Origin of the sequence: Halolactibacillus halophilus, assembly GCF_900115605.1 — a bacterium.
Lineage (GTDB): Bacteria > Bacillota > Bacilli > Bacillales > Amphibacillaceae > Halolactibacillus > Halolactibacillus halophilus.
Window position 1 is genome coordinate 1 of record NZ_FOXC01000016.1, and the last position, 56,257, is coordinate 56,257.

Annotated in this window: 57 protein-coding genes; 13 read left to right on the forward strand and 44 right to left on the reverse strand. The window is 38.3% G+C overall.

Annotated features, from left to right (window positions below; translation table 11 throughout):
- Positions 1–106 precede the first annotated feature (106 nt).
- On the reverse strand, positions 107–502 hold the full coding sequence (locus BM098_RS07020; protein ID WP_089831813.1) for a DUF2177 family protein: 396 nt from the start codon (positions 500–502) through the stop codon (positions 107–109).
- Between the two features lie 40 nt (positions 503–542).
- Positions 543–2,321, reverse strand: coding sequence for a DegV family protein (locus BM098_RS07025; protein WP_159430135.1), 1,779 nt, complete (start codon positions 2,319–2,321; stop codon positions 543–545).
- A gap of 269 nt (positions 2,322–2,590) precedes the next feature.
- On the opposite strand from BM098_RS07025, the gene BM098_RS07030 reads away from it, so the two are divergent.
- The gene (locus BM098_RS07030) at positions 2,591–3,337 is read left to right on the forward strand and encodes a bis(5'-nucleosyl)-tetraphosphatase PrpE (protein WP_089831817.1); all 747 of its coding nucleotides are present in this window, start codon (positions 2,591–2,593) and stop codon (positions 3,335–3,337) included.
- Positions 3,338–3,394: 57 nt separating this feature from the next.
- Here BM098_RS07030 and BM098_RS07035 read toward each other — a convergent pair whose 3' ends face one another.
- From BM098_RS07035 to BM098_RS07045, 3 genes are read right to left on the reverse strand one after another with little or no spacing between them, the layout of a single operon-like run.
- Complete coding sequence (locus BM098_RS07035; protein ID WP_234987437.1) at positions 3,395–4,330, reverse strand: RluA family pseudouridine synthase; 936 nt, start codon at positions 4,328–4,330, stop codon at positions 3,395–3,397.
- On the reverse strand, positions 4,302–5,108 hold the full coding sequence (locus tag BM098_RS07040; protein WP_089831819.1) for an NAD kinase: 807 nt from the start codon (positions 5,106–5,108) through the stop codon (positions 4,302–4,304). The genes BM098_RS07035 and BM098_RS07040 overlap by 29 nt, the downstream gene beginning before the upstream one ends.
- Positions 5,105–5,746: a GTP diphosphokinase gene (locus BM098_RS07045; protein ID WP_089831907.1), complete on the reverse strand. Its 642-nt coding sequence runs from the start codon at positions 5,744–5,746 to the stop codon at positions 5,105–5,107. The genes BM098_RS07040 and BM098_RS07045 overlap by 4 nt, the downstream gene beginning before the upstream one ends.
- 140 nt (positions 5,747–5,886) lie before the next feature.
- Between BM098_RS07045 and BM098_RS07050 the strand changes: the two genes are divergently transcribed.
- The gene (locus tag BM098_RS07050) at positions 5,887–6,465 is read left to right on the forward strand and encodes a CYTH domain-containing protein (RefSeq protein WP_234987439.1); all 579 of its coding nucleotides are present in this window, start codon (positions 5,887–5,889) and stop codon (positions 6,463–6,465) included.
- 93 nt (positions 6,466–6,558) lie between these two features.
- Positions 6,559–7,455, forward strand: coding sequence for a ClpXP adapter SpxH family protein (locus BM098_RS07055; RefSeq protein WP_307725237.1), 897 nt, complete (start codon positions 6,559–6,561; stop codon positions 7,453–7,455).
- A 319-nt stretch (positions 7,456–7,774) separates the two neighbouring features.
- Here the strand turns inward: BM098_RS07055 and pepF are convergent, their stop codons facing one another.
- The 10 genes from pepF to BM098_RS07110 all read right to left on the reverse strand — a co-directional run bounded on the left by pepF (position 7,775) and on the right by BM098_RS07110 (position 19,654).
- Positions 7,775–9,586, reverse strand: coding sequence for an oligoendopeptidase F (pepF, locus tag BM098_RS07065; RefSeq protein ID WP_234987440.1), 1,812 nt, complete (start codon positions 9,584–9,586; stop codon positions 7,775–7,777).
- 193 nt (positions 9,587–9,779) lie between these two features.
- On the reverse strand, positions 9,780–10,457 hold the full coding sequence (gene mecA, locus BM098_RS07070; protein ID WP_089831825.1) for an adaptor protein MecA: 678 nt from the start codon (positions 10,455–10,457) through the stop codon (positions 9,780–9,782).
- A gap of 196 nt (positions 10,458–10,653) precedes the next feature.
- Positions 10,654–11,049 carry a transcriptional regulator SpxA gene (gene spxA / locus BM098_RS07075; RefSeq protein ID WP_089831827.1) on the reverse strand — a complete coding sequence of 132 codons (396 nt, stop codon included), beginning with the start codon at positions 11,047–11,049 and terminating at the stop codon, positions 10,654–10,656.
- A gap of 425 nt (positions 11,050–11,474) precedes the next feature.
- Entirely contained in the window at positions 11,475–12,053 is a 579-nt protein-coding gene (locus BM098_RS07080) for a GNAT family N-acetyltransferase (RefSeq protein ID WP_089831828.1), read from the reverse strand.
- Positions 12,054–12,283: 230 nt separating this feature from the next.
- Positions 12,284–13,504, reverse strand: a complete 1,221-nt coding sequence (locus tag BM098_RS07085) for a putative glycoside hydrolase (protein WP_089831830.1) — start codon at positions 13,502–13,504, stop codon at positions 12,284–12,286.
- A 191-nt stretch (positions 13,505–13,695) separates the two neighbouring features.
- A complete protein-coding gene (locus BM098_RS07090; protein WP_089831832.1) occupies positions 13,696–14,628 on the reverse strand; it encodes an ABC transporter ATP-binding protein in 933 nt (310 codons plus the stop codon).
- Positions 14,625–15,695: an ABC transporter ATP-binding protein gene (locus tag BM098_RS07095; protein ID WP_089831834.1), complete on the reverse strand. Its 1,071-nt coding sequence runs from the start codon at positions 15,693–15,695 to the stop codon at positions 14,625–14,627. Before BM098_RS07095 ends, BM098_RS07090 begins: the two co-directional genes overlap by 4 nt.
- A gap of 16 nt (positions 15,696–15,711) precedes the next feature.
- Entirely contained in the window at positions 15,712–16,857 is a 1,146-nt protein-coding gene (gene opp3C / locus BM098_RS07100) for an oligopeptide ABC transporter permease (protein ID WP_089831836.1), read from the reverse strand.
- Positions 16,857–17,786 (reverse strand): ABC transporter permease, encoded by a 930-nt coding sequence (locus BM098_RS07105; protein ID WP_089831839.1) that lies wholly within the window; start codon positions 17,784–17,786, stop codon positions 16,857–16,859. The genes opp3C and BM098_RS07105 overlap by 1 nt, the downstream gene beginning before the upstream one ends.
- A 155-nt stretch (positions 17,787–17,941) precedes the next feature.
- Positions 17,942–19,654, reverse strand: coding sequence for a peptide ABC transporter substrate-binding protein (locus tag BM098_RS07110; RefSeq protein ID WP_089831841.1), 1,713 nt, complete (start codon positions 19,652–19,654; stop codon positions 17,942–17,944).
- 351 nt (positions 19,655–20,005) lie between these two features.
- On the opposite strand from BM098_RS07110, the gene BM098_RS07115 reads away from it, so the two are divergent.
- The gene (locus BM098_RS07115; RefSeq protein ID WP_089831843.1) at positions 20,006–20,359 is read left to right on the forward strand and encodes a DUF3899 domain-containing protein; all 354 of its coding nucleotides are present in this window, start codon (positions 20,006–20,008) and stop codon (positions 20,357–20,359) included.
- Between the two features lie 119 nt (positions 20,360–20,478).
- On the opposite strand, the gene BM098_RS07120 is transcribed toward BM098_RS07115, so the two are convergent.
- The 3 genes from BM098_RS07120 to BM098_RS07130 all read right to left on the reverse strand — a co-directional run bounded on the left by BM098_RS07120 (position 20,479) and on the right by BM098_RS07130 (position 22,137).
- Positions 20,479–20,718: a thioredoxin family protein gene (locus tag BM098_RS07120; protein ID WP_089831845.1), complete on the reverse strand. Its 240-nt coding sequence runs from the start codon at positions 20,716–20,718 to the stop codon at positions 20,479–20,481.
- A 64-nt stretch (positions 20,719–20,782) separates the two neighbouring features.
- Positions 20,783–21,769 carry a permease gene (locus BM098_RS07125; protein WP_200795837.1) on the reverse strand — a complete coding sequence of 329 codons (987 nt, stop codon included), beginning with the start codon at positions 21,767–21,769 and terminating at the stop codon, positions 20,783–20,785.
- Positions 21,769–22,137 carry an ArsR/SmtB family transcription factor gene (locus BM098_RS07130; protein ID WP_089831847.1) on the reverse strand — a complete coding sequence of 123 codons (369 nt, stop codon included), beginning with the start codon at positions 22,135–22,137 and terminating at the stop codon, positions 21,769–21,771. The genes BM098_RS07125 and BM098_RS07130 overlap by 1 nt, the downstream gene beginning before the upstream one ends.
- Positions 22,138–22,609: 472 nt before the next feature.
- Here BM098_RS07130 and trpS point away from each other — a divergent pair, with 472 nt between their 5' ends.
- Positions 22,610–23,605, forward strand: a complete 996-nt coding sequence (gene trpS, locus BM098_RS07135; protein WP_089831849.1) for a tryptophan--tRNA ligase — start codon at positions 22,610–22,612, stop codon at positions 23,603–23,605.
- Positions 23,606–23,796: 191 nt separating this feature from the next.
- Here trpS and fabF read toward each other — a convergent pair whose 3' ends face one another.
- Positions 23,797–25,038, reverse strand: coding sequence for a beta-ketoacyl-ACP synthase II (fabF, locus tag BM098_RS07140; protein WP_089831851.1), 1,242 nt, complete (start codon positions 25,036–25,038; stop codon positions 23,797–23,799).
- Between the two features lie 71 nt (positions 25,039–25,109).
- On the reverse strand, positions 25,110–26,045 hold the full coding sequence (locus BM098_RS07145) for a beta-ketoacyl-ACP synthase III (RefSeq protein WP_089831853.1): 936 nt from the start codon (positions 26,043–26,045) through the stop codon (positions 25,110–25,112).
- A 220-nt stretch (positions 26,046–26,265) separates the two neighbouring features.
- On the opposite strand from BM098_RS07145, the gene BM098_RS07150 reads away from it, so the two are divergent.
- From BM098_RS07150 to BM098_RS07160, 3 genes are all read left to right on the forward strand, one after another.
- Positions 26,266–26,433, forward strand: coding sequence for a DUF2929 family protein (locus BM098_RS07150; protein ID WP_082394462.1), 168 nt, complete (start codon positions 26,266–26,268; stop codon positions 26,431–26,433).
- Between the two features lie 240 nt (positions 26,434–26,673).
- Positions 26,674–27,492 carry an undecaprenyl-diphosphate phosphatase gene (locus BM098_RS07155; protein WP_089831855.1) on the forward strand — a complete coding sequence of 273 codons (819 nt, stop codon included), beginning with the start codon at positions 26,674–26,676 and terminating at the stop codon, positions 27,490–27,492.
- A 52-nt stretch (positions 27,493–27,544) separates the two neighbouring features.
- Complete coding sequence (locus BM098_RS07160) at positions 27,545–28,246, forward strand: Crp/Fnr family transcriptional regulator (protein ID WP_089831857.1); 702 nt, start codon at positions 27,545–27,547, stop codon at positions 28,244–28,246.
- Positions 28,247–28,311: 65 nt separating this feature from the next.
- Here the strand turns inward: BM098_RS07160 and BM098_RS07165 are convergent, their stop codons facing one another.
- Both BM098_RS07165 and BM098_RS07170 read right to left on the reverse strand, forming a co-directional pair.
- Positions 28,312–28,620: a metal-sulfur cluster assembly factor gene (locus BM098_RS07165; protein WP_089831859.1), complete on the reverse strand. Its 309-nt coding sequence runs from the start codon at positions 28,618–28,620 to the stop codon at positions 28,312–28,314.
- A 98-nt stretch (positions 28,621–28,718) separates the two neighbouring features.
- A complete protein-coding gene (locus BM098_RS07170; protein WP_089831861.1) occupies positions 28,719–29,465 on the reverse strand; it encodes a prolyl oligopeptidase family serine peptidase in 747 nt (248 codons plus the stop codon).
- A 171-nt stretch (positions 29,466–29,636) separates the two neighbouring features.
- On the opposite strand from BM098_RS07170, the gene BM098_RS07175 reads away from it, so the two are divergent.
- Together BM098_RS07175 and BM098_RS07180 are read left to right on the forward strand one after the other, a co-directional pair.
- Complete coding sequence (locus tag BM098_RS07175) at positions 29,637–30,458, forward strand: Cof-type HAD-IIB family hydrolase (protein ID WP_089831864.1); 822 nt, start codon at positions 29,637–29,639, stop codon at positions 30,456–30,458.
- Between the two features lie 4 nt (positions 30,459–30,462).
- Entirely contained in the window at positions 30,463–30,738 is a 276-nt protein-coding gene (locus BM098_RS07180) for a NifU N-terminal domain-containing protein (RefSeq protein ID WP_089831866.1), read from the forward strand.
- A gap of 69 nt (positions 30,739–30,807) precedes the next feature.
- Here BM098_RS07180 and BM098_RS07185 read toward each other — a convergent pair whose 3' ends face one another.
- The 3 genes from BM098_RS07185 to BM098_RS07195 all read right to left on the reverse strand — a co-directional run bounded on the left by BM098_RS07185 (position 30,808) and on the right by BM098_RS07195 (position 34,932).
- A complete protein-coding gene (locus tag BM098_RS07185; protein WP_089831867.1) occupies positions 30,808–31,455 on the reverse strand; it encodes a response regulator transcription factor in 648 nt (215 codons plus the stop codon).
- Positions 31,456–31,465: 10 nt separating this feature from the next.
- The gene (locus BM098_RS07190; RefSeq protein WP_089831869.1) at positions 31,466–33,751 is read right to left on the reverse strand and encodes a sensor histidine kinase; all 2,286 of its coding nucleotides are present in this window, start codon (positions 33,749–33,751) and stop codon (positions 31,466–31,468) included.
- A 332-nt stretch (positions 33,752–34,083) separates the two neighbouring features.
- Positions 34,084–34,932 carry a YitT family protein gene (locus BM098_RS07195; protein WP_089831871.1) on the reverse strand — a complete coding sequence of 283 codons (849 nt, stop codon included), beginning with the start codon at positions 34,930–34,932 and terminating at the stop codon, positions 34,084–34,086.
- A gap of 186 nt (positions 34,933–35,118) precedes the next feature.
- Between BM098_RS07195 and BM098_RS07200 the strand changes: the two genes are divergently transcribed.
- Positions 35,119–35,979 (forward strand): DegV family protein, encoded by an 861-nt coding sequence (locus tag BM098_RS07200; RefSeq protein ID WP_089831873.1) that lies wholly within the window; start codon positions 35,119–35,121, stop codon positions 35,977–35,979.
- A gap of 210 nt (positions 35,980–36,189) precedes the next feature.
- Here the strand turns inward: BM098_RS07200 and BM098_RS13915 are convergent, their stop codons facing one another.
- The 12 genes from BM098_RS13915 to BM098_RS07260 form a co-directional block, all read right to left on the reverse strand.
- Entirely contained in the window at positions 36,190–37,404 is a 1,215-nt protein-coding gene (locus BM098_RS13915; RefSeq protein WP_089831875.1) for a coiled-coil domain-containing protein, read from the reverse strand.
- Positions 37,405–37,684: 280 nt separating this feature from the next.
- Positions 37,685–38,416: a type I 3-dehydroquinate dehydratase gene (gene aroD, locus BM098_RS07210; RefSeq protein WP_089831877.1), complete on the reverse strand. Its 732-nt coding sequence runs from the start codon at positions 38,414–38,416 to the stop codon at positions 37,685–37,687.
- Between the two features lie 166 nt (positions 38,417–38,582).
- Positions 38,583–40,031, reverse strand: a complete 1,449-nt coding sequence (locus BM098_RS07215) for a glycoside hydrolase family 32 protein (protein WP_089831879.1) — start codon at positions 40,029–40,031, stop codon at positions 38,583–38,585.
- A gap of 25 nt (positions 40,032–40,056) precedes the next feature.
- Positions 40,057–41,019, reverse strand: coding sequence for a carbohydrate kinase family protein (locus BM098_RS07220; RefSeq protein ID WP_089831913.1), 963 nt, complete (start codon positions 41,017–41,019; stop codon positions 40,057–40,059).
- Positions 41,020–41,320: 301 nt separating this feature from the next.
- On the reverse strand, positions 41,321–42,694 hold the full coding sequence (locus BM098_RS07225; protein WP_089831881.1) for a PTS transporter subunit EIIC: 1,374 nt from the start codon (positions 42,692–42,694) through the stop codon (positions 41,321–41,323).
- A gap of 137 nt (positions 42,695–42,831) precedes the next feature.
- The gene (locus BM098_RS07230; protein WP_089831883.1) at positions 42,832–43,821 is read right to left on the reverse strand and encodes a LacI family DNA-binding transcriptional regulator; all 990 of its coding nucleotides are present in this window, start codon (positions 43,819–43,821) and stop codon (positions 42,832–42,834) included.
- A 207-nt stretch (positions 43,822–44,028) separates the two neighbouring features.
- Positions 44,029–45,471 (reverse strand): glycogen synthase, encoded by a 1,443-nt coding sequence (locus BM098_RS07235; protein ID WP_089831885.1) that lies wholly within the window; start codon positions 45,469–45,471, stop codon positions 44,029–44,031.
- Between the two features lie 17 nt (positions 45,472–45,488).
- The gene (gene glgD / locus BM098_RS07240; RefSeq protein ID WP_089831887.1) at positions 45,489–46,601 is read right to left on the reverse strand and encodes a glucose-1-phosphate adenylyltransferase subunit GlgD; all 1,113 of its coding nucleotides are present in this window, start codon (positions 46,599–46,601) and stop codon (positions 45,489–45,491) included.
- Positions 46,598–47,725 (reverse strand): glucose-1-phosphate adenylyltransferase, encoded by a 1,128-nt coding sequence (locus BM098_RS07245; protein WP_089831889.1) that lies wholly within the window; start codon positions 47,723–47,725, stop codon positions 46,598–46,600. The genes glgD and BM098_RS07245 overlap by 4 nt, the downstream gene beginning before the upstream one ends.
- A 41-nt stretch (positions 47,726–47,766) precedes the next feature.
- Positions 47,767–49,923 (reverse strand): glycogen debranching protein GlgX, encoded by a 2,157-nt coding sequence (glgX, locus tag BM098_RS07250; RefSeq protein WP_200795838.1) that lies wholly within the window; start codon positions 49,921–49,923, stop codon positions 47,767–47,769.
- A 36-nt stretch (positions 49,924–49,959) separates the two neighbouring features.
- Entirely contained in the window at positions 49,960–51,894 is a 1,935-nt protein-coding gene (gene glgB, locus BM098_RS07255; protein ID WP_234987441.1) for a 1,4-alpha-glucan branching protein GlgB, read from the reverse strand.
- Positions 51,895–52,352: 458 nt separating this feature from the next.
- A complete protein-coding gene (locus BM098_RS07260) occupies positions 52,353–52,586 on the reverse strand; it encodes a GGDEF domain-containing protein (protein ID WP_089831891.1) in 234 nt (77 codons plus the stop codon).
- Between the two features lie 305 nt (positions 52,587–52,891).
- Here BM098_RS07260 and BM098_RS07265 point away from each other — a divergent pair, with 305 nt between their 5' ends.
- Positions 52,892–53,140, forward strand: a complete 249-nt coding sequence (locus BM098_RS07265) for a hypothetical protein (RefSeq protein ID WP_089831893.1) — start codon at positions 52,892–52,894, stop codon at positions 53,138–53,140.
- Positions 53,141–53,187: 47 nt separating this feature from the next.
- Positions 53,188–53,343: a hypothetical protein gene (locus BM098_RS13435; protein WP_159430136.1), complete on the forward strand. Its 156-nt coding sequence runs from the start codon at positions 53,188–53,190 to the stop codon at positions 53,341–53,343.
- A 16-nt stretch (positions 53,344–53,359) separates the two neighbouring features.
- Here the strand turns inward: BM098_RS13435 and BM098_RS07270 are convergent, their stop codons facing one another.
- The 7 genes from BM098_RS07270 to BM098_RS07300 all read right to left on the reverse strand — a co-directional run.
- On the reverse strand, positions 53,360–54,154 hold the full coding sequence (locus tag BM098_RS07270; RefSeq protein WP_089831895.1) for a M23 family metallopeptidase: 795 nt from the start codon (positions 54,152–54,154) through the stop codon (positions 53,360–53,362).
- A 24-nt stretch (positions 54,155–54,178) separates the two neighbouring features.
- Positions 54,179–54,382 (reverse strand): Acb2/Tad1 domain-containing protein, encoded by a 204-nt coding sequence (locus tag BM098_RS07275; protein ID WP_089831898.1) that lies wholly within the window; start codon positions 54,380–54,382, stop codon positions 54,179–54,181.
- 42 nt (positions 54,383–54,424) lie between these two features.
- Entirely contained in the window at positions 54,425–54,691 is a 267-nt protein-coding gene (locus BM098_RS07280) for a holin (RefSeq protein ID WP_089831899.1), read from the reverse strand.
- 14 nt (positions 54,692–54,705) lie between these two features.
- Positions 54,706–55,005: a hypothetical protein gene (locus tag BM098_RS07285; RefSeq protein ID WP_089830392.1), complete on the reverse strand. Its 300-nt coding sequence runs from the start codon at positions 55,003–55,005 to the stop codon at positions 54,706–54,708.
- A gap of 54 nt (positions 55,006–55,059) precedes the next feature.
- On the reverse strand, positions 55,060–55,296 hold the full coding sequence (locus tag BM098_RS07290) for a hypothetical protein (RefSeq protein ID WP_089831901.1): 237 nt from the start codon (positions 55,294–55,296) through the stop codon (positions 55,060–55,062).
- A gap of 129 nt (positions 55,297–55,425) precedes the next feature.
- Positions 55,426–55,839: a hypothetical protein gene (locus tag BM098_RS07295; RefSeq protein ID WP_089831903.1), complete on the reverse strand. Its 414-nt coding sequence runs from the start codon at positions 55,837–55,839 to the stop codon at positions 55,426–55,428.
- A gap of 202 nt (positions 55,840–56,041) precedes the next feature.
- Positions 56,042–56,257 (reverse strand): DUF1617 family protein (locus tag BM098_RS07300; protein WP_143423385.1); only part of this gene is annotated, 216 nt, incomplete at its 5' end.

Here is a 56,257-nt window from a genome sequence, read left to right on the forward strand (position 1 = left end):
CATGTTTCAGCTGCATAAAAAGAGCCGAAACATGTGAAATATAAACTTGAAATTATTGGTTAAAACTTCTCACCAACACCATTTGACAAAGAACCCTTTCATCGTATTAAATAAATTGTATTAACCAGTAACTAATACTTGAGACTAGGCCACCTAACGATGTCCCCCAAATTAAATCAATGATGGTAATTTTAATGGGCCAACCTTCAAGTGTAGCAAGATTGGTTAAATCGTAGGTCGAATAGGTGATAAAGCCAAATAACATCCCGCGTAATAACGCCTCAGTAAAACTACCAGAATCAAGAGCTGGATTAATAACAAAGTAAATCAAACCGAAAATGAAGATGAGATAAAAGATAATCGCTGCCACCCAATTCGGTTTTTTACTCATGATAAAGCCAATATGTTCCTGGTAAAGATTTTTAGCAATAAAGCCTAACCAGATCAAATCAATCACAATAAAGACGACAAATGTAATGAGATAAATAATCAAAAAACGCATCGAATCCCTCCTTATAATTGTTTCGTTCCGTTTTTCTCGCTTACTCTTCGTTTGTAATATAGCTCACAGCAACAGCGCCTACCCCAGCACCCATCGCGATAATACCTGAACTCTTTGTCATATAAACAGGTGGTCTGCCTAATGCTTCTGTTAAAGACTCCGTGAAAGCTTCACCGAGTGATCGATCATCGACATAAGTAACGGCGTAATGTTTAATTCCTTTCGTCTGATCTAATTTCTTTAGATGTTTTAAAATTTTCTTTAACGCTCTATCAGGATGAAAGGCAATTTTGAAAATCCCACCATCACCTTGTTCATCCAACGTAATAATTGGGCGTAAGCCGACCTTTTTTGCCAATGAGCCTGCCCTTACACTTAATCGACCGGAAGCAATCATGTTATCAAGTGTATTAATTTTAACTAAAATCTTTGATTGTTTAATCGACTGCTTCGTATTTAAGATTAATTGCTCAACCGGCGTCTTAGCCTTTAATTTCTGCGTTGCTTCCCATACAAGTAGCCCTTCTGCGACTGAGTTTTGTTTCGTATCAATCACATGGATGCGATTTTGTTCATGGGTAAAGCTATTACGTGATTTTATAAATGCATTATACGTCCCACTTAACGCACTAGCAACTGTAAACACAATAATATCATCGTAGTATGATAGTAGGTATCGGTACATGTTTTCGATACTTTTAATAGTCGGTTGGGATGACGTTGGGTGCGTCTTTTTTTCTTTTGCTAGTTCAAATAATCTCTCATTCGTGACGGTGAGTTTATCAAGGTACGATTCATCACCAACAAGGATTGATAAGTTAACCATATGGATTTGTTCATCATCAATAACTTCTTGTGGTAAATCAGCAATAGAGTCGGTCACAATAACAGTTTGATATTTCCGGTGGTGAATACGGTTATATTGCCCAACCATATCATCAACTTTTTGTTCTAAGATTTTACCGTACTGGCTTAAGCGCTTAAACATTTCACTTGGCTCATTTGTATGCACATGCACCCGTACTTTTTGCTTGCCATTCACTTGAACAATCGAATCACCTAAGTCATGAAGGAGCTGTTTCAAATCTGGTAAGTCTGTTGTTTTTTCAATCAGTGCTTCAGTACAGTAACGGTATTGTAATGAGGCATCCTCATGTTCATGCTCAATCGCCGGTAACACTTCTTCACTCGTCAGCGCGTCACCCACAATCAGCTTGCCTTTGAGCCCATCTAAGAAGCCTTTCACAAAATAAGCAAATCCTTTTGCCCCTGAATCAACGACGGCGGATTGTTTCAAAATTTTTAATTGATCGGTTGTATGATCAACCGCAATATCGACTTGAGCTAACGCATTCTCAATCAGCGCATCAAAGGCACTAATTTGTTGACTCGCTTGATACAACGCATCATGGAACGCCTTCATAATTGTAAGCATTGTTCCTTCTACCGGTTTTTCAATTGCTTGGTAGGCATAGTCCATACCGGCTTTACTAGCGGCAATAAAAGCTTCTTTGGTCACATCGGTATCATTTTTCATTGCTTCACTTAAGCCTTGAAAGTACTGCGCAAAAATAAGTCCTGAGTTTCCTCTTGCACCAATAATAGCTGAATCCGCAATCGATTCTAACGTTAATTTTGCATCTTCTTTTAACTCAGCATGAAAAACAATGCTTTGCATTGTCGAAAAAAGATTACTGCCTGTGTCACCATCAGCAACGGGAAAAACATTAATCTTATTTAAAAACATTCGATTATGCATGACCTCTTTTGCTCCGTTAAGTAAACTCTGATAAAGTGTTTCGTTTGTAATAGTATCCATCATCGTCCCCCCTGTTAACTCTTGACTTGAACTACTTCACCTCAATTTCTTGCGAAATTTGAAGATGAGGGGTTCCTCGCCTAATTTAGATAATAACATTAACAAGTTGGTCTATGTTTTGTTAAAACTTTCTCGTTAATGTACACTCCTTATTCCCCCTTTTATATTGGTATAAACACCAATTATGAGCACACGTCATGAATAGATCGTCATAAACGTGGTAAAATACTAACATAAACCTTAACTTTAGATGAAAGCGAGATGATCACATGGCCCTTGACGTTATTGGTGATATCCACGGATGTTACGAAGAATTGGTTGAATTGATCGCACAACTCGGCTACATAGAAAAAAATGGGCACTTCTATCACGACGATCACCGCCGCTTAGCTTTTGTTGGTGACTTAACTGACCGTGGTCCTGCATCACTGAGAGTAATTGAGCTTGTCTATCAACTGGTTGTCGTTGACCAAATTGCTGTGTATGTTCCGGGAAATCATTGCGATAAATTGTACCGTTATTTCCTCGGAAATAACGTTGACGTTAAACACGGTTTAGAAACGACGATTACAGAATATAACCAGCTAAACCAAACAGACAAAGACCAAATAAAACGACAGTTTATGACACTTTACAATCAAGCCCCGCTCTATCACTATGACAAACATTTAAATGTCGTCATCAGCCATGCGGGCATTCTTAACCATATGATTGGCCAGACGAGTAAACATGTCAAAGCCTTTGTTTTATACGGACCCAAACCAAAAGAATATCACCCAGATGGTCGACCTGTGCGGATTGATTGGACACCGCACCATAATGGAGAAACGCTCGTCATCTATGGTCACACGCCGGTTTTGCGCCCGTATATTTCAAATAATACTGTCAACATTGACCTCGGTTGTATTTTTGGTAATAAGCTAATGGCAATGCGTGTCCCTGAACGAACGATGATGACCGTTGACTCTCGGCAACCTTTTCAACCGGAACGTTTCACTGATTTTGAAAATGATTAAACCTAAAACTTGACACCACTCGTGGTGTCAAGTTTTATTTATATTTCTGTCTTGTTCTCATTCATCAATAAGTTTTTGGGCTGTTAATGTGGACAAATCACCTTGTATTGCCGGTAAATCATCTGGCCACGGCGCGATAAATGATAGCACTTCATTTGTATAGGGCTGCGTAAAAGCTAAATGATAACAATGCAGCGCTTGCCGATTGGCTATATCTTTTGTACCGCCATACAAGGTGTCACCGATTAACGGATGCTGAAGATGACTAAAATGGACCCGTATCTGATGGGTTCGCCCTGTTTTTAGTTCAATATTCAACAAACTCCACGCATCTGCTTCTTCGACCACGCAGTAATGGGTTTCGGCGTGTTTACCGTCATAATCTACCGAGCGTTCAATAATCGAGCCAGGTTTGCGAGCAATCGGTAAGGTAATGATGCCACTTGTTTCTTTTAATTTACCTTCAACTACAGCTAAGTAACGGCGTTTTACTTTCATATCTCGAAAATACCCGTGGGCCAGTTGATGTTTAGCGACGAGCACGAGCCCTGACGTATCTTGGTCTAGTCTTGTCACAATATGAACGGTATAAGGGAGATTTATTTGATTGTAATAATGAATGAGACCATGTGCAAGCGAAGCTGTGTCATGGCCCATTTTAGGCATGACAGGTAACCCTGCCGGCTTATTGACTACAAGAATAAAATCATCTTCATAGATGATTTTAAGTGGCATCTCAACCGGATACAGGTTCGGTGAACGCACTTCTTTTGGTAATAGGCAATCAATCGTGTCGCCTTTTTTAACCGGTGCTCTTACATTGACTGGTGTGTTATTTAAGTAAATGGCTCCACCCGCAAACTTTATCTTCTTTAATGTTTGGCGAGACAAGTTTGCCTTAGTTAATAAATAATCACGGACGTTTAAGCCATCTGTTTGTACATGAAAGCGAATCATTTTCCGACTACCGTTCATCCGAAATAAACGAATCATGGACCCGCTTCCAGAATGGAAAGGCTCTAAAACGCGCAAATTTAATTTTTTCTTTAGCGACCGTACACTCGAGTAAGTTCACATGATCGACTGATTTTGTTAAGTGATCAATCGTCATTAAAAAGCTCTGTGCTTCATTCACCGGCTTAAATTGTACAACATGGTGGCTCGGAAAAATAAGTGGTGAGCCAATTGTTCGGTACACCCGGTTATTAATCGATGACATCTCTGTTAACTGCATCGTTGAAAGCGAAGGGTGAATAATCGCACCACCAAGTGCTTTATTATAAGCGGTACTACCTGATGGGGTCGACATGCATAAACCATCACCTCTGAATCGTTCAAACAAGTCGCCATTAATATTAATGTCCATCACGACAGACCCTTCAATTTTTCTTACCGTTGCCTCATTTAATGCTAAGTAACGCTCGTAGTCCTTGACATCCTTTTTAAATACTTTCACTTCGAGTAATGGGTATTCAGCAATATCAAACTTATCTTTTGAAATTTCAATTACGAGCTTTTCAATTTCATCAGGTAACCAGTCCGCATAAAAACCTAGGTGTCCCGTGTGTACCCCAATAAAAGCCGTATCTTTTAACCGGTGAAAATATTGATGAACGGCATGAAGAAAGGTGCCATCTCCACCAACGGTAATGACCAAATCAGGCGCATCTTCATCCATCACTAAGTCGAAGTCACTTAAATATTGATCAAGAATCATTTTAATCGCATTTGATTTTTCATCACCTTTAGACGTTACCACGAATCGTTTCATTCTTCATCCCCCATTTTCTTGAACTTTGGTCTAATTTGATTAAAGATCCACTGAGCCTCCTGGACTTCGTCCTTAATTTTCGCCATTTCTTCATCGAGTTGAAACGCTGCTTCCGCTGCTTTTTTTAATCGCTTTTTAATATCTTGTGGAATTTGACCTTTATATTTATAATTTAACGAGTGTTCATTGGTCGCCCAAAAGTTCATCGCAAGTGTTCTAATTTGAATTTCAGCCGTCACATATTTCTTCCCATGAATCGTTTGAACCGGGTATTTGATAATGACGTGGTAGGACCGATAACCACTGTCCTTTTTATGTTTTATGTAATCTTTTTCTTCTATAACCTGAAAATCGTCACGCTTTCTCAATAAATCAACAATCGTATAAATATCATCAACAAATTGACAAACAACTCTCACTCCGGCAATATCTTGTAATACCGATTCAATCTGATCATCTGTTAATTGTTTACGCCGGGCTTTATCAAACATACTTTGAACAGGTTTAACTCGGCCTGTCACAAGTTCGATTGGTGAATGCTTCTTTTCAATTTCAAACTGTTTGCGCATACCTCTCAACTTTACTTTTAATTCATCAACGACTTGTGTATACGGGACAAGTAGTTGGTGCCAATTCATTTCTTCAGTCATATCAATCACCTCTTCATCAATCTATATCTACCCTTATTGTACCATATTCCCTTTTTACAAGCTTTAAATCTCGACAGATCCGCTTATCTTCCTTATACTTAGAGAAAAACTCATAAAGGACTGACATGATGCAAGAACTAGAAATCGAGCGTAAAAATTTACTTACTAAAGACGAATACAATCATTTAATCACGGGGTTATCCCTCAGTGACGTTACGCCAAAAAAACAACGCAATCATTATTTTGAAACAGCTGATTTTCAATTAAAACAAACCGGTTCCGCCCTTCGAATCCGCGAGAAAAATGGCGCCTTCGTTCTGACACTAAAACAGCCTCAAGGCGATGGCTTGCTTGAAACACATGAACCACTTACAAAACAAGAAGCCAATCAGCTTATAGCGAACAATGGGACGATAAAACCCGCTATTGAGACACGCATCAAAGCTCTTGGTGTACCGATTGAGGCGCTTGTTTTCGGTGGCACTTTGGAAACGAATCGCATTGAGGTTAACCAAGATGGTGTTCTCGTCGTGCTAGATGAGAGTCACTACCTCGGTCAAGTTGATTATGAACTTGAAATTGAGGGTCCGAGCCTTAAGGTAACAGAGGCGCGTCTAGATGGATTGTTAACACGTTTTTCAATTACGAAAAAGGAAACACCAAATAAAATCGCACGATTTTATAGCGCACTAAATAACGTATCATAATCATATTAGTTGCCTATTTTTCAATGAGACTGATACAATAAGGTTGTTGAACACATCGTGTTTAATAAGAACTTGTAGGAAAGGAGAATCGATGTGAGCGCAAACCACACTGGGCCTGAACTTAATCACACTCAACCTAAAGAGGCACAGTATAGCTTCTTTGATCTCTTAAAAAAACCGATTGAAATATACATGTTTACTGACCCACTCTGCCCTGAAGCCTGGTCACTTGACCCAATTATCCGTAAACTTCAACTAGAATATGGACGCTTCTTTACGATTCGGCCGATTCTTACCGGGAAATGGTCAAATATTTATCAAGATGATTTACACACACCGAAAAAATTAAAAGCACAATGGGAGAAGACGGCTTGTGTTACTGGCGTTTGTTGCGACGGAGATCTTTGGATTGAAAATCCTATCAGTTATCCTATAAATGTTTCCATTGCGATTAAAACAGCTGAACTGCAAGGTATCAAAGCGGGCCGACGTTATTTAAGAAAGGTACAAGAAAAACTCTTCTTATATAAAATGGACATATCAACAGATAATGAACTGATTCAAATCGCCAAAGAAGTCCATTTAGATACAGATGAATTTAAGCGTGACCTTCATTCTGATACAGCTAAAAAAGCACTCCGCTGTGATCTGAAACTAACTAAAGAAATGGACGTTGATCACACCCCGTCACTTGTTTTCTTCAATGAAGATGATGAGGATGAAGGATTGAAATTATCTGGTGCATACCCTTATGAGATTTATGTTAAAATATTGAAACAATTACTTGAACACGAGGTTTATCCAATGGAGATACCTGATTTACTTGACTTTATTCGATATTTTAAATTTGTAAGTTCAGTTGAAATAGCTATTATCTTCGATTGGCCTGTTGAAAAGGCATGTAAAGAAATGAAAAAACTGAAATTACAACGCATTGTTGAACATATACCGGTTAAACATGGTATGTATTGGCGTTATTTAGAAGATTAATTTCCCCCTCCACTATCATGTGGAGGGTTTTTGATTAAAAACAGACAGAAAAAATACGCACACAATGTGTGCGTATGATGCCATGACAGATTGTCATGGGGGGATGGGAGAAAGTTTTAGATCAAACAAAGGGGTTTTGTTTGTTAAACATCTCACAAACTACTATAACAACGTTTTCCAACTTATGCAAGCGTTTCTATATACATTTCACAAAATTGTCATACTTGGTACGATTATTCCGCTTTTACTGATTGATGTGTTTACTAAAAAACAGGCTCGCCTCAAGAGGCTAACCTGTTTTTTTAGTTTACATTATTAATTAAACTTCAAGTTGTTCAAGTAACGCTTCAAAATCATTTAATTTCTCTTCGAACACATCTAACGCATGTAAGATTGGTGCTTTCTCAGTCATATCGACTCCCGCTTGTTTTAAGACATTAATCGGTTCATCAGAACTACCAGCCTTTAAGAAGCTTAAGTAGCGTTCAACCGCTGGCTCGCCTTCTTTAAGGATTTGATGGGCGAGCGTTTGAGCCGCACTATAACCGGTCGCATATTGATAGACGTAGTAATTGTAATAGAAGTGCGGGATTCTGGCCCACTCCTTACCAATATAATCATCATACGCGACAGCATCACCAAAGTACTTACGGTTTAATTGATCATACTCTTTAGTGAGACGGTCTGCTGTGAGCGCTTCACCTTGTTGGTCTAACGTATGAATCAAGTGTTCAAATTCACTAAACATCGTTTGTCTAAACACAGTGCCTCTAAAGCCTTCTAAGAAGTGATTCAGTAGATACAGTTGTTGTTTTAAATCATCTGTTTGCTTTAACATGTATTCATTAAGAAGTGCTTCATTACATGTTGAAGCAACTTCTGCGACAAAGATAGAATAGTCACCATAACGGTAAGGTTGATTCTCGCGTGTATAATAACTATGCAGGGAATGACCAAATTCATGGGCTAAGGTAAAGACATTATTCAAGTTATTTTGCCAGTTCATTAATACGTATGGATTAGTGCCATAAGCACCTGAGGAGTAAGCTCCACTACGCTTACCCTTATTCTCATACACATCTACCCAGCGGTTATTAAAACCTTCCTTTAGTCTAGATACGTATTCTTCTCCCATTGGCGCCAGTGCATCAAGAATGAGCGTTTGCGCTTGGTCATAAGTGTATGTTACCTCTACATCTGACACAAGCGGTGTATATAAGTCATACATATGCAATTCATCTAACTTGAGTACCCGCTTTCTTAGTGCAATGTAACGTTGGAGTAGGTCGAGTCGTTCATTCACCGCTTCAACGAGTTGGTCATAGACAGTCTCTGGAATATGGTTAGATGATAGCGCTTTTTCACGCGCTGATTGATAATGTCTCACTTTCGCATAAACGTTATCTTTTTTAACTTGATTGCCTAACGTCGCACTAAACGTATTAATAAACTTCCCGTACGTTTCATACATTGCCATATAAGCGTTTTTACGTACTTCTTCATCTTTGGATTCCAAGAAGTTTATATAGCGTCCATGCGTTAACTCAACAGCCTCTCCGTCTTCATTCGTAACATCCGGAAAGGTGAGGTCGGCATTGTTTAACATCCCAAAAGTTTGGCTTGCTCCACCGGTAACTTCACTCATGCTTGCCAAGAGCTTTTCTTCATCCTCTGATAAGATATGTGGTCGTTTTTTATTTAAATCACGTAAGACTTTATCATAACCTTTTAAACCATCGTGACGTGTTAAGAAACCTTCAAGTCTTGTTTCATCGATTTTTAATATCTCCGGCACAATAAAACTCGTTTCACTAATCGCTTTTGTCAGTAACATCTGTGCTTTTTGATTCATTTCTTGATAGTGAGCATTCGTTGTATCTTGGTCATAGCGCATATGGGCATATGTATATAATTTACCGATTCGCTCTGAAATCTCATCATCAAAAATAAATAGCGCATATAATTGTTCTGCCGAATCACCGAGTGTGCCTTTATAGTCATTAAACTGTTCAAGTTCAGTTTGTAAACGTTGACGTTCCTCTTCCCAGCGATCATCACTTTCAAAAATATCTTCTAATCGCCACGTATCGTTTACTTTTTGTTCATTACGCGTCATTAACTTCTGACTCATCCTATCCACTCCTTATTTTATCTTATTTATTCATTATAACAAATTTATCGCAATCGATTCGACTATCACGCCTTTTCTCTCGTTAAGTTTTTAGATGTATTGATAATGAAGAATGAAACAGACGCTTATTAATCCCTCTACGTAAAAAAACCCTAATAGTCATAAACATCACCATTAGGGGAAAACATATAACTTATAGGTCAAACAAATGCTTCATCGCGGTTAAACCATCTTCTTCAAAGATCGGCTTGCCGTACTCTAAAATCATCGCAATCGATTGTTTTGATTTAGTGCTATACTCCTCGATTTTACTCTTTAATCCGTCTTGGGCAATATCGTCAAGATGAACATCATCAAACGTATAAATCATAAAGTAGTTATCTATATAGTGATAAATCGCATGATCAATAAATTCTGCATCGATCGCATGACTTAATCGAATCACATCTTCAAAATCTTTAAAACTGACTAAGTTCGGCAAGATTTTATACGCTTCGTCATCATAATCCTCTTGATTCGAGTGATCACCCTTATGATCTTGTTCCAATAAACTTTCAATTTTGTCTTGAATCTGATCTTGAGACACCATCTGATCGACTGGCACCTCTAAGTTCTGCCCATCTTTCGACATTTGTGCTTTTGTCACAGTAATCTCCAAGCCTTTTTCTAACGCTTGTACTTGAATCCATAAAGGGCCTTCAATTTCAAAATCCTCTTCTGCGTGATCAGCTTCCTCCATCACCTGCCAGAAGAGCTGTTCACTGCGTTCTCGGTTATACCAAATTTCTTCGCGATTAAAACCACGATCTTCAATATCCATATACGAAATATAAAATTTAATCGTGTTATCATTGATTCTTTCTATTTTCATTCTCTCTTCTCTCCCTTCTGAAAAGGTGGTGGTAAAACATGTCCCTATATATTACCATACCCGAAAAAACCTGCCTTAAGCTTGTAATTATAACTATTGAATGTCTATTTTATCGTATTTATGACGTCTTGTCACTCGATACACACAAAAAAACAAGACCCAAACCCAAAAGGTAGCGTCTTGTTTCAACCGTTGCTTAGTTGACCATTTTTTGCGCTTCACGTAATTGGAACGTTCTTACTTTACGAGGTAAGAATCGTCTAATTTCATCTTCGTTGTAACCGACTTGAAGACGCTTTTCATCTAAGATAATTGGACGACGTAAAATACCAGGATGATCTTTAATGACATTAATAAGATCCTTTAATGGCATTTGATCGATATCCACATCGAGCTTTTGGAATACCTTTGATCGCGTTGAAATAATTTCATCCGTGCCATCTTCAGTCATGCGTAAGATTTCCTTTATTTCATCCACAGATAAATTATCTGAGAATATGTTGCGCTCTTGGTAAGGAATATCATGTTCTTCTAACCATGCTTTAGCTTTACGGCAAGAGGTACAGCTTGGTGAGATATAAAGTGTTACCATCAACCATCACTCCTCAATTATTATATAGTTAAATCATTTGTATACAGTCAATTATTAGATTAAAATAATTATAATCTAATTTACTACTCATAGTATACATCAAAAGCATACCCATTGGATAGGGTTTTTCCTCACTTTACATATAAATTACACAAATCCACGAATATAATGTGTATACTGGTATAACTTTTCCCATCATTGTGATAAGTTAAACATATTTTTTGAAAATAACTTTCTCAACCTTTTCTTATTATAAAGGAGTTAGTTGAGAAAGACAAGATATTACCTTGGATTCAAGATAAATTCTTTTCCTCATATTTCTATCCTTCTGCATTGTTACGATTTTCGAACCATTTTAACGTCGCATTGCCTCTTGACTGAAAAGGATAGCACCTTAATCTGATTACTGATTAAGGTGCTAGCTTTTAGTTTAAGTCATCTAAAATATTTGATTTTTTAACCGCATCGCCATATGAAAGGACTTCATCGGCTTTTTGATAGCGCTTGCCATAGATTTCTTTATCTTTATAGGTATGGATATGTTCATACATATGACGCATTTGATTATAAATGCCTTCCTCACCCTGATTTGATGGCGACCAAAATAGGATTTCTAGAGGCGCATCTTCGTTTGTCACTAGTGATCGTCGATTATAACCAATTGAAGCTGCATGAGTAAAGCCTTCACGTTTATAGAAGTGTAGACGCTTCTTTGTATCGGTATCTGAATAATCAACGGGTTCAACCTCTAAAATAATTGGTTTATTTTTTTGTTTTAGGTTTTTAATTAATTGGTGACCGATTCCTGTTCCTCTCGTATGACTTGCCACATATAAGTAGTCGATGAAGATAAACTCATCAAATTCCGCATACATCATCACATGGTCATCCGATTCATCTTTATAATAGACATCCCCACGTTCTTTTAACAACATCTCCATATGCTCTTTTGATTTCATTTCATGTACTGGAAAGTACTCATTTAATTTTTCAAACCAATCCATTTAAAACATCCCCTCTCTACTATCCTTTTGTATTATAACAGAAGCTGCTTTTTTTAAAAAATTCGCTTTTACTCTATATACCCTGCTTATCAGGGATTTATTCGGTCCTACATCAAAAAAGCTCCCTTTCACTTAAGAAAGGGATGCTTTTCTCCTTAATTCAGATTATGTGTCAAGCAAGACTCACGAACCAATGGCAAAACAAGCGACCAATTATCTAGTCTAACTCATTAGTTCGTCGGCGTGTAATCAACGCCTTCTGTATACTTATTGCTTGAATTCCATAATAAGAATTCATTGATTCCATTATCATTTAATGCTCGAATTTGATCCTCAACCTCTTGTTTACCATAAGTAAAGGTAGCACCGCTATAGATCCATGGCGCAGAAAAATCTTGAATCCATGGACGAGAGGTTGGTGCGTTCTCACCAAGCGCCCCTAATACCTCATTTTCTACCTTCGCATATTCATCAGTAAGGCGATACGGTTCTTTATCAGGTACTGGAATATCAAAATAATTATTAGACCAGTGGCTAGGATAAATCATTGATGAAATGACATCAACGTGTTCTGAGATACGGGTGAAGTTTTGGCCAATTCCTGGTGTTTCCTCTACAGTTGCAGCGTAACCAAAGATATCAACAGATATTTCGACCCCATAATCATGCAACTCATTCTTAGCGTATTCAACGAAATCAGAAACCGCTTCAACCCGTTTTTTAGTGTTATTTAGCTCACCACTTGAATAATCACCTTCAGAATAAGTGAGTTGTTCATCACGGCGCTCAAAACCTTCTGGGAACCGGACATAATCAAATTGAATCTCCATAAAGCCCATTTCAACCGCATATTTCGCAAGTTCAACGTTGTACTCCCAAACTTCTTTCATGAATGGATTAACAAAAGCTTCGCCGCGGTTGTTTTTCCATATTTGTCCGCCATCTTTAAACGAAAGTTCAGGACGCTTTTCGGCCAACACTGTATCTTTAAAGACAACAATTCGGGCAATTGGATAAATACCATTTGCTTCTAAGGCATCCATCATCGCTTCAGGTTCGCTAATGTAGTTTTTCGCAATGTCATAGTAAGGTGATGATTCATCTGGCTTAAAGGTTAAGTTACCGTGATCATCTTTAATATCAATAACCATCGCATTAAGCTCGGTGTTGTTAAGTAGTTCAACAAGTGTTTCAAAGCGACTTCCACCAGCGGAGTGACCTGTTAAATAAATCCCTCTAACGGCATCAGGATATGTAAATGTATAACCTGAATCAAATCGAAAACGCTGCAAGCTCGCCTCTTTCATCGTTTGGTCTAAGGTAATTGTTCGCTTCTGATTAAAACTAACATGTAAAGATTCCGTTTCTTCAGCATAAGTTTCGTTTGTATTTACACCGAACCAGATGCCTAAACTAAAGACAAAAATCGCTAGCATTCTAAGTTGTTTCATTATGTATAACCCCCGCTATTTAATAAGTGACTCTTTTGTCTATTTTAGCCGATTTGGTTCTGAAAAGAAACCGTTGTTTAAAAATGTTGTAAAAAATAGTCTAAAGTCACAAACTCGTGTATTGTCATATTAATATTCATTAGATTTATTGAAAAACTGCGATTAACATTAATGTTAATCGCAGTCACAGATTATTTCATTTCAGTTTTATATTGTTCAAATTCTTTTTCAGTACACAGCACCCAGTGATCTTTTTTAATTTCTCTGAACACTGGTTCTTCACTATGGTCATGATCTTTTTCAGGATCATACTCTACGCGGCGACGGGTCCGCTCATAGTCAGGGTCGGGTAGTGGAATCGCTGAAAGTAACGAGCGTGTATAAGGATGCATTGGATTCTTATACAATTCATCACTATCGGCAATCTCTACCATTTTACCAAAGTACATAACGCCAATACGGTCACTAATGTATTTAACCATCGATAAATCGTGGGCAATAAAAAGATACGTATAACCGAAACGGTCTTGTAAGTCTTTAAGCAAGTTAACGACTTGTGCCTGAATCGACACATCAAGTGCTGAAATCGGCTCATCGGCAATAATAAATTCAGGTTCTACCGCAAGTGCACGGGCGATTCCGATACGTTGACGTTGTCCCCCACTAAATTCGTGAGGGTAACGGTTCGCGTGCTCTTTGCTTAAACCAACGGTTTCTAACAGTTCAAATACACGCGCTTGACGTTCCTTAGGTGATTTCACAAGACCGTGAATATCTAAACCTTCAGCAACAATATCCATAACCGTCATACGTGGATTTAATGATGCATAAGGATCCTGGAAAATCATTTGCATTTTTTGATTGAATGTTTTAAGGTCTGCTTTATTTTTCTTGCCATGAACACTTTCGCCTTTAAATAAAACATCACCTTCTGTAGCGTTATAAAGACGAATAATACTACGGCCAGTTGTTGATTTACCACAACCAGACTCCCCTACAAGCCCAAAGGTTTCACCTTTAAAAATATCAAAGGTAATTCCATCAACGGCTTTAACGGTAGTATGTCGCCCTGTTTTAAAGTGTTGTTTTAGATTTTTTACTTCTAATAGTTTTTCTTTACTCATGAACGGTCACCTTCCTTTTTACGTTCCCCAGGCACGTTCGCATGTAGATTATCTTTCATTCGTGATTGAACCGCTAAAGGCGGCTCCACTTTAGGTGCATGTTCATGGAGTAACCACGTTGCCGCATAATGTGTATCTGATACTTTAAACATTGGCGGTTGTTCAACAAAGTCAATTTCCATCGCATATTCATTACGCGCCGCAAAGGCATCTCCTGTTGGAGGGTTCAACATATCAGGTGGTGAACCCGGAATCGCAACCAATGATTCTTCTTCATTATCCAGTGTTGGCATTGAACCAAGTAATCCCCATGTATATGGGTGTTTTGGATTATAAAAAATTTCATCTGCTGTTCCGATTTCTACTATTTTACCTGCGTACATAACGGCCACACGGTCAGCTACGTTCGCAACAACACCAAGGTCGTGTGTAATAAAGATAATCGAACTATCAACTTTTTTCTGGATATCTTTCATTAATTCTAAAATCTGTGCTTGAATTGTAACGTCAAGCGCTGTTGTTGGCTCATCGGCAATCAGAATCTTTGGACCACAAGCAAGCGCAATCGCAATCACAACCCGTTGACGTTGTCCACCAGAGAACTGGTGGGGGTATTGATCAATTCGCTTCTCAGCATCAGGTAAACCAACCAAATCAAGTAATTCTAACGTACGCTTACGCGCTTCTTTTTTACTGATTTTATGGTGTTTAAGTAACCCTTCCATAACTTGTGAGCCGATTTTCATTGTTGGGTTAAGTGACGTCATCGGATCTTGAAAAATCGTTGAAATATCTTTCCCCCGAATTTTTTGCATCTCGCGTTCACTTAACTGCGCAAGGTTTTTACCTTCAAATAAAATTTCGCCTTCTTTGATGCGACCAGGAGGTGAAGGAATCAGTTTTGCAAGTGCACGTGTTGTTACTGATTTACCTGAACCTGACTCACCTACAATAGCGAGTGTTTCACCTTTCTTTAAATCGAAAGTAACACCGCGTACCGCTTGCACTTCACCACCGTAGGTATCAAAAGAAACATGTAAATTTTTAACTTCTAAAATATTTTCCATGGATTTTTTCTACCTCCTATTCTCTCATTTTCGGATCGAGTGCATCACGTAAACCATCAGCAAGGATATTAAATCCAATCATGATGAGTGACATAACGATCGCAGGGAAAATCATGATGTATGGATTTACTTGAAGTGCTTTAAATCCATCATTAATTAATGTACCGAGCGATGTATCCGGTGCTTGTAAACCTAAACCAATAAAGCTTAAGAACGCTTCAAAGAAGATCGCATTCGGAATTGTAAACATCGCGTTGATAATAATTAAACCAATTGTGTTTGGAATTAAGTGTTTTGTCAAAATTCGCGTATGGCTCGCACCTAGTGTTCGAGACGCCAGCACAAACTCTTGACCTTTAAGTTTTAAAACTTGACCACGAACTATTCGGGCCATCCCTGTCCAGCCAGTAATGGTGAGAGCGATAATAATCGCGACAATACCAGGGTCTAAAATCATAATCATCAAAATAACAACAACTAAGTTTGGAATACCAACTAAGACTTCAATAATACGCTGCATGATTGTATCGGTACGTCCACCAAAGTAAGCGGAAATACCACCATAAGCAACCCCAACAAGCATATCAATAAAGGCTGCGACAAAGGCAATCAGTAAGGAAATACGCGTACCTAACCAGACACGAGTAAATAAGTCACGGCCAAGTGTATCGGTACCAAACCAATAATATTCTTCTACACCTTGAGCTGCATATTTATCAAACGCATACTTAACAACCGCTGGTTCACCTGTTTCACTGTTCGGTTCTTGTTTTACATCTGCTTCAATAAATTCCATGTCAGGTTGTTGGAAACGCGCGAGCGCACGTTGATCTGCTAATTCAAGTGTTTCTGCTTCAAACTCTTGATAGTTTTTTCCATCAAGACCTAGCCAAGAGATATTTTCTAATCCTTGAATCTTAGGATGCATTCTAGAAAGAGATAAATCTTGATCATCCAGCCCGTGTGAACTAAAGACTGGACCTAACAGTGCCATTAACACAATTAAAATCAATACAATCATGCCAAACAAGGCACCTTTATTTTTTCTTAACCGAATCCAAGAGTCTTGCCAGAAGGTAAGACTTGGGCGATTAATTTTCTCACTTGTATCTTCACGGTCTTCTGCCATGACAAACAAATCTTTATTTGGTTCGTTACTCATCAATCCTCACCTCCAGATAGACGGATACGTGGATCGACAATACCGTAAAGTAAATCGATAATTAAAATAACTAGGATGAAGAAAAACGCAAAGAATAGCGTTGTTCCCATAATAATTGAATAGTCATTTGTTAATACCCCACGTGTAAATTGCTCCCCTAAACCGGGAACAGAGAAAATTTGTTCAATAACAAGTGTCCCTGTCATTAAACTAACAGCCATTGGTCCCATGACAGTAATCAGTGGAATCAATGCATTACGTAACGCATGTTTGAAAACTAATGCGAAATTCGATACACCTTTCGCTTTCGCTGTAACCATATAGTCTGATCCCAATACCTCTATCATTTCTGTCCGTAGGAAACGTGAAGAAATGGCCATTGGGAAAATCGAAAGCGAAATGATTGGCATAATCATTTGCTGTGGTGTACCCCAGAATGCAATCGGAAGCCAGCCCAATTTCACTCCGACAAAGTATTGCAGTAATCCTGCAAAAATAAACGACGGGATAGAAATCCCTAATACGGAGATAATGTTTGCTCCATAATCAAAAACCGTATTGTGTTTAATTGATGCCAATAATCCTAATAACATACCAAAGAACGTTCCAATAAATAACGCCCAAATACCTAATTGCGCGGATACGGGAACACCGGCCATTAGAATTTTAGTTACAGGTTGGTTTTTCAGTTGGAAAGATACTCCTAGATCACCTTGCACTAAGTTACCGATATATTTGAAATACTGAATTAAAATTGGTTGATCTAATCCATACTTCGCTTCAATGATCGCACGTTGTGCGGCTGTCACCTTTTGTTCGGCAGTTAGCGGAGAACCTGGGAGCAACTTCATGAGGATAAATGAAAATGTGGCGATAATAAATAAAGTAATCAGCATGTATCCTGCTCGTTTTGCAATGTACTTACCCATAAATTTCCCTCCTAATCAATCTTATTGATTATTCTACAAGAAAGTTCAAACAATTCAAACTTTTCCTTAACACGGAAAAAGAGAGTATATGCCCGTAAGGGCAGTACACTCTCTTCCAAGAACAAGTCTTGGCCTTCCGCGGTTGTTATTTTTTACTATTCAATAAAAGCGTATTTATATGTGAAATCTGCTCCCATTGGGTTAGAAATAACACCTTTTACAGATGGACGCCATAGATATGCACGAGAACGTTGGTATAGAGGTGCAATAGCTGCATCATCCATTAATACTTTCTCAGCCTCTAAGAAGTTGTCATAGCGTGCTGTTAAATCTGTAATCAATTCATTATTTGCTTCATGAATTAATGTATCGTATTCTTCATTGTTGTAGTTCATTGTCATGTAAGGTGAATCTGATGTCCACATGTTTAACCATGTACTTGGATCAAGGTAATCAGGACCCCAACCAGAGTTTTGGATATCATATTCACTATTTTCATCACGTGAAATACGTTCTTCAAATGGTACTGATGTTACTTCAACTGTTAAACCGTCTAAGTTTCCTTCAAGTTGATTCTTAATATAAGAATCCATTTCTTGAGCTACTTCACTGTCACCACCAAGGTAACCAAGCTCTACAGTATCTGTTCCAAGTTCTTCAAGTGCTGTTGCCCAGTACTCTTTTGCCGCTTCTTTATCTTCTACGATTAAATCTCCATTAATTTCACGGAAATCTTCACCAGTATCTGGGTGAGAAGTAAAGCTTGATGGTACGGCACCATTTGAAACTAATGAGCCATTTGCTAAGATAACATCAACAAGACCTTGCTTGCCAATTGTCATCGAAATTGCTTTACGTACATTAACGTTTGATAAGAATTCGTTGTCATGGTTAAACTTCAAGTAGAATAATACCGCTTCACCAAGTGTTCTGTAATCTTCAGTACCTGCGTACTGTGCTACATACTCAGCAGATAAACCTGCGCGGTCAACTTCTCCCGTATTGTATAAGTTTACACCAGTACTAGTCTCTTTTACAATACTTACATTGATATTTTCTAATTTTACATTATCTTTATCCCAGTAGTCATCATTTTTAACAAGTGTCCATTGGTTAGCATTTTCACCTGTTGGATTCCATTCAGTTAATATGAAAGGACCATTGTAAAGTAAGTTTTCTGAGTTAAGTGCGTAATCTGATCCCATTTCAGTAACGAATGCCTCGTTCTGAGGTAAATACGTACCAAATGTTAATAAACTGTGGAAGTATGGTACTGGCTTTTCAAGCGTAATTTTAAGTTCATAATCGCTTGTTGCCTCAATACCTAATTCTTCTTTTTCTGCTTCGCCATTTGAGATAGCTTCGGCATTTTTAACAACACCGTTCATCATGAATGGACCGTATTCAGAACCAGTTTCAGGATTCACGGCACGGCGCCATGCAAATACGAAGTCATGTGCTGTTACTGGGTCACCATTTGACCATACAGCATCTTCGCGTAATGTAACTGTCCACTCTGTACCGTCCTCTGAAACAACCGGATCACCATCAGCAATCGCTGGAACTGGTGTTGTGTTTTCATCTAAACGATAAAGACCTTCCATTGTTTCATTTAACCATTGGAATGCAACTGCATCCGTTGCCATTACAGAGTCCATTGTTGGAATCTGTGACCCTTCCATTAAGTTTAATACTTGTTCTGCATCACCTGAAGTTGAATCATCATTACCTGAATCATCTTGCTCAGTATCAGAACCTCCATCATTTCCACTATTGTCGCTGTCTGATGTATCATCTCCACCACACGCAACTAAAAACATACTCATGACTAATCCTAAGATTAGCAGCAATAAGCTCTTTTTCTTCATCTTGGAAAGACCTCCCCTATTTTTTAATTTTCTAAATATTTCGCAGATGAATTGTACTGCAATTTGAATTATACTACCTTTTTCTGAATAATGCACTGATTTTTTAGAAAATTATAAACATACAATATCAAAAGTGTTGATATAACAACTTTTACAAAAAATAAAATAGTTCTTTTTTACCATTCAATGTTCGGGTTTGAATTTGAATATATTGGCGTCACCCATCTATCTCTTGCATAAGTTCAATGCCGACAAGGGATAACCATTTTACACTCCACTTATTCGTTTTCTTTTTACGAACAATTTCTTGTGGTATAATGAGTCTAGTTTTATTGAATATGGAGGGAAAGAATGAAAAATTACATACATTTCATTGCATTTTTATTACAACTACTCGGGTTATTGGTTTATAGTTTGATCGAGGGTGACGTATTTTTAACACTATTTAATATCATTACGTACGTCTTTTTATTTCATCTCGTTGTCTATTTATCACTCACAACACTTCATGCACGCTTTTTTGACGGGTTTATGTACGGGATGCACCGTGTGTTTAGAAGTAAAAAGCGCCCCGGCTCAATGGACACAGCCTTCGAACCTGTCTCAGAAAAAATCAATCAACCGGTGATTACTTTCTTTAAATATCAAACAGGACTGTTTCTTGTTTTTAACATTCTACTGTTAGCTGTTTATCTAACCTTTTAGCTCCTTTAACAACCTTAAAAATAAACAAGCGAGATCCTGATGTTTTAGGATCTCGCTTGTTTATTTTGAGTCACTTAGTCGTCGTGCATCTAGCTAATTTTTAAATACTTTTTAAATCTTTACGCTCGATCTGAAATCAACTGCTTAATCGATTTGGCAGCAATGACCTTTCCTTGACTAACTACTTCATCATCAATCACTAGACCTGGCGTCTTTAATACGCCGAGTCGGGCAATTTCTGCATAATCCTCTACCTTTTCGAGTGTAGCTTCAATGTTTAACTCTTTGACGGCCGCTTCTGTATTCGCCATTAATTTCGTACAATTTTTACAGCCTGGTCCTAAAATTTTAATGTTCATTTGTCATTCTCCTTCTATTATATAGTTTTTTAGTTACTTGCCCGCATAACTAGACACAGTTGGTTCAGATATTCAGAAGATTAAACAAGTAACCAATCAAAATAATACCCGTAAACATAATTGAAACAAAGGCAATCATTAACCTGCCTTTAACTACTTTACTAAGCATAATCAGTGATGGCAGTGATAGCGCAACAACTGACATCATAAAACTTAGAATCGTACCCACGCTAACACCTTTAGCAAGCAGTGCTTCAGCAATAGGTAACGTCCCGAATATGTCAGCATAGATCGGCATACCAATCAAGGTCGCAATCACCACCGCAAATGGATTATCTTCTCCCAAGATAGCGGTAATATAACTTTCTGGAATCCAGTTATGAATCAGTGCACCGATAAGTACGCCTCCCAACACATATAGCCACACCCGCTTGAAGATATCTTTCACTTGTTCGATAGAGAAATCCATTCGATCTTTTACTGTTAATTCATCAATCGGTTTAGCCATTGCGGTATTGTAGCGCACGATATCACGCCCGAGATTAAACCGGTCAATTATATACCCACCTACAATTGCGAGTATTAAGCCCACGACAACGTAAATAATCGAAAACTGAAACCCGAAGAAACTCATTAACATAATAAATGACGCCAAGTCGACCATCGGTGACGATATTAGAAAACTAAACGTCACCCCAACCGGTAAACCACTTGATGTGAATCCAATAAAAATCGGGATACTAGAACAGCTACAAAACGGTGTTAGCGTACCGAGTAGCGCGCCCGTTACATAACCTAGAAAGCCTTTTACATTCCCGAGTAATTGTTTTGTTCGCTCGGGTGGAAAATAACTTTGGATATAAGAAATTAAGAAAATCACCGCAGTTAATAAAATAAAGATTTTAACTGTATCATATATAAAGAAGTGCACACTCTCACCAATGCGAGTCGTCATCGCCAAACCGAAGACATCTTCTACTAACCATTCGACTGTTTCAAATAACCAGGTCATTTTAAATAATTGGTCATTGATCCACTGAAAGATAACCACTATTCACACCTCTTCCCTTCTGTTAATAACTCAAGCAGGTGATGAACCAACGTCGCATCTGTTAATTGATAAACCGTGAATTTTCCGATTTTTTCTTTTTGAACAACGCCCCCACGCTCCAATAATTTTAAATGGTGGGTAATGGTTGAATTAGCAATACCTAAAGCATCGACCATTTCACAGAGACAAGCAGGTGCTACCGTTAAAAAACTAATCAATTTCAACCGAGTTTCATCTCCAAATGCTTTAAACATATCAGCATAGTTTGCGCGTGTATCAGCATTTTTCACTACCGGTAAATTTTCTAGCCCTCTGTCGTAATCAATATTTAACTTATCTTGTCTACGAATCTCATGTTGTTTTGTCATTGACTCATCCCCTTTTCAAATATGACTATAACATATTGTGAAAATATACACAACTACTTTTTTAGTTTTATAGTTTTATGTTTGTATTAACTAAATTACTTACTTTCAGATTTAGGTTATTTCCTTTTTCAAACGGTTATGCTATAATCTTGTCATTGAAACATTAATGACGTATATAGTGAAACGTGTAGAGATAAAGTTGGTTTATTATCTTACTCAAATGAGAGCGAGCCTGGACGGTGGAAGCAGGTGTTTTGAGGATAATAATGTGGGAACTTTTGAACATGTCTCGTTTATACACCGTATTTCTGGCGTTAACAGATAAGTTGATCTCATGCATTTAGAGGTAACAAGGGTGGTACCGCGGTTAAGTCGTCCCTTGAATCCTTTTAGGCATGTTTTTTTGTGTTTAAATCTTGTAATGTTTTTACTTTGTAACGATTACTAAATTTTAAAGGACAGGTGAACAATGATGGAAACTATTTTTTCAGGTATTCAACCCAGTGGCACACTCACATTCGGGAACTATTTAGGCGCGATGAAGCAATTCGTTGAATTACAGGAGGATTATGAATGTTATTTCTGTATTGTCGATGAACATGCGATTACCGTACCACAAGACAGACTAAAGTTACGTGAAAATATCCGCTCGTTAGCGGCTCTTTATCTTGCGAGCGGCATTAACCCGGATAAAGCGACACTGTTTATTCAATCAGAAGTGCCAGCCCATACTCAACTCGGGTGGATTATGCAAACGCAAAGCTATATTGGCGAATTAGAACGGATGACACAATTTAAAGATAAATCAGCCGGAAAAGAAGGCGTACCTTCTGCTCTTCTTACTTACCCGCCACTAATGGCAGCGGACATACTTCTTTACAATACCAATCATGTACCCGTTGGAAATGACCAAAAGCAACACTTGGAATTAACGCGGGACTTAGCTGAGCGATTTAACCGTAAATATAATGATATTTTCACTGTACCTGAAGTGAAAATTTCTGAAGTCGGCGCTCGGATTATGTCACTACAAGAACCAACAAAGAAGATGAGTAAATCTGATGCGAATCAAAAAGCAACCATCTATATGTTAGATGAACCGAAAAAAATCATTAAGAAAATTAAAAGTGCGATGACTGATTCTGAAGGTATCGTTCGGTTTGATCCTGTTGAAAAGCCAGGTATTTCTAATTTACTCACTATCCTTTCCAGTGTAACCAACACCCCAATAAAGGACCTGGAAAAACAATACGAAAATATTGGTTATGGTCAATTTAAACAAGATGTCGCTGATGCGGTTGTAACTGTTCTTGAGCCGATTCAGCAACGGTATTATGAATTGATTGACTCTGATACTTTAGATGAAGTGCTTGACCAGGGACGTGACACCGCTAATCGCGTTGCGAATAAAACCTTAGCAAAAGCCAAAAAAGCGATGGGTCTTGGCCGGGTCGTCAAAAGAAAATAATCACGTATTTTAAACGATTAAAAAACGGATCTTGAGGCTAACTCTAGATCCGTTTTTCTATTTCACATAAACAAAAAATGCTTAAATCAGAAGTTATTGAAGTAACTCTATCACGCTAAAAGTGCCAGCTTCTGCTTAAGGCAAAGCAAAAGCTAGCACTAGCTTTAAATATTATTAAAAAAATAAGGGCATTAATCGTTGTATTTTTTAAAGACTAGACACGCATTATGTCCACCAAAGCCAAGTGAATTACTTAAGGCATAGTGAATGACTTTTTCACGTTTTGTATTCGCTACATAATCTAAATCACAATCTGGATCTGGTGTCTCTAGGTTTATGGTTGGTGGAATAACACTATCCGTGATGGCTTTAATTGATGCAATCGCCTCAACCGCACCTGCTGCACCCAACAAGTGACCTGTCATTGATTTTGTTGATGAGATAAGCACCTGTCGGCTATGGTCACCGAAAGCGTCTTTAATGGCTTCAGTTTCAAATTTATCATTTAGTGGCGTACTCGTTCCGTGGGCATTAATATAATCAATGTCTGACGGTGTAATGCCAGCATCATGAATCGCTTGAAGCATCGCGCGCCGAGCACCTTCACCGTGTGGTGCGGGTGCAGTGATATGATACGCATCTGCCGCTGCACCATACCCTACAATTTCTGCATAGATCTTTGCTCCGCGCTTTTTCGCATGTTCAAGGGATTCTAACACAAGAATACCGGCACCTTCACCAATGACAAAACCGTCACGATTTTGATCAAACGGTCGACTGGCTGTCTTAGGATCAGGATTAGATGATAGCGCCTTGGCGCTGGCAAAACCGGCCACAGCCAAATTCGTAATCGGTGCTTCTGCACCTCCTGTGATCATCACATCACTATCACCACGCTCAATCACTTTAAAGGCATCGCCAATTGAATTCGTTCCAGTTGCACAAGCTGTCACTGTACAAGAGTTGATGCCTTTTGCACCTAAATGAATCGAAATCTGACCCGCTGCCATATCTGGTATTAACATTGGCACAAGAAACGGACTCACGCGGCGATAACCTTTATCAACAAATTTATGGAATTGTTCTTCATACGTTGTTAATCCTCCGATACCAGAACCAACCCACACACCGACACGTTCAGCATTCGACTCATCGATGTTAAGTTTTGCATCTTCAACGGCAACTTTAGCCGCCGCAAGAGCATATTGTGTGAATAAATCCATTCGCTTCGCATCTTTTTTATTCATATACTGCGTAGGATCAAAATCTGTTAATTCCGCACCAACTTTTGAAGGAAAATCATCTGGATTAACCTTTGTAAGTGGTCCAATCCCGCTCACACCGGCAAGTAAATTCGACCATAACGCTTCTATTGTAGAGCCAATCGGTGTCATTGCACCCATACCTGTAATCACTACACGATTTTTCGTCATTCTTTTATTCATCCTTTACTCTCGAATTATGTTATTTTCATTTCACTTCATTTTTTTCACTATATTTGTGGTTACTTTCCGTATGTCAATAAGACAGCGCCCCACGTAAGACCTCCACCAAAGCCAACTAATACAACGTTGTCTCCAGATTTAATTTTGTTATTCTGTACTTCTTCTGATAACGCAATCGGAATCGACGCGGCTGATGTGTTACCGTACTTATTAATAGAATAAGCCATCTTTTCTTTTGGAATATCTAACCGTGTTCGGGCCGCTTCCATAATACGCACATTCGCCTGATGAGGGACTAAAAAGTCGACATCATCTTTCGATAGTCCAGCTTTTAAGACAACATTCTCACTTGATTCAGGCATTTGGCGGACCGCAAACTTAAAGACTTCCCGGCCATTCATACGAATCAATTCATTTTCTTGATACAAAGCTGTATCACCCGTACCATCCGCCCCAAGTTCGAATGATTTAACACCAAAACCAGTACTTACTTTCCCCATCACACAAGCGCCAGCACCATCACCGAATAAAACACATGTATTACGATCTGTCCAATCGGTAATTTTTGATAATTTCTCTGCCCCAACGACTAATACTTTTTCATAACCAGCATTTTCAATAAACTGTGCCGCTGTAATCATACCGTACATAAAGCCCGCACAAGCCGCCCCAACATCCATAGCCGCTGCTTTTTTTGCCCCGAGGCGCTTCTGTAGTTGACAAGCGACAGATGGAAACGCCATATCGCCCGTAATCGTTGCGACTAAAATTAAATCAAGTTCCTCCCCGCTCACCCCTGCATCATTTAATGCACGCACACTCGCTTCATAAGCAAGATCTGATGTTTCTTCTTCCTCACTCGCAATATGTCTCGTTTCAATACCTGTACGTGATTGAATCCATTCATCTGATGTTTCAACAAGTTGTTCTAAATCTTTATTTGTCATGACGCGTTCAGGCACGTAATGACCCAATCCTAAAATTCCAGCTGTCATATCTATATACTCCTCGCTTAGTGGTAATCATTATTTTTATAATCAAATATTAAGACTTGGTACTAATATATATAATAATCACGTTTAAATCAAGTTCTTTTATAGAATTTCTCTCGTTTTCTTTCGAAACAAGTCAAATTGTTGGTTCGAATCATTTCATTTTAGCTGAAAGTTTGCTAGAATATATTAGTTATAATCTTTATATAAATGAGGTGACAACATGCGGGTAATTATTTTAATGGTTTGGTCATTTTTTATTTCTGTTCTTCTTGGTTATGTTTTATCAAGCATGGCAGGCTCGTCATTTGAATGGTGGCCAGTCTTAATTTTGACGGCTGTATTTACACTCATCGGCTTCTTTATTGGCGAGAAGTATATTGAAGACTAGCGCTAGAGATGATTATTTTAGTCAAAGGCCAAAGCTAGTAAGCTTTGGCTTTTTTGATTAAAATAATAATCCAATAAGAGTCCATAAGTTTGTATCTTGTTTTACACTTTTTTTATTTTAGATACAACAAGGGTGAAAGGTGAAAATTTATAATTATAATAGTGAGGTATCATATGATTTGTTTCCTACAGATTCAGAGCTAACAGGGCCAAAACATGTGACAATGATGGAGGAGTAATTATGACGATTGTTTCATTAGTTTTGTTTTATTTGTTTTTCGGTTTAGTCCAAGGTTTAACAGAACCGATCCCAATTTCATCAAGTGGCCACTTGGTCATTATTCAAGATTTATTTAACTTAAAACTCGAGAGTTTAACTTTTGAGGTTCTTGTGAACTTTGCTTCGTTACTTGCGGTCTTAGTCATTTATCGCCAAGATATTATTCGACTCGCGACTAACGGTTTAACCTTCTTATTCAGCAAAGAAAAGAAGACACCTGCAGTCAAGCAGGATTTCTTCTTTATTGTTTACTTAATGATCGCCACGATTCCAGCTGGTGTGATTGGTCTCTTATTTGAAGATGCGATTGCCGAAACATTCGCAGGGGCGAGTATGGTTGGTCTCACTCTTATCGTGACGGGGATTGCCCTGTTTATCATTCGGAATCTTAAAGGTCAAAAGTCAGATCGAGACCTGAGCTTAAAAGATGCGATCATTGTTGGATTAAGTCAATCTGTTGCTTTGATTCCAGGTATCAGTCGAAGCGGGGCAACAATTGTTGCGGCGATGTTACTCGGTATGAAACAAGAGACGGCTTTACGCTTTTCTTTCTTACTTTACATTCCCGTGTCACTCGGAACCTTTATTTTAAAAGTATCAGATATATTTACTGAAGGTGCAGGTGAAATGATTATCCCTTACGCCGTCGCCTTCGTCGCCGCACTTGTAGCCACGTACTTCTCTTTACGCTGGTTCATGAACATTATGGAGCGTGGTAATTTAATTTATTTCTCAATTTATTGTTTCGTTGTCGGCTCATTCGCATTTTTTATTTTGTAATAGGACGACCGACACGATTAATCATTTTAACATTTAAGTGAGGTGATTGTCATTGCCAACCTGTCCGCATATTAACTATCTTAATGAAGCGACAACAGCTTATTTTAATAAGCCTGATCATACGCTAGAGTTATCCAAAGACCAGTATTTATTTCGACAAGGCGATACTGTCACTGATCTGTATTTAATTCAATCAGGACAAGTGCTCGTTACAAAAACAACACCGGATGGCCGAGAATTATCGTTGCGGTTTTTAGGTCCTGGTGATTTAATTGGAGAAGTGCTGGTTACCGACGCCTCAACACAGTACCTCGTTGATGCCAAAATAACAGAACAGGCTACTTTAGCGGTATTTAGACAAGACAAATTAAAGCAAGACTTAAAACAAGACGCTGATGCCTTACTTGATTTACTCAATTATACTCAACTGATGTATCGAAAGGATCAAACGAAATTTCGCGATCTGGTTTTACACGGCAAAAAAGGCGCGCTTTATTCAACTTTAATTCGCTTAAGTAATAGTTATGGTCAAACAAAACCTGATGGCATTCACTTAATTAAATCATTCACTCATCAAGAACTCGCCAATTTTTGTGCGACATCGCGTGAATCGGTTAATCGATTGCTGAGTGATTTAAAAAAACAAGCGGTGATTAGTGAACAGAATCAACGACTGATCATTCACGATGTAGACCATCTCAAACAAGCGATCAATTGTGATCATTGTCCAGTTGTGCTTTGTACCATTAATTAATGATCATTGAGCTGTTTCATTTATCTCGACAAAAAAGAGAACCGATGACCGGTTCTCTTTTTTTATCAATCTGGAATACCTAAAGCAATCTTCGCATAACGAGACATGCGGTCTTTACTCCAAGGCGGTGACCAGACAATATTCACTTCTGTTTCTTTTACTTCTGGCAACTCCATTAGTGCACGTTTCACATCAGCTTCGATGTGTCCTGCAAGCGGACATCCCATAGCCGTTAACGTCATAGTTACAACCGCTGTTTCATCATTTAATTCGACACCATATATAAGCCCTAAATTCACAATATCTATGCCTAGCTCAGGGTCAATCACATTTTCTAGTGCCCCCAGCATGTTTTCTTGTAGCGCTTCATCCATTGGGTCATCCCTCCATCTTTTTTAACTTTTTGTTTAAGAAACTTACATCTAGTATATACAATTTCTCATTAAATTTAAATAACTTTTACTTATTCACCTTAATACTTAAAAAATTCACAACATTTTTCTTTCGCTAACCGGCTAACTTTATGTCCTTGATTCGGCTCTTTAATATAAGTGAGACGACCCTGATAGCGTTTTGATTCAGTTAGATCTTCTACGAATTGCTCGGTTAAATCAAACGGAACGTAATCATCTGCTTCTCCGTGCCAAATGAATAAATCGCGGTTATTTAAAGCATCGATATTTTGACTTAAGTCACGCGTGGCTATGTGGGATAATAACTGTTGTTCCTCTATTTTAGACAGAGGAAAGTCACTGTTTTTGATACTTGCGGTAATGTAGTAATAGAAATCAGTGAGTTTGGCTGTCCCCATCAATAACGCCGCTCGTTGAATGAATGGGTATTGGGTCAGGCTTATCGCTGTAATAATTCCCCCCATACTTGTGCCGCCGACATGAAGAACAGGGTGATCCTCACATGTCTGTTCTTTTAACCAATCATAAATTAATGGCAGACGTTGACTCGTCACATCAATGATCTCGAAAAAATGCCTGTTCTGCTTTGACCTAACGACGCGGTCTGTTTGACTATGTAAGTATGCATCCGGTAAAATCACCCGGTATCCTTGACTCACGAGTTGATAGGCCAGTGGTAATTCATCAATGCCTTCACCACCAATACCGTGGTAATAGACAATGGTTTCTAACAGACGTCCATCATTTGTCGCTGGTTGACATACTGTTAAGCTTTGGTCATTTAAGTGGAGTTTTTCTACGTGCATAATGATCCCTCTTTCATTCAGCTGCGATTTGATATGAATTATTCTCCTTCCTACTGTATCACGTCTCACTTTTTACTTCCACTTATAACCTTTTACGAGTTACGAGATATTTACTTTACAGGTTCACTTTTTTTCTTTACACTTATGTCTAGAAGTGGAGAGTGAAACTATATGAAAAAACATTTAATTGCCTTGGATTTAGATGGAACTTTATTAACATCTACCCAAACAATCAGTGACAGAAATAAACGCGCCATTGATAAAGTACGTGCTCTCGGTCACACCGTCGTGATTGCGACTGGACGACCGCACCGGGCAAGTATTGATTATTATCATGAACTCAGACTGGATACACCCATGGTGAACTTTAACGGGGCCCTCTTGCACCACCCAACCAATAAAGACTGGGAAGCCTTGCATTCACCGTTAGGGCTTCGAACCGCCAAAAAAATCATTCAAACGTGTTATGAGTTTGAAGTGAATAATATTATGGCAGAAGTAAAAGACGATGTGTATCTTGACCGGTATGACGATGAGATTATGACCATTCTGCATACACAAAAAGAAGATGATCCGATTAAAATTGGTAGCTTGAAAAACAGTTTAACAAGTGACCCTACTTCGATCTTGATTCATCCAAAAGATGATCATATCGACGCCTTGCGTAAACGCTTGGATGATGACCATGCTGATGTCATTGAACATCGACGTTGGGGAGCTCCATGGAATATGATTGAAATTGTCCGACAAGGGATGAATAAAGCCGTTGGATTAAAACGGATTGCACATTATTACCATGTTAACCAAGCCAATGTCATTGCTTTTGGTGATGAAGATAATGATTTAGAAATGTTAGATTATGCCGGCATTGGTGTCAAGATGGCCAATGGAAATGATTGCCTTAATACGGTTATTAATGAAACCACAACAACCAATGACGACAACGGTGTTGCGCAATTTTTAGAAACATATTTTAACCTTGAAAAGGAGTGATGCGATGTCTATTTTAGTTGAAAAGACACCTAACCCTCTCGCAATGAAATTCACTGCTCCCATCCAAATGTTTGACGGGACAAACAGTTATCCTGTTCATCAAAAAGATGTAAGTGACTACCTTATTCTGAATCAATTATTAACCATTGACGGGGTTGATCATGTTTTTGGGTTTCAAACGTTTATTACGATTATTAAAGAACCAGATGCTGACTGGGAAGTATTAATTCCGGCAGTGACAGCGCTCATGACTGCGTTTGGTTATGCTGGGGATGAATAGAGAATCTGACACAGCTTAATATAAGAAGTACAAACAGACCGTGACGCTTGTCACGGTCTGTTTAACCTGTTAAAAGTCCAATTTAACTAATATACCTAATCGCTTTCCTTCTGCGATCGCATCAGCACGAGAGGTCACGTGCAGTTTTTGGAAAATTTTTGTTAAATATCGCTCTACCGTTCGCTTACTCACATGAATTTCTTCCGCAATCTCATCGTTTGAGAAACCCTTTTCAACATAATGGAGTACCTCGTGTTCAACTTCAGTGAGTGAGACACGCCCCCCACTCCCCGCCATCACTTTTTGTCCATCACGTTTCAAAGTATCCAGCCACTCCTGTGGAATCACGGCTAAATCATTCAAGGCACACATCACCGCATAAATCAGTTGGTCATTTGAGAAGTTTTTACTTATAAAACCAACCGCACCGAGTTGGACTAATTTATTAAAGTAGGCAGTTGTATCATAGCCCGTATAAATAAGAATTCGCGCATTTGACTGTTCACTTTTAATACATTGAGTCAGTTCAATACCATTCATCACCGGCATATGTAAATCAACAATAAATAAGTCGTAATCACATACCATCATCTTTTCTAGCGCTGCTACACCCGATGATACATAATCAACCGTTAAATCACCGGTTTCTTCTAACAATCGTTTCGTACCTTCCCCGACGATTTTATGGTCATCGACGAGTAATATTTGATAAGCCATCGGCTCACTCCTAACTATATGGAATATAAATCTGTACCTTTACCCCCTCGCCAACTTGCGAGTTAAATGTAAATGTTCCTTTAAAACTTTTTATACGTTCATTTAATGCGAATAACCCTAAGTGATGGGCACCATCAGGTTGTTTTTGTGCTAAATCGACGCCAATCCCGTCATCTAAATAATCAATCGTCATGCCGGTCTGTTCATTCGTAATCGTTAAGTTGACTTTGCTTGCTTTCGCATGTTTATTTGCATTTGTTAAAAGTTCTTGAACGGCTCGGTAAACAAGAAGTTGAATAAAGCGTGATTGATAAAAGTCTGCATCTAGATTTGTCTCGAGAACGAGTTTACTATTACACTGTAGTTCGAATTTTTCAATCAATTCTTTAATCGCTTCAATTAGACCGACTTCATCTAAAATCGTTGGGTACAGATGACGTGTTGTTTCTCTTATATCAAAAATGATATCTTGCATCCGCTCTTCAATACCCTTATATACATCCATGCTTTTGGTATTTGATTTACGTAAACTTTCTAAGTCACGCTTTAATACAATTAAATCTTGTAAAAATGTATCATGTAAATCAAGTGCGAGTTGTTTCCGTTCAATTTCTGACCACTCAAACAACAGCCGTGATAACCATTCCATGTTTTCGGTATGTTTTGCTTGTTCAAGCTCTTCTAGTAAGTCTTCAATTCTCGTTCTATTTTCCAATGCTAAATTCACAAATTGCACGAGTGTCGATACGTAGTTGAGTTGGTCTTGATCTAACGCTTGTTTAGGTTGAAAGAAAAAGAGAAACAATTCACCCTTATAATTATTTATCGGTATCGCATACAGACCAAAGCGGCCGTTGAGACGACCAACCACAAGACGTTGGTTAAGATAATAATTGAGTAAAGGAATATACCGAGCCGGTAAGCCTTCAGTTTTTTTAGTCGGCATCAACATCGATCGGTGCTTGAGCACTTTGAAATGCTCAAGTGGAATCACCTCTTTTATTTCTCTCACAAAACTCTGAATCACATCACCCCTAGTATGATGAGTCTGAAGTTGCGTGCTAAAACGATAATAGCTCGCTTGAAAATCATTGATTGAAACAAATAACTGCGGCTTAAAGTAATGATCTAATTGTTTCTTCGCAAAAAACAACCCTAAAATAAGTACCAACGTATAAGAAAACAGACTAAACTCTTTTCTAAATTGGAACGAACTTTCAAACAACATTAAGTGAAGTAACGTAATCACCGTCGCTAAAAAAATCGATATGATCAAATAATACGGTAACTTTTTAATCTGTACCCGCAGTAAGTACAATTGATTTGTTAAAATCATATACATGAGCCCCATAGGAATAAAGAAGAAAAATAAATTCACATACTCAAATGGAATAATCCCTTCTCCAATTACAAAATAAGGAATGATGTAAAAGAAGATATAAGGAAGCACCCCTAAACCAATCGCATATAACAGGCCATACAACGTATCTTTATTCGATTCTTTTTTTAATTGGGTTAAGCCACTAATCATTTGGACAAGAATCCAAAACACACTAATACTAAATGACGTTAAAATCAGGTCATTAATATTCAGTTTGTCATAAACGAATAATGAAAATACAATGGTGATCACGCTAAATAAATACAATGACTGTACCATCCACCAATTAAACCAGACCGCGTACCGTTCTTTAAAAAATTGATAAATAAAATGAAAGAACACACTGGGTGCAATTAAAAAATTGATTATAAGTATTAGTTCAGCTAATGGATAAAATTTAATTTGCGAGCTCGAAGCACTGTAGGCGAGACTAACCACAAACATCGTTAAGGTAATCAGTAGCGTACTTAAACCGGTATCTTGACGTTTAATATTAATATAGGCAAACACGATACTAATTAAAAAATATAAACTTGGCAGTATTAAATAAAAGAAATATTGCAGGAAAATATCCGAGACATATCGGACCTGGTAACTCAGTAAGCGATCATCTCGTTCAATGGTAAGTGAGGTTATTTGTTCAATCTTCTGTTTTCTTATAATCGTATCATGTTCAGCTGGTGAAGCCTCGTTGACTGACACGATAACGTCCCCTTCTGATAGGCCAACCGCTTTGCCCCAACCCAAACGATGTAAGCCAGTAATGACGTAGGTATCTGGTTCACTTGTTTCATCAACACTGATTCCGATAAAAGGTGCAAGGTTATTTAAAAATAGATAACTGAAAATGATGACCGTTATAACTGTCATCACCATCATGATTTGTGTATAGGATAAATTCAAGCGTTTGCCCATAACTGTTTACTCCATTTCTTAAATAATATTTTTTCTAGTATAGTGTAGCATACTTACAGGAGATTCTTCAGTAACATCCTGGTGGTTTGCTTCTTTTTAGACAGAAAAAAAGCTCGAGGGACATAAGCGCCACGAGCTTTTACCTTTACATTACCGAATTGTCGAAATATAGCCATTAGGGGAGGTAATGTTCTTCCTATGTAGTGACATAGTATTTATTTCCTCTTTAGTGTAACATAGCTAATAAACAATCGAACCGACAACCTTATACAACTTCCCGCCACATGGTGTCGGTTTGACAATTATGCAAATTATTAACTTGGATTTTTTTACTACTGCTCTCTTCTAAAGAAACCAAATACCCCTGCTGTTTGTATAATATTTGTAAATGCCTCTGGATCTTTTTCATGGATAATCCGCTCTAAATCGTATAATTCATATCGGGTGATCACCACCACTAACATGGATTTGTCTTCTTTCGTATACGCCCCTCTTGCCGGAAGAATCGTAATCCCTCTGACAACCTGTTCATGGATGGCGCTAGATAACTCGTCTGTTTTCTTCGTGACAATCATCGCGGTCACTTTCTCATGCCGTGTATGAATCCCATCAATCACACGTGTCGCAACGTAAAGTGCAAGTAACGTATAGAGCGCATTTTCTGGTTCATTCAGTAAGCCGGCGAAGAAGATAATAATCCCGTTAACAACCATAAGATACATGCCAATCGGACGGTCTTTCATCCGTGAGAGAATCATTGCTAAAATATCAGAACCACCTGTTGACGCCCCCCACTTTAAGGTAATACCAACAGCAAAGCCTCCAAGCACTCCGCCAAATACCGCATTTAACATAATATCATTAGAAAAACTATACACGGGAATAAGTTCTAAAAAGAACGTTGACATACCAACAGAAAGTATACTGTATAAGGTAAAGTGTTTCCCTACTTTAAACCACCCCATCAAGAAAACAGGAATATTTAAGAGTAAGAGCCAAATACCCGTGGAGATAAAATCAATATTGAAGAATTGACTAAACACAGTTGATAAGAGTTGAGCTATCCCAGTAAAACCACTCGCATAGACATCAGCACTAATGAAGAAAAAATTAAGTGCTACCGCATTAATTAGCGCACCGATAATGACGATGATAATTCGCTTCATTTCAAATAAAAACACGCACATTCCCTCCTAAACATATCATTTCACAAACACATAAGTCTCTATTAATTGTTACCCTGATTCACTCATTTTTACACTTTTGACTTATTCACCAAAAACCTTTGACGAACACCACCCTACACTATAAACTAGATAGTAATAGGATGCAAATCTTTTTCATTCGTCCTTAAGGAGGGAATATGTATGACAGTTAAAATTATCGCGGATTCAGCGAGTGACTTAAGTCAAGCTGACTTTTCATCACTTAATATAACGCGCGTGAGTCTTTCTGTGTTACTAAATGAAGAGACATACTTAGATGGTGAAAATATTGAACCACTATTGGTCTATGACCAAATGCGAGAAGGGCACAGCCCAAAAACATCACAGGTCACACCTGATCAATTTGAAGCCGTCTTCAGACAATGCGCAGAAAACAATGATACATGTCTTTACTTAGCCTTTTCTTCTGCGTTATCAGGTACGTATCAATCAGCTACTATCGCAAAAGAAGCCGTGCTCGATGAGTATCCAGAAGCTGATATTCGTCTCATTGATACACTTTGTGCGTCGTTTGGTTACGGTCTAATCGTAAAAGAAGCTGCCCGTCTTGCAAGCGCAGGTCAAACAATTGATCAAATCATTGCCCAAAGTCAGTATTACGCGGAACATATGGAACATATTTTTACGGTAGATGATTTGGAATACCTTTACCGTGGCGGACGTGTTTCTAAAACAGCAGCCTTTATGGGCACCTTACTTAAAATCAAGCCGATTCTTCATGTAGCTGATGGTAAATTGATTCCACTTGAAAAAATTCGCGGCACAAAAAAAGCTTATAAACGTCTCCTTGATATGATGGAAGAGCGCAGTGTTGATTTAAAAAATCAAATTATCGGCATCAGTCATAGTGATTGTTTAGACAACGCTGAGATGTTGGCTGAACAAATCAAAGAACGTTTTGACGTGAGAGATGTTGAGATTCGTATGATCGGTTCGGCTATTGGCTCACATACTGGACCAGGTACAATTGCGATCTTCTTCCCAAGTAACCCAATGCACTAATTCTAAATTTATTCAACTTAAACAACCCCGACTCTATTATGAGCGGGGTTACTTTTTTAGCTGTCTATCTACTGACGGACTTTCTACTTCCTTCACTTCCATCACATTTAGTATAGAGCCATGAAGAGACGATTCGATTCAACCCTATTGTACAACCAAAAATGAAGCCGTAAGAGCAATTACCTCTTACGGCTTCATGATATATCATTATTAATTAACGCGACGCACATGGCCGCTAAATTTACTTGCCCAGTAACCTGAGGTCATATCAGCAACTGCAACACCTGTTGATGTTTGAGAGCCGATGAATTTACCGTTACCTACATAAATACCAACGTGACCGTTCGTCTTATACGTATTAAAGAAAACAATGTCGCCTGGTTGAATTTGGCTATAAGCTATTTTTGTACCTGTGTACTGTAGACCTGATGTACTACTTGGAATATGAATGCCTTCTTGTCTAAATGCCCATGACACATAACCTGAACAATCAAATAACCCACGAGAAATGTCATACTGTGATCGTCCGCCACCAAATTTATACGTTGAGTTACCAATATATTTGTAACCAGCTGAGATAATATTACTTGTATTACCACTGCCTGCACTTACCGTTGGTGCAGCCGATGATGATGATGATTGTGTATATTGCGACGGGCTACTTGTCGATGCTTGCGACTCAGTATTACGTGCGCGAATATTTTCAATCATGCGATCAATGTCACTTGTTTCAAGCTCTAAATCTCTCACTAATTGTTCGCTTTTTTCTTGTTGCGCTGTTAAAGTATCAATATTATCCTGATGATGTTCTTTTTGATTTTCAAGTTGTGCTTGCATCAATTCTAATTCTTCCATTGTCTCTTCAAGTGAGGTTAATTTAGCTTCAACGTCACTTTTCTTAGTTTCTACTTCAGCTTGTGCATCACTGATTTGATCTAATAGCTTTTGATCTGACTGGGTAATTTTATTGATCATCGTAACCCGTTCAATAAAATCTAAAAAGCTATCAGACCCAAAGATGACTTCAATGTAACTCACTGTACCACCATTTTTTTGTAATGCGACCATACGATCTTTTAAAATGTCACGACGTTTTTCAATGTCTACTTCTAAGTCAGCAATGTCTGCTTCTAACGCTTTAACTTCAGCTTGTGATGTTTCAATCGCTTCGGTTGTTTCAGTAATGGTTGTTTCGTTTAATTCAATCGCTTCATTGGTACGTTCAATTTCATCTTCAAGTTCAACCATTTCTTCTTGTAACGTTTCTAATTCTGCTTTCTTTTCAGCAAGTTCTGCTTGGACTTCTTCACGTTCTTGTTTTAACTCACTTTCTGTTTCTGCTGAAACACTATCACTTAGCAATGGTGAAGCAAACAACAGACTAGATGAGACGATGAGACTTGCGAGAATTTTTTTACCGAACACAGACATTCACTCATTTCTTTTCGTATTTTGTCATATATTAGTTATAGAATCTCGTATTGCAAACGTTACCAAGATTCTTTCGTTTATTTACTCAGTGACGCCAGTATAACACGTAAAGGTGTCAAAACCGTTTTAATTTCATTACAGTTATGTTACAAAGTTTACACCTAGCTCATAATTATCAGATAATTATTAAGCATCTTCTTTAAACAAAAAACACTTCGTGTATCGATGATTCCCTAATGTTTAAGGGAACCGTCGATACACGAGGTGTCGTGAATTAAAAATAACGGTGCAAGTCTTTTAGTGTGTGAGTTAAATCCGTAACCGTCACCTGCCCTGGTGCGGAAGCTTGTGAGACCGAACCAAAAGTTAATACTGACCCACTCCACTCGCCGAGTAGACGGCTAATCACTCCTTCTTGCCCCATTGACATCGTTATGACAGGTTGTGAAATAACTTTTTTAACTTCAAGCGTCAATGACAATAGCGTGAGGACATCTTGTTTTGATTCAGGCATCACCGCGAGTTTGACAATATCTCCACCGTCTTCACTTAGAGCTTGAAGCAGCTTCATACCAGCTTTAAAATCGGGAGTAGCATTAAAATCATGATAAGATGTAATCACTTTGACACCATGTTCTTTCGCATAACTTTTTAAAATGGTTTTAGCTTCACCATCTCTGGCCCATTCAAGATCAATAACATCAACGGCCCCTGAATCGATGGCTTGCTTATAACGGGCCATATACTGATCCTTTTGATAAGGCCATTCCCCACCTTCTTCTTTCGTTCGAATCGTGTAAATTACTGGCCTAGACTCTGCTTTTAACCATGACAAAGGCGTCGCGCCATCTCCGGTATAATAATCCGCTCGCCACTCGATGACATCAATATCTGCTCGCCTTGTCTCTTGCCAGCGTTGGTTAAACATTGCTTCAGTTGTTGCGACAATTGCTACACAAACGTTAGGTCTTGACTTTGTATCAAATGAAACGTTCTTTATCTTCATTCTTTATCCCCCTGCCCATCATTTCACTCTAACTTTTCCAAACTTTATCGCTTTGTGATCTTCTATAAATCTAGACTGTGTTTTGATTATTCTGATACTTCGCTCTTTATTTTACCTTAAAAATAGACAAACTGCCAACACTTACTGTCGGCTGTTTGTCTATTGATTAGGACTTATTCTTTTGTTCAAGTAACCAGTGAGTGAGTGTTCCGGTTGCTTCACCTGTTAACTCTATCTTTTCCTCATCTGGTTGTGGATACATCCGCGACGTCATTACATATTCACCATCATTAATGAACACTTCAAGTGATGATTGATCAATAAAACACTGAAGTTGCTTGAGCTGTGTTAATTCAATCGTGCGTGTTTTACGGCCTCTCCCAGCTTCACCAAGTGCGAGCGTGAGTTGTTTTGTTTCATCATCATAAGTTAACGTGACATCTGATCGTATCGTAAGGGTTAGCTTTGTCACATCGTCTATTGTGACTAACAATTCAGCAGCTGTACCAGTAAAGTATTCATATGCACCCTCACTTAAGTGAAGACTGCGCACATCTTCTTGTTTACGGAGTACTTGATAGTTAGGGTGTGGCTTTTGGATTAGTTGATGATTCTCCACTGTTAGGACGCGTGGCAATGTCATCGCGTGTTGCCAGCCATACTCAAGTGGATTATCATAATCTGCATCAGGCAATCCCATCCAGGCCCACATGATGTGGTTACCCGCTTCATCTTCAAAGGTTTGCGGGGCATAAAAATCAAATCCGCGATCAAGTTCATTAAACTGACTGGTCGGTGTAAACGTCACTTCATCTGCGTTCATCTCACCAAGATAGTAGCCAGACTGATAAACATTTTGATACAAGAACCCATCTTGGTTAACACCTTGTGGTGAGAGTATCAATACGTCTTCACCATCTAACTCAAAAAAGTCTGGGCACTCCCACATATAGCCCATGCCTTTAAGTGGACCAAAATATGGGCCGTGGTATGTCCAATCAGTTAAGTTCGTTGATTGATATAAAATGACAAGGCCTTCATCATTTCGATTACGTGCGCCAAGAATCATGTAATAGACATCATTAATTTTTCTGATTTTCGGGTCTCGAATATGGTTACTGTATTCGGCCGGATAGTCACTAGCATCTATCACCACGTCTTTTTTCTCAATCGTCATGCCTTTATCATAACTAACGGCGTGAATAGTATTTTGTTCACGACCAGACAAAATATAATCGTGATCACCTAAATGTTTCACATTACCCGTATAAAAATAATGCATCACACCGTTCTCCTCAAAAGCACTACCAGAGTAGACGCCGTGAAGATCATACGGTTGGTCTGGTAATAACGCCAAGCCATTATCCTTAAAGTGCACCAAGTCCCTTGACGTGTAGTGTCCCCAGTATTTGAGTCCTCCCGCTGCATCATACGGTGAGTATTGATAATATAAATGATAGACGCCATCCACGTGAATAGCCCCATTTGGATCATTTAGCCACCCTGTTGGTGGCATCACATGAAAATGCAGGCGATACGGGTCATCTTCTGTCTTTTTAAATGAGGCCATCATCGCTTCATAGCGCTGTTTTAATTCGTCATGTAATGGATTCATTGACTCATCCCCCTGTCAGATTGCTTTAGTTTTGTTCGCTAACAAATGTTTTTGTTGCTTCAATCGTTGGTAAAGACTCCACTGCTCCGTGTTTTGTCGTTGTCAGGGCCGCAAAAGCATTACTAAAGGTGAGCAGATCACGTGCTGTTTCTTTTGTTAACTCACTTAATAATTCTAATGTAGCGATTTGATATAAAAATGAACCAATAAAAGCATCTCCTGCTCCTGTTGTATCAATCGCTTCAACTTTAAAACCGTGATGCGAAACACTAAAATCTTGTGTTAATAAGACGGCGCCGTCTTTACCTTTTGTATAGATCACTAGTTTTACCCGGTCCTTAAATAGCGATTGTAAGGCAGCTTGTTCATCTTCAATACCGGTAATAAAGGTCAGTTCTTCATCTGACACTTTCACAATATCCGCTAACGGTAGAAACGATTGAATGGCCTCTTGACAACTTGCTTCATCTGGCCACAGGGGGAGTCGCACATTCGGATCAAAACTAATTATGGCGCCCCGCCGAATCGCATCTTCTATCACTTGTTTATGTGCATATTTGACCGGCGCTTCAATTAAGTCAACCGAACAAAAATGTATTAAATCGCCCTTTTGAAACGGAATATCTTTGACTTCGGTCTCATTCAACAGCATATCAGCACTCGGTTTCCGGTAAAACGAAAAGTCGCGCTGACCATCTTTTTTTAGCGATACAAAGGCAAGTCCTGTATTGGCTTCATCTGTTTTTAGTAAGTAAGTCGTATCAACACCATATTGTTCTAATTGTTCTGTGATATGATCCCCAAAAGCATCTCGTCCTAACTTAGAAATAAAATGACTGTTGCCTCCTAATTTACTCACCGTCATTGCCACATTGGCAGGAGCACCACCCATGACGCGTTTAAAACTTGGTACGTCTTTAAGATCCGAATCCGTTACACTCGGTATAAAATCAATCAAAGCTTCACCAATACTATAGATTTCACTCATTGTATCCACATTCCCTTCATCTTATTATTAAAGTTTATTGAAGTACTCCCATTGACATTCTAACCAATGTTTGAGGAAGGTATCTTCTCGCCTTAATGCAATAAATAAATCTTTAAGCCAGACGGCACATCTATAAAAGTCAATCGTCTATAAAGTCTCTGTTTAGGCTATACCCCTTATTTACAATGCTTACACGTCAGTAAAGGATCAACTAATACTGACAATAAGGGTATAAGGCATCTGCCCTATACCCTTATTTGTTCATATACCTAAAAATATAACATCACTTCATTTATTCTTCTTAAGCATTCAGATCTTCTGATATTTTTTTAGATTGCAGTCTAACAAGAACAAAACCTACACCAAAAGCAATGGCAATAACAAGTAGATAGAATAAGAGGTCTACTCCACCATATAGCAGTAAGCCAGGAATAAAAGTAATTCCCATACCTGTTGCTTTAATACCTAACAGGTAAGTAACAAAACCACCAATTGCACCTGCAATCATACCTGATGCGAATACTCTAAAGCTGCGTAAGTTAACCCCGAATAATAACGGTTCGGTGATACCAAATAATGTTGAAGCAGTTGATGAAAATGCATTTGTACGCTTCACTTTATTTTTCATTAACATCGCTGCAGCAACTGCGGCACCAAATTGACCCGCCATTGATGCTGTAATTAATGTTTGAACAACATTCTCACCACCATTATTTAAGAGATTGATCTCAATAATAGATAATGAGTGGTGAAGACCTGTAATAGTTAATAACTGTTGAAAACCTGCGAATACAATGTAACCAATACCAAATGGTGCTTCAAGAATATTAACGATAAAATCAATGACACCTGTTTCAATTAATTGAATGATTGGACCTAAAATAAATAACATAGCTGCAATCGTAATGGTAATCGTTAAGAATGGCGTCACAACCAAGTCCATTAATTGTGGTACAACTTTTCGTAAACTTTTTTCTAACTTAGAAATCAAGTAACCTGCTACAATTGCTGGGATAATTGATCCTTGATAACCGATAATATCAATACCAAAGACTGTTAGAGGATTCGCATCGCCACCAGCAACAGCCCAAGCATTCGGTAATTGCGGTGCAACCATCATCAAACCAACAACAATACCTAAGAGAGGGTTACCACCGAATTTCTTAGTTGCACTATATGCAATAAGGACTGGTAAGAATGCAAAGGCCGTATCGGTAAGCATCTGGAATAATATAAGTGCTTCATCTGACAAGTCCATACCTAATTCAATTAATAAACCACGTACCCCCATCAGTAAACCAGTGGTTACCAACGCTGGTATTAATGGTACTAAAATATCTGCGAGTGTTCGCACTACTTTTTGTGCTGGACTCAAGTTCTTATACACATCATCCTTAAAGTCACCGTTTGATTCATTGCTGTCACTGTCACCCATAACTGTTTGTAAATCAGCATAGACAGCGTTAACTTTGCCTGTACCAAAAATAAATTGATGCTGACCCGTGTTAAAGAAATAGCCTTTTGATTCAGGAATTTCCTCTGCTTTTGCTTTGTCTACTTTGCTATCATCTTTTAAGATGATCCGTAAACGGGTGGCACAGTGTTCATAATTTTTAATGTTGTCTTTACCACCAACAACTTCAAATAACTTATCGAGCGTTTGTTGATATTTCATCTTGTTCGCCTCCTAGTATTTTTTAAAAATATATGATGACATACTTGGTATTCCCCAGTATGAGACATCCTAATCCTGATTTAATCGATAAACTGAAATCGATTTCACATTCCTGTAAAAAGAACACACTGCTCTTTTTATAAAACTCTTACTGACGCACGCGTTTTTAACTCAAACGTCGTCATCAACGTGTCGCCTTGTTTTTCTGGGTTCTTCATCAATTCAAACACGGTCTCTGCCGCCATCTTCCCACTGGTCTTAAACGTGTAATGGACAGTTGTAAGCGGCGGGTTTAAATATTCTGCCAGCTTAATGTCACCAATACCAACCACTGACACGTCGTTTGGTACATCGAGCCCGGCATCAAGTAAGGCATGAATCGCACCAATCGCTAAGTGATCCGTCACTGCTAACACAGCCGTTGGCGTCTTATAGCTTAAAATTTTCTGCATCATTTGATAGCCAGTATCAATATCAAAATCACCAATCGCCATCAATCGATCGTTGACGTCAATCTTGTAGTTGTTTAAACAATCCAGATACGCTTTTTTTCTTACGATTCCAACCGCTTCATCCTTCTCATCTACCCCAATAAAAGCAATGTCTCGGTGGTTTTGTTTCACCAAATACTCAGTCATAGTATAACTTGCGTCATAATCATTATGAACAATCGATGTATACCCTTTCACTTTCTGTCCTAAAATGACAATCGGCACAATCAACTTATCCATCACCGCTAAGTGTTGATCCGTTACTTCAGTCCCCATCATGATAATGCCATCAACAGATTTATTCGATAAAAACTTTAAATAATTAATTTCCTCATCGATATCTAAATCAGTATTGGCGATTAACACTTGGTAACCATGTGCCCTTGCTACCTCAGTCACACCTGCCACCACACGGCTGGCGGTTTCTGTACTAATTTTTGGTACGATAACACCTAACATTTGAGACTTTTGGTTCTTTAATGATTGTGCAATCGGATTTGGTTGATAGTCAACATCTTTAATGACTTTCAACACAGCTTCACGTTTTTCTTCTTTGACATAGCCATTGTTGTTCATAACTCTTGAAACTGTCGCAGGTGAAACACCTGCCAATCTTGCAATATCTTTAATCCGCATAGGTATCACCTCTCAATAGTCACTTGGAGACATAACTGAAATCGATTTCACATACACATTATATCAAATCCTCTGTCTGTGTCAACCGGTTTTCATGAAAAAATGTATTCGTTTACAAAAATACTTGCACATTTTAATTTGTTGCTTTACATAAAAAAGGGAGAGTTCCCAAAAGAACTCTCCCTTTTATCATCTAGATTTAAGTTTTTAAATCAAACTACCTTCATGCTCTTCACTTTCATCAACAATTTCGTAGACATTGTAATATTCTTCTGACTGTTGTTCCCAGTCAAAGTTTGTATCAAATGCTTGTTTCACAAAGCCCTTAAAACGTTCTTTCTCATCATCGTAAATACGTTTTGCCCGTCTGATTTGTTCAAACATCTTATGGGCATTGTACTCATCAAAGATGAAGCCATTACCTTCATTTGAATCAATCTCAATATGACTAACGGTATCGTTTAAACCTCCAGTCCGATTCACGACCGGTAACGCCCCGTATTTAAGAGCAATAATTTGACTTAAACCACAAGGTTCTATACGTGATGGCATTAAAAATAAGTCACTAGCTGCATAAATGTTAGAGGCAAGCGCATTACTAAACTTAATATGAATCGATGTTTGGGTCGGATACCGGTTTTGAACATACTTAAAGAATTCTTCATAATGGTAATCGCCTGTACCAAGAACAATCAATTGAATGTCTAAAGCCATTAATTCCTCAATCATTCGCTGAACTAAATCAATCCCTTTTAGTTCAACTAAACGCGAGACCATCCCAATCGTTAACTTATCGGGATCGAGTCCTTGTTCTTTTAAAAAGGCTGCTTTATTTTTCTTTTTCCCCTCAACGTCTTCGTAAGGGTAGGCTAAAGCTTTGTCTGTCATTGGGTTAAACACTTCATAGTCAACCCCATTTAAAATGCCTGTCATCTTCCATTTCACATCGCGGATGACCCCGTCCAACCCTTCACCAAAATAGGCGTGCTCAAGTTCTTTAGCGTAAGTTGGCGACACTGTTGTGACGTAATCTGAATAATAAATACCCGCTTTCATGATATTGATCGCACCATGAAATTCGAGTTCCGATGTGATATCTGACGGATAAAGACCTAACACTTCATATAATGTCTCTACTCCGTAAATCCCTTGGTATTTAATATTGTGAATCGTAAGGACCGTCTTCACTTGGTGACCGCAGCCTGCGTGCCCTTGTTTTTTTAGTAACATGGGAATAGCAGCTGTTTGCCAATCATTACAGTGAATGATATTTGGACAAAAGTCGTACTTTGGAATAAACGAGAGAATCGCTTTTGAGAAGAATAAAAACCGTTCGGCCTCATCAAAATATCCATAAAGGCCCGGTCGACCAAAATAGTAATCATTTTTAATGAAGTACCAAAACACGTTATCGTATTTTAAATAAAACAATTCACACTGTTGGTGGCGCCAGTTTAATTGAACAGTAAAGTCACCAATCTTCGGCATTTCTTGCTTATACTCATCTGGAATATCTTGATACAAGGGCATAACCGCGCGAATATCGACATTGTTTTTCTTTAATGTCTTTGGCAAAGAACCAGCGACATCACCTAATCCTCCACTTTTCGCAAATGGAAAAGCTTCCGACGTTGCATATAATATTTTCACTCGTATTTTCCCTCCTATTACGCTCGTTTTTGAATTAAGATCGGTTCTTTTGTTGTACTGGTAATGAATTCACCTTGTTTAACAACGGCATTTTTATCTAAAATAGCATTAACAACAACAGCATCTTTTTCTACTACTGCCCCTTGCATAATGACACTGTTTTTTATTTTCGCGCCTTCATGGATGGTCGCATTACGAAAAACAATGCTTTCTTCAATCGTACCATTGACAATCGCACCACTCGCGACAAGTGCCTTTTTCACTTTCGCTTCTTTACCATAGACGGTAGGATGATTGTCTTTTGCTTTGGTGTAGACTTTACGTTCTTGTTTAAACAATTCAAGGTTTGTATCACATGTAAGTATATCCATGGAACAATTAAAGTAGGCTTGAATGGAATTAATAATCTTAACATAACCCGGAACGTTATAAGCCTTCACTTTGTAATCACTCAGACATTGATCTACGAGTTCAATAAAGTCAACAAGACCTCGTTTTTCTGCTTCGGCTAATATCTGCATAAATAACGTGCGATTAATGACGAGCGAATCAATGAACAGCTCACCGCCTTGTCGTTTATCATTACCGTAAATGATTTCCTTAACATCATCACCGTCCACAACGAGACGTACTTCTTTATTTTGAATCTCGCCGTCATAATTTTCTTTATATAACAACGTCATATCTGCTTGATTGGCATCGTGCTTATCTAGAATGGCTCTATAATCAATGTTACTGACGACATTGGTACCACTTAAGACAATATGTTCAACATCATCAGAGAGTTTATCGAAAAATTCACGGTTATCAACAAAGTCTTGAATCGAAATACGGCTCACTTGGCCGATTTTCGCCGAGCGGTCTCCTTGTAAAATGAGTAAGTCATTACTTTTTCGGCTTAAATTCCAATCTTGACCTTGTTTTAAATGATCCACCAGTGACCGGTAGTTATAGGAACCTATGACCCCAACATATAAATCTTGTGCCATATTGACTAAATTCGACAACGGAAAGTCAATCAGACGATATTTACCTCCAATTGGAATCGTATGAATACTGCGATGCTTTACGAGCGCATCTAAGTCAAGTTGATTTGAGCTATTGATAATGATACCTGCAATTTTTTTCATGATTGATCCCCTCCTACATGTAAAGTGATTTTTCCTTCAGCGTTACCAACCGCTTCACCTGGCTTCACTGTGACGTCATCGGCGACGATGGCACGCTTAATAACTGAGCCACTTTTCACCCTTACATTACCAAAGAGAATCGCATCTTCTACAACCGCACCTTCTTCAATGACAACATCATGAGCTAAGATGGAACGTGAGACTTTACCATTAATATAACAGCCATCCGCAATTAAGCTATTATACACATCCGCCTTTTCACCAACGAAGTGTGGATCGCGGTGTTCATTGTTTGAGAAGACTCGTAAATAATCACTTGTTAAATCAAGGTCCTCACGTGTGTCAAGCAGGTCCATATTAGCATCATAATAACTATCGACTGTTCCAACATCACGCCAGTAACCGTCAAAGGCAAAGGCATATAACCGCTTTTGTTCTTCTAATAATGTTGGAATAACATCATGACCAAAGTCATTTTTAGACTCAGGATTTTGATGGTCTTTTTCAAGCGCTTCTTTTAAAACAGACCATTTAAATACATAAATCCCCATCGAAGCCAAGTTACTTTTTGCTTCTTTTGGTTTCTCTTGGAACTCTGTAATTTTAAAGTTTTCATCCGTATTCATAATACCAAACCGGAAAGTTTCTTCCCAAGGAACACGGCGGACACAAATCATCAAGTCAGCATCTTTTTCACGCGCTGCTTCAATCATGGGATGATAGTTCATTTGATAAATATGGTCTCCTGATAAGATCACCACATATTCTGGGTCATACATCTTAATGAACTCAAAGTTTTGATACACAGCATCGGCTGTTCCTCGGTACCATTCAGCGTGGTTTTCACGCATGTACGGCGGGAGTATATAGGCGCCTTGATTTACCTTATCAAGTGCCCAAGCATTACCGTTACCGATGTAACGATTTAATAAAAGTGGTTTATACTGCGTCATAACCCCCACAGTATAAATCTCTGAATGAAAACAATTACTTAAGCTGAAGTCAATGATTCGGTATTTCCCCCCGAACATGACACCTGGTTTTGCATTCTCTCTTGTCAGTGCTTCTAGTCTTGTCCCTTGTCCTCCAGCGAGTAACATCGCAATAGCATCTGTTTTTTTCATCTGAATTCCTCCCCCGTTGTTGTAAAATCAATCTATATCACTTACTCACTGTCAACTTCTGGATGATAATGAGCAAACAACACACATACACTACGCGCTTTGACATTTAAATGAGTGGCATCTAACACCGTGAGGTGTTCTTCCATAACGACCGCTTTCTTTGTTTGTTTGGCTGTATCAATATGTTTTTGCCAGTGGTAGCCTTTTGGTAAGACAGGTAACTCAACCCTATGGTCTTCCCAGTGACTGTTAAAGGCGATATAACTATAATCATCAAATCGACCGGTGTCATCACGGCCACTAAACATGACCCCAATCACGCGCTCAGCCTCTAAATCTGATAAATACCAAGGATTGACGCCATGCTTCGAGTAGTGGGGATACCCGCTACGTGATGGTTTTGTTTGTGAGCGTAAAATCGGATGTTTTTTTCTAATTTTAATCAGATGTTTAACGAATGCCATCATCTCTTTGTTTGCTTCTAAGAACGTCCAATCAACCCAGGAGATGTCATTGTCTTGACAATAGGCGTTATTGTTACCTTTTTGCGTGCGTAAAAATTCGTCTCCTTGTGAAATCATCGGTGTCCCACGACTCATTAACAGTAATGTGAAGGCGTTACGAACCATTTGATGTCTAAGCTCTAACACTGCTTTATTATCCGTCTCACCTTCTATGCCACAGTTCCATGACATGTTGTGATTATCACCATCGGTGTTATTCCAGCCATTCGCTTCATTATGTTTCTCGTTATAACTATACAAATCATTTAATGTGAAACCATCATGACAAGTAATAAAATTCACACTTGGTGAGTTTTCGCGCCTGCGCGGTGAATAAATATCAACAGAGCCTGCAATACGATCACATACCGTATGAGCGAGTCCCGCATCACCTTTTAAAAAGGCACGAACATCGTCACGGTATTTGCCGTTCCACTCTGACCAGCGATTCCAATCAGGGAAGGAACCGACTTGATACAAACCACCTGCATCCCACGCTTCTGCAATCAACTTAACATTGGCGAGTATCGGGTCAAACGCTAAGTTTTGTAACAGCGGCGGGTTGTTCATTGGCGAGCCGTCTTCATTACGCCCTAGAATTGATGCTAAATCAAATCTAAATCCATCAACACGGTACTCAATTACCCAGTGACGTAAACAATCGATAATCATCCGCCTCACAATCGGATGATTACAATTTAACGTGTTGCCACAACCACTAAAGTTAAAGTAGTGGCCATCTGGTGTCAGCATGTAATAGACGCTGTTATCAAAACCTTTTAAGTTAATACTTGGCCCTTGTTCATTTCCTTCTGTCGTGTGATTAAAGACGACATCAAGAATGACTTCAATTCCATTATCATGCATTTTCTTCACTAGTTTTTTAAGTTCGGTGCCTTCATGATTGTACTCATGATTGGATGCGTAGGCCGTATTGGGCGCAAAAAATGATAACGGGTTATAGCCCCAGTAGTCATAAAGCTTTTGACCGTCATGGTGTCGCATCCCACTCATCTCATCAAACTCAAAAATCGGCATCAACTCTACTGCATTTACGCCAAGTGATTTTAAGTAGGGGATTTTTTCTGCTAAACCACTAAACGTCCCCGGGTGCTCAACCCCTGAACTAACATCTTTGGTAAAACCGCGGACATGTAATTCATATATAATCAAGTCTTCCATTGGAATCAGTGGAGCACGTGATTTCTTCCAGTCAAAGTCACTTGCGACAACTCTCGCCCGGTAACTCATCCCATAATCCGGTTTTTCGCCCCATTCGCTTTGTCCACTGACAGCTTTTGCATATGGGTCGAGTAACACATTTGAATCATCAAAGATATGACCTTTTTTTGGATTATACGGTCCATCAACGAAATAAGCATACTCAATCTCTTCTATATCTAAACCAAAGACAATCATCGAATACACGTTACCGACGCGATAAGAATCCGGAAACGGTAATACAACAAACGGTTCCTCCGCCCGCCGTTTATAAAGCGCAAGTTTAAAACTTGTCGCGTGCTGAGAGTGAACGGTAAAACTCACCCCTCCTGGAATCACGGTAGCGCCAAATTCATCGAAAAAACCCGGTCGTACTTTATAACCTTCAACCTCATCAATCGGACCGAGTCGTTTCATATATTGTTCAAGAAATAGAGAATAGGGTTTCATCAGCTTGGTTTTCTTGTTTGTCATCGTGTCATTCCCCTTCAAATCGAAAGTTTACAAGATCTATTTCTTCTTTCTTACCGCTTTTTTCTTTTTTATAACAACACCTTCAAATGCCCCGAGTGGAATCAAAATAGATTGGTCCTGCCCATGCATTGAGACGGCTTCTGTTTTAATGTATTGGTAACGTTTGATTCGGTACGGCGCTTCTTTTGTCGTAAACATGATTCGATACTCACCCGGTATTTCTACACCTACACGAAACTCACTGTATTCTACAGGGGTAAAGTTAAGCACAATTGTAAGACACTCATCTGTCGCTTTTCTTTCATAGATATAGATCGATTGATCGCGGTTATCCGCATCGACCCATTTAAAACCTGCTGGGTTGTGGTCTTGTTCATAAAGACTTTTCTCCTGCATGTACAGACGGTTTAGTAAGCTATTAAATTGGCGTTGATCTTCATGCTTTTCATAATCTAATAAAAACCACTCGACTGGCTCATAGTAACGCCACTCGATAAATTGACCAATTTCATTACCCATAAAGTTCAATTTTTTACCTGGGTGCGTGATTTGATACAACATTAACAGTTTTAATGTTTTAAATTTATCTTCATAGTTACCGACTGGTTTATCAATGAGCGCTTTCTTACCGTGGACAACCTCATCATGTGAGAAAGGTAAAATAAAGTTTTCACTGTAACCGTAATGCATCGAAAACGTGATTTTGTCATGACTTCCTTTTCTAAAAAGTGGGTCGAGCTCAACATAGTCAAGCGTGTCATTCATCCAACCCATCTTCCATTTATAATTAAAGCCGAGACCACCTTTGTCTACGGGATGCGTCACCATTGGCCAACTCGATGATTCTTCAGCTGCCATAATCGCAAATGGGTAACGATCAAAAATCGCGAGATTTAATTCTTTTAAGAACTGAATCCCCCATAAATCTTCACCGCCTCCAAATTCATTTTTATACGGGTTATGGTCAAGTCCAAAATTCAAGTGCAGAATAGACGTCACACCGTCAACCCGGATGCCGTCAATATGGAATTTTTCAAATAGAAAACACGCATTAGAAATAAGAAAGTTGCGGACTTCACTTTTATAGAAATTAAACTTTTTCGTTCCCCACTGTGGGTGATCAATATCGCCATACAATTCTGTCCCATCAAAATACATAAGACCATGTTCATCACGACAAAAATGTCCAGGTACCCAGTCAAAAATGACACCAATACCTGCGTTGTGACAGGCATCAATCAAGTACATGAGATCACTCGGATTGCCGTAGCGACTCGTCATGCTGTAGTAACCCGTTACTTGGTAACCCCAAGACCCGTCAAACGGATGTTCTGATAAAGGCAAGACTTCAATGTAATTGTAATGCATTTCTTTTAAGTAAGGGATTAGTTCATCAGCGATCTCGCGATAGTTGTAAAAGCTTGATGGATCGACTGATTTAAATGCTTCATTTTCAAACTTCCCTACTTCTTTCATCTTCCAAGAGCCAAGGTGCAATTCATAAATGTTGACAGGTTGTTTATAGGGTGTGAATGTTTGCCGTTTTTCTAACCATTTGTCATCGTGCCAGTCATATGTATCTAAATCAAAGACTACCGATGACGTTTCTGGTCTAACTTCTGAGTAAAAAGCGTATGGATCAGCTTTATAAATTGCGCGAGTATCTGGTAAAAATAATTTATATTTATATACTTCTCCTGCTTGAATACCAGGAAAAAACGTCCCCCATACACCTGTATCGGTCACCCGTTCCATTGGATCACTTTCATCATTCCAATAGTTGAATGTTCCAACGAGCGCGACCCGTATGGCATTCGGCGCCCAAACTAAAAAGAGGATCCCTTGTTCACCGTTATGTGTGAATGGATGCGCTCCAAAATAGTCATAACTATTGTAAAGCTCGCTTAGATGATAACGTTGTAACTGGTCTTTTACTTCATTAGATAACTGCATAACATCCCCTGCTTTCATTTGTCTTTACTTTTTGACTTCTTCATTGAGCAAAAACACATACATACCACCATTTTACAACCCACTTGACTATTCCATCACATTTAATAAGAGAATAGTCTTATTTTTTTCTACTTATCTAAATTGTAAAACAATTCTTTAATAAGTACAATCAAAACTTGGATATTAAAGTTATTTTAACAAGTATTTACATACTTATTTTATATAATAGTAAAACAAGTCACACCTATCGCCTATGATATCGCGACTTATATCAATTAGGACCGGGTGAACATGTCTTGATACTATTAATAGTCTATTCCCTTTCCACCACTTGTGAAAACGCTTAATTATCGATTTTTAAACGTGCCCTCATGACTTTACTCACCGATTTTTTTATGACCAGAGTCATAAAAATCTGTCAGTGATTACAGTCAAAAAAAGATCCTATTCAACTTAAGGTGAATAGAATCTTTTGTTTACATATTAGGTTTTAAATCATCTATTTTTCCATCTTGTTGATACGGCCAGACAACAACCTTATTTCTCCCTTGTCGTTTTGCCTCGTAAAACGCTTGGTCAGCTCGTTCAATTATTTGTAGAATGGATTCATGGGATGATGTGTCAGTTAGTCCAATACTAATCGTCACCTTACCAACAGTCGGTATCGCTTCATTTTCAATCATATGCCTAAAAAAAACTGTTCTCTCCATAAAGGAAAGAACAGTTTAAGTATGTAATGTAACCACCAAAGTTAATTTTGGTGGAGACGGTGGGAGTCTACTGATACGGTATTGATATGTATTAAAAGTAACACTATACGTTTATTAATAAAGGTTTATTAACGTCACTGTGACTGTTAGTAAACCTTTTATTTTACTCACTTTGTATCATAATTGTATCACGATAAAAATTAATTTAAAAAGTTTTATATTTGTGTTGACGTGTCATTACATAGATAATATATTAAGGGTGTAGTTAAGAAACGGACAAAACAAAAACTCAGGAGGAATTACAAATGAAAACAATAAAAGAACAATTAAGCGAATTAAAAAAAGAGGTTTATCCAACGGGTTCCACGAGATACTCACACTACGACGAAGAACATGATGTGGTGCTAGACTTTTTTCAAGAAGAGAATAATAATTTGATTAACGTTTCAATCCATTCAGATAACTTTTTTACAACTAAAACAGTCGTTGATCTGGACGATGAAATTAATCTTAACGATATCGTAAACATCGTAAACGACGGCAACATTTATTAACCGACAGGGTGGCGCCCTACAGCCAATAAAAATATAGGGATGGTAGTATGAAAACTGTAAATCTAAACATTAGAATCGAAGAAGAAACTCGTAACAAATTTAAAAGAATAGCTGACGATAATGCACAAAGCCCGTCAGCGTTAATAAGAAAGTGGATAAATGACTATATAGAAACAAATAAAAAAGCCCCTCACGCTAAGTGAGGGGCTTTAACTCTGTCTATTTAAACGTACCTGCATTTAATCGTTTTTGAAGTTCTTTAACGACTACTGACGGACGACTTAACTTATTATCTTTAGTCGTACCTAAATATGATTGTAGCGCACCAATAGTTACTGGTCCAAGTAAACCGTCTTGTTTAACTTTAAGTAGCTTTTGTAACGATTTGATTACTAAGCTACCTTTTTTGCCGTCACCAAACTCAACAGTGTCGCCGTAAAGTGCTTCTGTTACATCATTGCGTGACTGGTCACTCAAGATGCCATCTTGCACAGTACCAAGTGCTTTTTGCAAAGCAGTAGTTGTCACGTTACCCCATTTGCCATCTACTGCTAAGCTAGACGTTTTCGCAGGGTATAGATCTTTTTCCAAGTATTGTTCCGGATCAACAGCATTAGACTTAGCCATATTCCAAAGCCCGCCTTTGTGGATCTCAAAGTGTAAGTGCTGCCCAGTCGAATTACCCGTATTCCCCATCTGTCCGATAACATCACCTTGTTTAACTCTTTGACCTTCTCTAAATCGTCTTGATTTCTCGCGCATATGAGCATAGACTGTTTCCCACGTGTCGCCATTAATAGTATGCTCAATCATAATCGTTTCGCCGTAGCTAGACGATCTATAGCTACGTCTAACAACACCATCCGCTGCAGCTAAAATAGGACGTGACCCACTTTTAGCAATATCAATCCCGTTATGTTTAGATTTAGCTTCGCCCGTGATAGGATTTCTACGCCATCCGAATGGACTTGTTACTCGTTTTGTGTTTGTTGGCCAGATAAATGTTTTTGTCATATTAAATCTCTCCCTTTTTAAAATTTAGTTTCGTGCAATGCTAGCGTTAGCCCACATAACCGACTGTTCAAGATTGGTGACCGCTAAAGACTTTTCACGGCTGTTCGGGCACTGCGAATCAATCAGGTAAGCCAATTCTTTTGCTTTTTCTCGGATAGCTGTGTATTTTTCTGGTTGCCCTTCTTTTGGAGCATGGTACATAAAATTATTTTCAATTTGTTTATACATTTTTTATCTCCCTTGTTTTAGTTAAATTAAAAAGATGCTGCACTAAGCAACATCTTTAGTCATACCGTCACGCTTATTCATAATTTCAAACAATCCTGTACCTGCAAGACCAGCAAAACCACCGGCCCACAATCGCAATACTAATTCAAATTCTGTAAACGGATAAGCGATAGCGCCGACAATTAAACCGACAACAACACTAATCAGCGGTAAATAGTTTTTCGGTAAATTGACTGTTTTCTTCACTAATTCTACCAATGCCGTTACAATAGGTAATAATACAGTTGCAAATAACAATACTTGTTCCATCATTTTTCCACTCCTCAATTATAAAATTGGTTAAGCATAACAATTAGTGTAATTAAAGCAAAAAGCCATCCGCCCCAATTGCGAATAGCTTCAAATACGGTTGATTTACCTTTATTAATTCCTTGAGACTCTTGGACCTGTTTCTTAACTTCTTCAATTTCTTCTCTAACTAAACCGACTTCTTCTCTCAGTCCATTGTATTGCTTTATTACCGCACGTGTTTCTCTCATTTCTGAACGTAAGTCTTTGAAATCACCAGAAATAGCGTTGATCTGTTCAAATAAATCTTTGTTTGTGTACCACTGTTCTTGCATAATCGACCTCCTAACTGAATATTTAGATAAACAAAAACACCTCAATTGAGGTGTCTAAGTCCATAAATCAATATAATCAATAACTTGCTCTTCACAATCCGTACTTAATCGCAATCGTTTTTCTAACACATTATCCTTCTCTACTTCAATAAAAGGAATTGAACTTACCTGGCGATCATAAAACTTCAACTCTACTTTCGAAAAAATATTGTCTCGTTCTGATTCGCTCTTGAATTCCCATTCTTTCATACTGTGTGGTGCCACTAATCTAATTATTGGTTTCTCGCTCATAGTACTGCATCCCTTCTCTAAAATTAATAGTGATAAATATAAAAGAAAAGAGCCTTAAATAACTTATCAGCTATTCATGTCATCTAACCACTGATAACGGAGCATCGGCTAAAAATCACTTGAGAAATACTATTCAGCAGAGTTTCTTTTGATTTCTTCCTTTTTCAAAATTAACATATCTAATAAACTAACCAAATATGAATATGTCTCCATATCCCTTTTATTTCTGGAATCCAACCAAATGAATGCAATAGAAATCATTGGAATGTATATAAACACATTAACAATTTCACCCCAGGCGCTTTGACCGGCTATTGCATTTAATAAATATGCAATAGCTATTCCAGCAAGTAGAACTATATATGTGGAAGATTTGGAATGCTCTGTTTTTGCCAAAACCTCTGCTCTAATAAACTGAAGCTCAAAAACTTCTTTGTCGGACACTGTACTATTTTTAAAATATTTTGTTTCTAGTATATTTTTATTAATTTCCCTTTCTAATATTTGTACTTCACAATTAAGATTACATTTTTGGTTTGTCATAGTTTATTCCTCCCTCAATACTAATATCGGAATAAACAATGAAAATATAAGTAAAAATAACATATTTGGATTTGTTTGGGCTGCTTATTGTTTTATCTGAAACTTTCAGTGTCGCAATCACTTGTAATATAATGAATGAGCTACTAACATTATGTTCAGTATCTTCACTGCTTTAATTTACGCATCCTAGTAAAGAGTTATATCACTCGTCACCTCTCTCAAACTGCTCACAAATATAATCATAGACAACAGCTTCTTGACCACTAAAGTTTTTATCACACTCATCAAGTACTCTTTTAATTGTTTTCAACATCTCTTGATGATCACCACCATCAATCACGAATGATTCATTTAAAAGTTCTTCGTAATCATCATGAAACGCCTGCTGATCAACGATAACGTACTTCTCGTTTTCAAC

Coding starts and splice junctions, on each gene's coding strand:
- BM098_RS07020 (WP_089831813.1), bottom strand. CDS start 502: ATGCGTTTTTTGATTATTTATCTCATTACATTTGTCGTCTTTATTGTG.
- BM098_RS07025 (WP_159430135.1), bottom strand. CDS start 2,321: ATGGATACTATTACAAACGAAACACTTTATCAGAGTTTACTTAACGGA.
- BM098_RS07030 (WP_089831817.1), top strand. CDS start 2,591: ATGGCCCTTGACGTTATTGGTGATATCCACGGATGTTACGAAGAATTG.
- BM098_RS07035 (WP_234987437.1), bottom strand. CDS start 4,330: ATGATTCGTTTATTTCGGATGAACGGTAGTCGGAAAATGATTCGCTTT.
- BM098_RS07040 (WP_089831819.1), bottom strand. CDS start 5,108: ATGAAACGATTCGTGGTAACGTCTAAAGGTGATGAAAAATCAAATGCG.
- BM098_RS07045 (WP_089831907.1), bottom strand. CDS start 5,746: ATGAATTGGCACCAACTACTTGTCCCGTATACACAAGTCGTTGATGAA.
- BM098_RS07050 (WP_234987439.1), top strand. CDS start 5,887: ATGCAAGAACTAGAAATCGAGCGTAAAAATTTACTTACTAAAGACGAA.
- pepF (WP_234987440.1), bottom strand. CDS start 9,586: ATGAGTCAGAAGTTAATGACGCGTAATGAACAAAAAGTAAACGATACG.
- mecA (WP_089831825.1), bottom strand. CDS start 10,457: ATGAAAATAGAAAGAATCAATGATAACACGATTAAATTTTATATTTCG.
- spxA (WP_089831827.1), bottom strand. CDS start 11,049: ATGGTAACACTTTATATCTCACCAAGCTGTACCTCTTGCCGTAAAGCT.
- BM098_RS07080 (WP_089831828.1), bottom strand. CDS start 12,053: ATGGATTGGTTTGAAAAATTAAATGAGTACTTTCCAGTACATGAAATG.
- BM098_RS07085 (WP_089831830.1), bottom strand. CDS start 13,504: ATGAAACAACTTAGAATGCTAGCGATTTTTGTCTTTAGTTTAGGCATC.
- BM098_RS07090 (WP_089831832.1), bottom strand. CDS start 14,628: ATGAGTAAAGAAAAACTATTAGAAGTAAAAAATCTAAAACAACACTTT.
- BM098_RS07095 (WP_089831834.1), bottom strand. CDS start 15,695: ATGGAAAATATTTTAGAAGTTAAAAATTTACATGTTTCTTTTGATACC.
- opp3C (WP_089831836.1), bottom strand. CDS start 16,857: ATGAGTAACGAACCAAATAAAGATTTGTTTGTCATGGCAGAAGACCGT.
- BM098_RS07105 (WP_089831839.1), bottom strand. CDS start 17,786: ATGGGTAAGTACATTGCAAAACGAGCAGGATACATGCTGATTACTTTA.
- BM098_RS07110 (WP_089831841.1), bottom strand. CDS start 19,654: ATGAAGAAAAAGAGCTTATTGCTGCTAATCTTAGGATTAGTCATGAGT.
- BM098_RS07115 (WP_089831843.1), top strand. CDS start 20,006: ATGAAAAATTACATACATTTCATTGCATTTTTATTACAACTACTCGGG.
- BM098_RS07120 (WP_089831845.1), bottom strand. CDS start 20,718: ATGAACATTAAAATTTTAGGACCAGGCTGTAAAAATTGTACGAAATTA.
- BM098_RS07130 (WP_089831847.1), bottom strand. CDS start 22,137: ATGACAAAACAACATGAGATTCGTAGACAAGATAAGTTAAATATTGAT.
- trpS (WP_089831849.1), top strand. CDS start 22,610: ATGGAAACTATTTTTTCAGGTATTCAACCCAGTGGCACACTCACATTC.
- fabF (WP_089831851.1), bottom strand. CDS start 25,038: ATGACGAAAAATCGTGTAGTGATTACAGGTATGGGTGCAATGACACCG.
- BM098_RS07145 (WP_089831853.1), bottom strand. CDS start 26,045: ATGACAGCTGGAATTTTAGGATTGGGTCATTACGTGCCTGAACGCGTC.
- BM098_RS07150 (WP_082394462.1), top strand. CDS start 26,266: ATGCGGGTAATTATTTTAATGGTTTGGTCATTTTTTATTTCTGTTCTT.
- BM098_RS07155 (WP_089831855.1), top strand. CDS start 26,674: ATGACGATTGTTTCATTAGTTTTGTTTTATTTGTTTTTCGGTTTAGTC.
- BM098_RS07165 (WP_089831859.1), bottom strand. CDS start 28,620: ATGGATGAAGCGCTACAAGAAAACATGCTGGGGGCACTAGAAAATGTG.
- BM098_RS07170 (WP_089831861.1), bottom strand. CDS start 29,465: ATGCACGTAGAAAAACTCCACTTAAATGACCAAAGCTTAACAGTATGT.
- BM098_RS07175 (WP_089831864.1), top strand. CDS start 29,637: ATGAAAAAACATTTAATTGCCTTGGATTTAGATGGAACTTTATTAACA.
- BM098_RS07180 (WP_089831866.1), top strand. CDS start 30,463: ATGTCTATTTTAGTTGAAAAGACACCTAACCCTCTCGCAATGAAATTC.
- BM098_RS07185 (WP_089831867.1), bottom strand. CDS start 31,455: ATGGCTTATCAAATATTACTCGTCGATGACCATAAAATCGTCGGGGAA.
- BM098_RS07190 (WP_089831869.1), bottom strand. CDS start 33,751: ATGGGCAAACGCTTGAATTTATCCTATACACAAATCATGATGGTGATG.
- BM098_RS07200 (WP_089831873.1), top strand. CDS start 35,119: ATGACAGTTAAAATTATCGCGGATTCAGCGAGTGACTTAAGTCAAGCT.
- aroD (WP_089831877.1), bottom strand. CDS start 38,416: ATGAAGATAAAGAACGTTTCATTTGATACAAAGTCAAGACCTAACGTT.
- BM098_RS07215 (WP_089831879.1), bottom strand. CDS start 40,031: ATGAATCCATTACATGACGAATTAAAACAGCGCTATGAAGCGATGATG.
- BM098_RS07220 (WP_089831913.1), bottom strand. CDS start 41,019: ATGAGTGAAATCTATAGTATTGGTGAAGCTTTGATTGATTTTATACCG.
- BM098_RS07225 (WP_089831881.1), bottom strand. CDS start 42,694: ATGAAATATCAACAAACGCTCGATAAGTTATTTGAAGTTGTTGGTGGT.
- BM098_RS07230 (WP_089831883.1), bottom strand. CDS start 43,821: ATGCGGATTAAAGATATTGCAAGATTGGCAGGTGTTTCACCTGCGACA.
- glgD (WP_089831887.1), bottom strand. CDS start 46,601: ATGAAAAAAATTGCAGGTATCATTATCAATAGCTCAAATCAACTTGAC.
- BM098_RS07245 (WP_089831889.1), bottom strand. CDS start 47,725: ATGAAAAAAACAGATGCTATTGCGATGTTACTCGCTGGAGGACAAGGG.
- glgX (WP_200795838.1), bottom strand. CDS start 49,923: ATGACAAACAAGAAAACCAAGCTGATGAAACCCTATTCTCTATTTCTT.
- glgB (WP_234987441.1), bottom strand. CDS start 51,894: ATGAAAGCAGGGGATGTTATGCAGTTATCTAATGAAGTAAAAGACCAG.
- BM098_RS07260 (WP_089831891.1), bottom strand. CDS start 52,586: ATGGAGAGAACAGTTTTTTTTAGGCATATGATTGAAAATGAAGCGATA.
- BM098_RS07265 (WP_089831893.1), top strand. CDS start 52,892: ATGAAAACAATAAAAGAACAATTAAGCGAATTAAAAAAAGAGGTTTAT.
- BM098_RS13435 (WP_159430136.1), top strand. CDS start 53,188: ATGAAAACTGTAAATCTAAACATTAGAATCGAAGAAGAAACTCGTAAC.
- BM098_RS07270 (WP_089831895.1), bottom strand. CDS start 54,154: ATGACAAAAACATTTATCTGGCCAACAAACACAAAACGAGTAACAAGT.
- BM098_RS07275 (WP_089831898.1), bottom strand. CDS start 54,382: ATGTATAAACAAATTGAAAATAATTTTATGTACCATGCTCCAAAAGAA.
- BM098_RS07280 (WP_089831899.1), bottom strand. CDS start 54,691: ATGGAACAAGTATTGTTATTTGCAACTGTATTATTACCTATTGTAACG.
- BM098_RS07285 (WP_089830392.1), bottom strand. CDS start 55,005: ATGCAAGAACAGTGGTACACAAACAAAGATTTATTTGAACAGATCAAC.
- BM098_RS07290 (WP_089831901.1), bottom strand. CDS start 55,296: ATGAGCGAGAAACCAATAATTAGATTAGTGGCACCACACAGTATGAAA.
- BM098_RS07295 (WP_089831903.1), bottom strand. CDS start 55,839: ATGACAAACCAAAAATGTAATCTTAATTGTGAAGTACAAATATTAGAA.